This is a genomic window from Streptomyces sp. NPDC001514 (assembly GCF_053597075.1).
Map to the genome: position 1 here is coordinate 56,417 of NZ_JBSFHO010000016.1, position 57,671 is coordinate 114,087.

50 protein-coding genes, 1 pseudogene and 1 riboswitch (2 of these 52 running past the window's edge) are annotated in these 57,671 nt (G+C 71.1%); of the genes and pseudogenes, 32 read left to right on the forward strand and 19 right to left on the reverse strand.

What is annotated here, in order from left to right; all coding sequences use genetic code 11:
• Positions 1-380, reverse strand: the start of a protein-coding gene (gene thiO, locus ACWCXB_RS18675) for a glycine oxidase ThiO (protein WP_450724116.1). The gene continues 874 nt to the left of window position 1, outside the view; only the first 380 of its 1,254 coding nucleotides appear in the window; the start codon lies at positions 378-380; the stop codon falls past the left edge of the window.
• A riboswitch (TPP riboswitch) is annotated at positions 377-490 on the reverse strand. Its footprint overlaps the gene before it by 4 nt.
• A 52-nt stretch (positions 491-542) precedes the next feature.
• Between thiO and ACWCXB_RS18680 the strand changes: the two genes are divergently transcribed.
• The 6 genes from ACWCXB_RS18680 to ACWCXB_RS18705 all read left to right on the forward strand — a co-directional run bounded on the left by ACWCXB_RS18680 (position 543) and on the right by ACWCXB_RS18705 (position 5,300).
• Positions 543-884: a hypothetical protein gene (locus tag ACWCXB_RS18680; RefSeq protein WP_450724118.1), complete on the forward strand. Its 342-nt coding sequence runs from the start codon at positions 543-545 to the stop codon at positions 882-884.
• A gap of 28 nt (positions 885-912) precedes the next feature.
• On the forward strand, positions 913-2,142 hold the full coding sequence (locus ACWCXB_RS18685; protein WP_450724120.1) for an NAD(P)/FAD-dependent oxidoreductase: 1,230 nt from the start codon (positions 913-915) through the stop codon (positions 2,140-2,142).
• Between the two features lie 43 nt (positions 2,143-2,185).
• The gene (locus ACWCXB_RS18690; RefSeq protein WP_450724122.1) at positions 2,186-2,551 is read left to right on the forward strand and encodes an Rv2175c family DNA-binding protein; all 366 of its coding nucleotides are present in this window, start codon (positions 2,186-2,188) and stop codon (positions 2,549-2,551) included.
• A 178-nt stretch (positions 2,552-2,729) separates the two neighbouring features.
• Positions 2,730-3,383: a thiamine phosphate synthase gene (gene thiE, locus ACWCXB_RS18695; RefSeq protein WP_450724124.1), complete on the forward strand. Its 654-nt coding sequence runs from the start codon at positions 2,730-2,732 to the stop codon at positions 3,381-3,383.
• A 70-nt stretch (positions 3,384-3,453) separates the two neighbouring features.
• Positions 3,454-4,371: a methylenetetrahydrofolate reductase [NAD(P)H] gene (metF, locus tag ACWCXB_RS18700; RefSeq protein ID WP_450724126.1), complete on the forward strand. Its 918-nt coding sequence runs from the start codon at positions 3,454-3,456 to the stop codon at positions 4,369-4,371.
• A gap of 50 nt (positions 4,372-4,421) precedes the next feature.
• On the forward strand, positions 4,422-5,300 hold the full coding sequence (locus tag ACWCXB_RS18705; RefSeq protein ID WP_450724128.1) for a hypothetical protein: 879 nt from the start codon (positions 4,422-4,424) through the stop codon (positions 5,298-5,300).
• A gap of 57 nt (positions 5,301-5,357) precedes the next feature.
• Here the strand turns inward: ACWCXB_RS18705 and ACWCXB_RS18710 are convergent, their stop codons facing one another.
• The 7 genes from ACWCXB_RS18710 to ACWCXB_RS18740 form a co-directional block, all read right to left on the reverse strand.
• Entirely contained in the window at positions 5,358-6,872 is a 1,515-nt protein-coding gene (locus ACWCXB_RS18710; RefSeq protein ID WP_450724130.1) for a phytoene desaturase family protein, read from the reverse strand.
• A gap of 57 nt (positions 6,873-6,929) precedes the next feature.
• Entirely contained in the window at positions 6,930-7,553 is a 624-nt protein-coding gene (locus ACWCXB_RS18715) for a DUF4126 domain-containing protein (RefSeq protein WP_450724132.1), read from the reverse strand.
• A 358-nt stretch (positions 7,554-7,911) separates the two neighbouring features.
• Positions 7,912-8,520 (reverse strand): TetR/AcrR family transcriptional regulator, encoded by a 609-nt coding sequence (locus ACWCXB_RS18720; RefSeq protein ID WP_450724134.1) that lies wholly within the window; start codon positions 8,518-8,520, stop codon positions 7,912-7,914.
• Positions 8,521-8,540: 20 nt separating this feature from the next.
• Complete coding sequence (locus tag ACWCXB_RS18725) at positions 8,541-10,628, reverse strand: YhgE/Pip family protein (protein ID WP_450724136.1); 2,088 nt, start codon at positions 10,626-10,628, stop codon at positions 8,541-8,543.
• A complete protein-coding gene (locus tag ACWCXB_RS18730) occupies positions 10,600-11,571 on the reverse strand; it encodes an ATP-binding cassette domain-containing protein (RefSeq protein ID WP_450724138.1) in 972 nt (323 codons plus the stop codon). The genes ACWCXB_RS18725 and ACWCXB_RS18730 overlap by 29 nt, the downstream gene beginning before the upstream one ends.
• Positions 11,572-11,649: 78 nt before the next feature.
• On the reverse strand, positions 11,650-12,603 hold the full coding sequence (locus tag ACWCXB_RS18735) for an MASE1 domain-containing protein (protein ID WP_450724140.1): 954 nt from the start codon (positions 12,601-12,603) through the stop codon (positions 11,650-11,652).
• A gap of 177 nt (positions 12,604-12,780) precedes the next feature.
• Positions 12,781-13,620 (reverse strand): PP2C family protein-serine/threonine phosphatase, encoded by an 840-nt coding sequence (locus ACWCXB_RS18740; RefSeq protein ID WP_450724142.1) that lies wholly within the window; start codon positions 13,618-13,620, stop codon positions 12,781-12,783.
• A gap of 163 nt (positions 13,621-13,783) precedes the next feature.
• Here ACWCXB_RS18740 and ACWCXB_RS18745 point away from each other — a divergent pair, with 163 nt between their 5' ends.
• The 3 genes from ACWCXB_RS18745 to ACWCXB_RS18755 all read left to right on the forward strand — a co-directional run bounded on the left by ACWCXB_RS18745 (position 13,784) and on the right by ACWCXB_RS18755 (position 15,946).
• A complete protein-coding gene (locus tag ACWCXB_RS18745; RefSeq protein WP_450724144.1) occupies positions 13,784-14,410 on the forward strand; it encodes an SAV_6107 family HEPN domain-containing protein in 627 nt (208 codons plus the stop codon).
• Positions 14,411-14,503: 93 nt separating this feature from the next.
• Positions 14,504-15,292, forward strand: a complete 789-nt coding sequence (locus tag ACWCXB_RS18750; protein ID WP_450724146.1) for a methyltransferase — start codon at positions 14,504-14,506, stop codon at positions 15,290-15,292.
• Positions 15,293-15,553: 261 nt separating this feature from the next.
• Entirely contained in the window at positions 15,554-15,946 is a 393-nt protein-coding gene (locus tag ACWCXB_RS18755; RefSeq protein WP_450724148.1) for a DUF3040 domain-containing protein, read from the forward strand.
• Between the two features lie 245 nt (positions 15,947-16,191).
• Here ACWCXB_RS18755 and ACWCXB_RS18760 read toward each other — a convergent pair whose 3' ends face one another.
• The 4 genes from ACWCXB_RS18760 to ACWCXB_RS18775 all read right to left on the reverse strand — a co-directional run bounded on the left by ACWCXB_RS18760 (position 16,192) and on the right by ACWCXB_RS18775 (position 21,883).
• Positions 16,192-18,747 carry a transglutaminase TgpA family protein gene (locus ACWCXB_RS18760; protein ID WP_450724150.1) on the reverse strand — a complete coding sequence of 852 codons (2,556 nt, stop codon included), beginning with the start codon at positions 18,745-18,747 and terminating at the stop codon, positions 16,192-16,194.
• Positions 18,744-20,099 (reverse strand): DUF58 domain-containing protein, encoded by a 1,356-nt coding sequence (locus tag ACWCXB_RS18765; RefSeq protein ID WP_450724152.1) that lies wholly within the window; start codon positions 20,097-20,099, stop codon positions 18,744-18,746. The genes ACWCXB_RS18760 and ACWCXB_RS18765 overlap by 4 nt, the downstream gene beginning before the upstream one ends.
• Positions 20,099-21,151 carry an AAA family ATPase gene (locus ACWCXB_RS18770; RefSeq protein ID WP_450724154.1) on the reverse strand — a complete coding sequence of 351 codons (1,053 nt, stop codon included), beginning with the start codon at positions 21,149-21,151 and terminating at the stop codon, positions 20,099-20,101. The genes ACWCXB_RS18765 and ACWCXB_RS18770 overlap by 1 nt, the downstream gene beginning before the upstream one ends.
• 189 nt (positions 21,152-21,340) lie before the next feature.
• Positions 21,341-21,883, reverse strand: coding sequence for a beta-class carbonic anhydrase (locus tag ACWCXB_RS18775; RefSeq protein WP_450724156.1), 543 nt, complete (start codon positions 21,881-21,883; stop codon positions 21,341-21,343).
• A gap of 313 nt (positions 21,884-22,196) precedes the next feature.
• Here ACWCXB_RS18775 and rsmH point away from each other — a divergent pair, with 313 nt between their 5' ends.
• The 16 genes from rsmH to ACWCXB_RS18855 all read left to right on the forward strand — a co-directional run bounded on the left by rsmH (position 22,197) and on the right by ACWCXB_RS18855 (position 40,411).
• On the forward strand, positions 22,197-23,150 hold the full coding sequence (gene rsmH, locus ACWCXB_RS18780; protein WP_450724158.1) for a 16S rRNA (cytosine(1402)-N(4))-methyltransferase RsmH: 954 nt from the start codon (positions 22,197-22,199) through the stop codon (positions 23,148-23,150).
• A gap of 152 nt (positions 23,151-23,302) precedes the next feature.
• A complete protein-coding gene (locus ACWCXB_RS18785; protein ID WP_450724327.1) occupies positions 23,303-23,830 on the forward strand; it encodes an FtsB family cell division protein in 528 nt (175 codons plus the stop codon).
• A 4-nt stretch (positions 23,831-23,834) separates the two neighbouring features.
• On the forward strand, positions 23,835-25,778 hold the full coding sequence (locus tag ACWCXB_RS18790; RefSeq protein ID WP_450724160.1) for a peptidoglycan D,D-transpeptidase FtsI family protein: 1,944 nt from the start codon (positions 23,835-23,837) through the stop codon (positions 25,776-25,778).
• Positions 25,779-25,795: 17 nt separating this feature from the next.
• Entirely contained in the window at positions 25,796-27,433 is a 1,638-nt protein-coding gene (locus ACWCXB_RS18795) for a UDP-N-acetylmuramoyl-L-alanyl-D-glutamate--2,6-diaminopimelate ligase (protein ID WP_450724161.1), read from the forward strand.
• 4 nt (positions 27,434-27,437) lie between these two features.
• Positions 27,438-28,859: a UDP-N-acetylmuramoyl-tripeptide--D-alanyl-D-alanine ligase gene (locus tag ACWCXB_RS18800; protein ID WP_450724163.1), complete on the forward strand. Its 1,422-nt coding sequence runs from the start codon at positions 27,438-27,440 to the stop codon at positions 28,857-28,859.
• Positions 28,856-29,926 carry a phospho-N-acetylmuramoyl-pentapeptide-transferase gene (gene mraY / locus ACWCXB_RS18805; protein ID WP_450724165.1) on the forward strand — a complete coding sequence of 357 codons (1,071 nt, stop codon included), beginning with the start codon at positions 28,856-28,858 and terminating at the stop codon, positions 29,924-29,926. The genes ACWCXB_RS18800 and mraY overlap by 4 nt, the downstream gene beginning before the upstream one ends.
• Positions 29,923-31,350, forward strand: coding sequence for a UDP-N-acetylmuramoyl-L-alanine--D-glutamate ligase (gene murD, locus ACWCXB_RS18810; protein WP_450724167.1), 1,428 nt, complete (start codon positions 29,923-29,925; stop codon positions 31,348-31,350). Before mraY ends, murD begins: the two co-directional genes overlap by 4 nt.
• A gap of 464 nt (positions 31,351-31,814) precedes the next feature.
• A complete protein-coding gene (gene ftsW / locus ACWCXB_RS18815; RefSeq protein WP_450724329.1) occupies positions 31,815-33,209 on the forward strand; it encodes a putative lipid II flippase FtsW in 1,395 nt (464 codons plus the stop codon).
• A 6-nt stretch (positions 33,210-33,215) separates the two neighbouring features.
• The gene (gene murG / locus ACWCXB_RS18820) at positions 33,216-34,310 is read left to right on the forward strand and encodes an undecaprenyldiphospho-muramoylpentapeptide beta-N-acetylglucosaminyltransferase (protein ID WP_450724169.1); all 1,095 of its coding nucleotides are present in this window, start codon (positions 33,216-33,218) and stop codon (positions 34,308-34,310) included.
• Between the two features lie 26 nt (positions 34,311-34,336).
• Positions 34,337-35,146 carry a cell division protein FtsQ/DivIB gene (locus ACWCXB_RS18825; RefSeq protein WP_450724171.1) on the forward strand — a complete coding sequence of 270 codons (810 nt, stop codon included), beginning with the start codon at positions 34,337-34,339 and terminating at the stop codon, positions 35,144-35,146.
• Positions 35,147-35,422: 276 nt separating this feature from the next.
• Complete coding sequence (ftsZ, locus tag ACWCXB_RS18830) at positions 35,423-36,625, forward strand: cell division protein FtsZ (protein WP_450724173.1); 1,203 nt, start codon at positions 35,423-35,425, stop codon at positions 36,623-36,625.
• 28 nt (positions 36,626-36,653) lie between these two features.
• Positions 36,654-37,412, forward strand: coding sequence for a peptidoglycan editing factor PgeF (pgeF, locus tag ACWCXB_RS18835; RefSeq protein ID WP_450724331.1), 759 nt, complete (start codon positions 36,654-36,656; stop codon positions 37,410-37,412).
• A complete protein-coding gene (locus ACWCXB_RS18840; RefSeq protein ID WP_450724175.1) occupies positions 37,409-38,128 on the forward strand; it encodes a YggS family pyridoxal phosphate-dependent enzyme in 720 nt (239 codons plus the stop codon). Before pgeF ends, ACWCXB_RS18840 begins: the two co-directional genes overlap by 4 nt.
• A 134-nt stretch (positions 38,129-38,262) precedes the next feature.
• Complete coding sequence (locus ACWCXB_RS18845) at positions 38,263-38,907, forward strand: cell division protein SepF (RefSeq protein ID WP_450724177.1); 645 nt, start codon at positions 38,263-38,265, stop codon at positions 38,905-38,907.
• Positions 38,908-38,976: 69 nt separating this feature from the next.
• Complete coding sequence (locus ACWCXB_RS18850) at positions 38,977-39,273, forward strand: YggT family protein (protein WP_450724179.1); 297 nt, start codon at positions 38,977-38,979, stop codon at positions 39,271-39,273.
• Positions 39,274-39,322: 49 nt separating this feature from the next.
• Positions 39,323-40,411 (forward strand): DivIVA domain-containing protein, encoded by a 1,089-nt coding sequence (locus ACWCXB_RS18855; protein WP_450724181.1) that lies wholly within the window; start codon positions 39,323-39,325, stop codon positions 40,409-40,411.
• 355 nt (positions 40,412-40,766) lie between these two features.
• Here the strand turns inward: ACWCXB_RS18855 and ileS are convergent, their stop codons facing one another.
• The gene (gene ileS, locus ACWCXB_RS18860; protein ID WP_450724183.1) at positions 40,767-43,907 is read right to left on the reverse strand and encodes an isoleucine--tRNA ligase; all 3,141 of its coding nucleotides are present in this window, start codon (positions 43,905-43,907) and stop codon (positions 40,767-40,769) included.
• Positions 43,908-44,451: 544 nt separating this feature from the next.
• Here ileS and ACWCXB_RS18865 point away from each other — a divergent pair.
• The 6 genes and pseudogenes from ACWCXB_RS18865 to ACWCXB_RS18890 all read left to right on the forward strand — a co-directional run bounded on the left by ACWCXB_RS18865 (position 44,452) and on the right by ACWCXB_RS18890 (position 50,363).
• A complete protein-coding gene (locus tag ACWCXB_RS18865) occupies positions 44,452-45,516 on the forward strand; it encodes a TraR/DksA family transcriptional regulator (protein ID WP_450724185.1) in 1,065 nt (354 codons plus the stop codon).
• A gap of 164 nt (positions 45,517-45,680) precedes the next feature.
• Entirely contained in the window at positions 45,681-46,244 is a 564-nt protein-coding gene (gene lspA / locus ACWCXB_RS18870) for a signal peptidase II (RefSeq protein WP_450724187.1), read from the forward strand.
• A gap of 17 nt (positions 46,245-46,261) precedes the next feature.
• Positions 46,262-47,203, forward strand: a complete 942-nt coding sequence (locus tag ACWCXB_RS18875) for an RluA family pseudouridine synthase (RefSeq protein ID WP_450724189.1) — start codon at positions 46,262-46,264, stop codon at positions 47,201-47,203.
• Positions 47,200-47,646 (forward strand): GNAT family N-acetyltransferase, encoded by a 447-nt coding sequence (locus tag ACWCXB_RS18880; protein WP_450724191.1) that lies wholly within the window; start codon positions 47,200-47,202, stop codon positions 47,644-47,646. Before ACWCXB_RS18875 ends, ACWCXB_RS18880 begins: the two co-directional genes overlap by 4 nt.
• Before the next feature lie 249 nt (positions 47,647-47,895).
• Positions 47,896-49,520: pseudogene (locus ACWCXB_RS18885) on the forward strand (Na+/H+ antiporter).
• 96 nt (positions 49,521-49,616) lie between these two features.
• The gene (locus ACWCXB_RS18890; protein ID WP_450724193.1) at positions 49,617-50,363 is read left to right on the forward strand and encodes an SDR family NAD(P)-dependent oxidoreductase; all 747 of its coding nucleotides are present in this window, start codon (positions 49,617-49,619) and stop codon (positions 50,361-50,363) included.
• A gap of 21 nt (positions 50,364-50,384) precedes the next feature.
• Here the strand turns inward: ACWCXB_RS18890 and ACWCXB_RS18895 are convergent, their stop codons facing one another.
• The gene (locus tag ACWCXB_RS18895; protein ID WP_450724195.1) at positions 50,385-51,494 is read right to left on the reverse strand and encodes a mechanosensitive ion channel family protein; all 1,110 of its coding nucleotides are present in this window, start codon (positions 51,492-51,494) and stop codon (positions 50,385-50,387) included.
• A gap of 22 nt (positions 51,495-51,516) precedes the next feature.
• Here ACWCXB_RS18895 and ACWCXB_RS18900 point away from each other — a divergent pair, with 22 nt between their 5' ends.
• On the forward strand, positions 51,517-52,086 hold the full coding sequence (locus tag ACWCXB_RS18900; protein WP_450724197.1) for a dienelactone hydrolase family protein: 570 nt from the start codon (positions 51,517-51,519) through the stop codon (positions 52,084-52,086).
• Between the two features lie 598 nt (positions 52,087-52,684).
• Here the strand turns inward: ACWCXB_RS18900 and ACWCXB_RS18905 are convergent.
• The 5 genes from ACWCXB_RS18905 to ACWCXB_RS18925 form a co-directional block, all read right to left on the reverse strand.
• Positions 52,685-53,683, reverse strand: coding sequence for a zinc metalloprotease (locus ACWCXB_RS18905; protein ID WP_450724199.1), 999 nt, complete (start codon positions 53,681-53,683; stop codon positions 52,685-52,687).
• A gap of 285 nt (positions 53,684-53,968) precedes the next feature.
• Positions 53,969-55,615 carry an alkaline phosphatase D family protein gene (locus ACWCXB_RS18910; RefSeq protein WP_450724201.1) on the reverse strand — a complete coding sequence of 549 codons (1,647 nt, stop codon included), beginning with the start codon at positions 55,613-55,615 and terminating at the stop codon, positions 53,969-53,971.
• Positions 55,616-55,743: 128 nt separating this feature from the next.
• Positions 55,744-56,145, reverse strand: a complete 402-nt coding sequence (locus tag ACWCXB_RS18915) for a hypothetical protein (RefSeq protein WP_450724203.1) — start codon at positions 56,143-56,145, stop codon at positions 55,744-55,746.
• Positions 56,146-56,314: 169 nt separating this feature from the next.
• The gene (locus tag ACWCXB_RS18920) at positions 56,315-57,151 is read right to left on the reverse strand and encodes a DsbA family protein (protein WP_450724205.1); all 837 of its coding nucleotides are present in this window, start codon (positions 57,149-57,151) and stop codon (positions 56,315-56,317) included.
• Positions 57,152-57,202: 51 nt separating this feature from the next.
• Positions 57,203-57,671 carry the 3' portion of a hypothetical protein gene (locus ACWCXB_RS18925; protein ID WP_450724207.1) on the reverse strand. It continues 215 nt past the right edge of the window, so 469 of the gene's 684 nt are visible here — the last part of the coding sequence; the start codon falls outside the window, past its right edge; it ends in the stop codon at positions 57,203-57,205.

Sequence of the window (57,671 nt, forward strand, 5' to 3'; positions counted from 1 at the left end):
GTCCCGCACCGGCGATATCCGGTGTCCTGCCCGCTCGCCTCCTCCAGCTCCGCGACGAAGTCCGGATAGCGCCGGGCGGAGGCGAGATTGAGGCCGAGGAGCGTCTCCTCGCCGTAGTGGAGCTCCGTGACGGCCGCGAGCATGCCCGCCGCGACCTGTGCGGCCCCGCCGCCGGGCTCGGGGTCGGCGAGCGCAGTGTCCAGCCCGCGCTGTGCCGCTCGCCAGGCCGTGACGAGGCCGATGATTCCGCCCCCGACGACAAGAACGTCCGCCTTCGTCGGTGAATGTCCTGTCGGTGAAGGCCCCGTCGGTGAAGGCCCTGTCGGTGGATGTCCTGTCGGTGAATGCGCCGTACGTGAATGCCGCGTACGCGGATGCATGGCGTCCAGACCCTCCCTTCGCCGGCATGACCCGGATCAGGTTCGTACGGTCGGAGGCCGCCCCAGCCTCCCTCTCAGCCCGGTGCGTCCGGGCTCCCGCGAGTAGCAGTACGGTGGCCAGCCTAACCCCCGCCCCCAACTCGCAGTAAGGGAGCTCGCACTGTGGCCCGCTCGCTCGACGGACTCGTCCTCTCCCCGGTCGCCGACCAGGCGCCTGGCCAGGTCGGTGCGCGGACCCGGTTCACGTACCGCGAGGAGGAGGGCCGGATCTGGGCCGACTATGCGGGCGGTGACGTGGTACGCGGCCATCTCGTCGGCACGCGCGAGGGCGACCGGCTGGACTTCCGCTACGTCCAGCTGAAGCGGGACGGGACGACATCGTCCGGGCACTGTGTCTCCACGGTCACGGATCTGCCCGACGGGCGGGTGCGGCTGGACGAGACCTGGGAATGGGAGTCCCAGGAAGGCAGTGGCACGAGCGTGGTCGAGGAGCTACCTTCCTGACGTTCCGTCAGGTGGTTAGGGTGGCCGGGTGAGCGAGCAGACAACGCAGAGCCGTCGAGTCGTCATCGTCGGGGCCGGCATGGCCGGCGTCCAGACTGCCGTAGCCCTGCGCGAACAGGGCTTCTCCGGCACCATCACCCTCATCGGCGCCGAACCGCACCAGCCGTACGACCGCCCCCCGCTCTCCAAGGCCGTCCTGCTCGGCACGGCGGAGGGCTCCGCCCTCGACGTCGACTTCGACGCGCTCCGGGTCGACCTCCAACTGGGCCGCGAGGTCAGCGGCCTGCGCCCCGACGCCCATGAGCTCGACACCCCGGCAGGGCCCGTCCCGTACGACACGCTGGTCATCGCCACCGGCGCCGAGCCCATCACCCTGCCCGGCGTCGAGGGCATCCCGGGAGTCCATCTGCTGCGCACGCTCGACGACGCGGAGCGGCTGCGTCCGGTGCTGGAGCGGCAGCACGACATCGTGGTCGTCGGCGCCGGCTGGATCGGCGCGGAGTTCGCCACCGCCGCCCGCGAGGCGGGCTGTGCCGTCACCGTCGTCGAGGCCGCCGACCGGCCGCTCGCGGTCGCCCTGCCCGCCGAGGTCACCGCGCCGATGGCCGACTGGTACGCGGAGAGCGGCGCGGAGCTCCTCACCGGCGTGCGCGTCGCGGACGTCGAGCCGGGCGCGGTCGTCCTCGCGGACGGCCGCAGGCTGCCGGCCGGGGCCGTCGTCGTCGGCATCGGCGCACGCCCCGCCACCGACTGGCTCGCGGGCTCGGACATCGCCATCGGCCCCGACGGCTCGATCACCGCCGACGAGCGGCTGCGTACGTCGCTGCCCGATGTGTACGCCGTCGGCGACTGCGCCTCCTTTCCGTCCGGCCGCTACGGCGTACGGCTCCTCGTCCACCACTGGGACAACGCGCTCCAGGGCCCGCGCACGGTCGCCGCGAACGTCGTCGGCGGCGATACGGGAGCGCCGCCCCAGACCTACGACCCGGTGCCGTACTTCTGGTCCGAGCAGTTCGGCCGCTTCGTGCAGTACGCGGGGCATCACGCGGGGGCCGGGACACTCGTATGGCGGGGCGACCCGGCGGCCGGTTCCGCCTGGTCGGTGCTGTGGCTGCGGGACGGCGTGCTGGTCGCCGTGCTCGCGGTCGGCAGGCCCCGCGACCTGGCCCAAGGACGCAGGCTCATCGAGGCCGGCGCGCGGCTCGATCCGGAGCGCGCGGGGGACCCCGGTGTCCCTCTGAAGGCCGCAGCTCTCTAGGGTCCGGCTACCGACTGTCAGTCGGGGATGGCACGCTAGTCCCGTGACCGAGATTGACGCAAAGATCGATGCTCTCGTCCCCGCCTGGCTCCACCTGCCGGACATCGCGGAAATGCTCGATGTCGAGGTGACGCGGGTGCGGCAGCTGGTCAAGGAGGGCCAGCTGATCGCCGTGCGCCGCGGTGAGAACCGGACGCTTCAGGTGCCGGCCGCCTTCATCAAGGGCGGCAAGGTGATCAAGGGCCTCGCCGGGACCCTGACGCTCCTGAGGGACGACGGCTTCACCGACGAAGAAATGCTGGAGTGGCTCTTCACGCCGGACCCGACCCTGCCGGGTACCCCCGCGGAGGCACTCAGCGAGAATCGCGGCACGGAGGTGAAGCGTCGGGCCCAGGCGCTCGCCGTCTGACGTCCTGACGACACCACACATCACCACACCACGGGAAAACGTGGTGTACGGACCGGGGCGGGGGCAGTGCCCGATATGCGGCTCCGCCGCGTGGCCCGCTGCTTCGCCCGGTCCGTACACCGGCGGAACCAGACCCGGCCGGCCGAGCGACGGCCGGTCCCAACGGGGGGAGCACCTCATGTCCATTCGCGCGCGCCTGTCCGACGCCCGGCTCTATCTGTGCACGGACGCCCGCAAGCGCCAGAAGGACCTCCCCGAGTTCCTGGACGCGGTGCTCTCCTCCGGTGTGGACATCGTGCAGCTGCGCGACAAGGGCATGGAGGCCGGCGAGGAGCTGGAGCACCTCGCCGTGTTCGCCGACGCCTGCCGCCGCCACGGAAAGCTCCTCGCGGTGAACGACCGGGCCGATGTCGCCCACGCCATCGGCTCCGACGTGCTGCATCTGGGCCAGGGTGATCTGCCCGTCCCGGCCGCGCGGGCGATCCTCGGCGACGAGGTCCTCATCGGCCGCTCCACGCACGCGGAGGCCGAGGCCGCCGCGGCCGCCGTCGAGCCCGGAGTGGACTACTACTGCACCGGGCCCTGCTGGCCCACCCCCACCAAGCCGGGCCGCCACGCCCCGGGCCTCGATCTCGTGCGGTACGCGGCCTCGCTGCCGCAGGACCGGCCCTGGTTCGCGATCGGCGGGATCGACGCGGGCAGTCTCGACCAGGTGCTGGACGCCGGAGCCCGCCGTGTCGTCGTCGTCCGGGCGATCACCGAGGCCGACGACCCGGCCGCCGCCACCGCCGATCTCAGCAAGCGGATACGGGCCTACGCCGACAAGGGCTGATTGCGAACAGCGGGTGTCCGATGGGTGGACACCGGTTGGGCGGCCCCTATGCCCTGGATAACCTGCGAACATGGCCCTTGGCACAGCTTCCACCAGGACAGATCGCGCACGCACCGTGCGCGAGATGCTCGCGACCGGCAAGGCGTCGTACTCCTTCGAGTTCTGGGCGCCCAAGACCGAGAAGGGCGAGCGGAACCTGTGGAACGCGCTGCGCCGGGTCGAGGCCGTGGGCCCGAGCTTCGTCTCCGTGACCTACGGGGCGGGCGGCTCCACCCGGGAAGGCACGGTCAGGGCCACCCAGAAGATCGCTGCCGACACCACCCTCACGCCGGTCGCGCACCTCACGGCGGTCGACCACTCCGTCGCCGAGCTGCGGAACATGATCGGTCAGTTCGCCGACGCCGGGATCAGGAACATCCTGGCGCTCCGCGGCGACCCGCCCGGCGACCCGATGGGCGAGTGGGTCAAGCACCCGGACGGCGTGACGTACGCGGCCGACCTCGTCCGGCTGATCAAGGACTCCGGGGACTTCTGCGTCGGTGTCGCTGCCTTCCCCGAGATGCACCCCCGGTCGACCGACTGGGACACGGACATCCAGCATTTCGTGGACAAATGCCGGGCCGGTGCCGACTATGCGATCACCCAGATGTTCTTTCGTCCGGAGGACTATCTCCGGCTTCGTGACCGGGTTGCGGAGGCCGGCTGCCCGACCCCGATCATCCCCGAGATCATGCCTGTCACCAGCGTGAAGCAGATCGAACGCTTCCGTCAGCTCAGCAATGCGTCGTTCCCGGCAGCCCTGGAAGAGCGGATCCGCGCGGTCGGCGACGACCCCGCCGCTGTACGCTCCATTGGCATCGAGTTCGCGACGGAGTTCTGCGCACGGCTGCTCTCCGAGGGTGTCCCCGGGTTGCACTTCATTACGCTCAACAACTCCACGGCGACTCTCGAAATCTACGAGAATCTCGGACTGCACGAGCAGTCGTAACCGGCCACACCCGCCACAACCCCCGGCGGCGGCCGATGAGAGGGGCGGGCATGGGCTGGACGGTGCTCTACATCGCGTTCGGCATTGTCGCGCTGTGGCTGCTCGGCGAGGTGCTGCTGCAGTACAAAGCGCGGCTGCGCTGGCGGCTGCTCGCCTTCGCCGGATTCCTCGGTGTCGTCCTCGGGGTGCTGATGCCGAACGTGATCGTGATCGCGGTCGGTGCCGTCGCCTTCGCGATCGGACAGACCTACGTCACGCTCTCCTTCCGGCGTGGCTTCTCCACGGGCTGGGCGATCGGCGGCAGCCCGGGGTCGAGCCGCCGCCGCAAGTCCGGCGGCAGCGCAGCGGTGCGCGAGCCCACGCTCGAGGTGTCGGACCTCGCCTACGAGCCGCACGAGGAGGACGAGCCGTCGGCCGCCGAGAGCACGGCGGTCTACGAGCCGATGCCGCTGCCCGACGACACCGGGCAGTACGGCATCTACAGCGACTCCGCGTACGCCACGAGCCAGGCCCAGGGCGGCGGCCAGGGACAGGCTGACGGATACGGTCAGTACGGCGGCTACGACACGTACACCTCCCCGTACGAGCAGCCGACCGCGGCCCAGGCCCAGGACGCCTACGCGCCGCAGTACGACTACGGCACGGGCCAGCAGCAGTACGCCGCGTACTCCGACCCGTACATCGGCAGCCAGGGCTACGGCTCGTACGACAGCTACGGCGGCCAGCAGCAGTACACCGACCCCTACGCCACCCAGCAGGGCTACAGCGAGACGCCGCCCGGCGGGGTCTGGGTGCCGCAGCAGCGTGAAGGCGACCAGCAGGTCCCGCCGATGCCTCCCATGCCGCCGCAGCAGCCGCCGTCGTACGGCTACGACTACGACCAGGGCGGCTACGAGAGCGACTACAACGGCCAGCCGTACCGCTACTGAGGCGCCGCCGTCACCGACCACGGCTCGGCGGAGGCTCACCGAGGGCTGAGCGCGGGCTCATTGCGAGCCGCGGAAACCCTCGCCCTCCACGATCAGCCCGGCCACCAGCGCGCCCGACATGCCCGCGTGGGCCAGTCCGCCGCCCGGATGCGCCCAGCCGCCCGCGAGGTACAGCCCCGGCAGCCGGGTGCTGTTCGCCGGGCGCAGACACCGGCCCCCGTCCCCGGCCAGGGCCGGCGGGTGTATCCGCCCCGTCTCGGCCGGGGTGAGGTTCTCGCGCCACAGGATCCGCTCACCCAAGTCCGGTATCGCCGGTCGTGCGGCGGCGATGAGTATCTCCGCGTAACGCTCGCGCAGCACCTCGTCCGACCAGTCGATGCCGGAGGGCCCGCCGGACGGGGCGACCGTCGCGGTGAGCGTGACCGCCTCGTGGGCGTCGTCGGGGCGGGTCGTCGGATCGTCCGGCCGCAGCACGGTGACCGTCGGGTGCTCGGCGAGCGTGCCGCCGAAGACCGCCGCGGCTTCGGCCGCCGTATCGGGGGAGTGCACCAGGGTCCGGTGCACGGTGCCCTCTTGACGGGCGCCGCGCAGCGCCAGCAGGACGGTGAACCGGCCGGGAGCCCCCTCCGCCGCCCCGGGCTGTACGTCGCCCTCCTGCCAGGGCAGGAGGCCGCCGAGACCGGATGCGCCGGCGCCCGCCACCACATGGTCCGCGTCCACGACCCGGCCTCCCCCGGAGCCTCCGGCCTGGGAGGTGCCCCCAGCCAGGTGCAGACCCGCCGCCCGGCCGTCCTTCTCGACGACGCCCGTCACCTCGGCGCCGAAGACGAACTCCACCTTGCGCTCCAGGCAGCGCTCGTACACCGCCCGGGCGAGCGCCCGCATCCCGCCCCGGACGTACCAGCTCCCGAACGTCTGCTCCATGTACGGCAGCAGGGCGGCGCTCGCCGGGGCGTGGCGCGGATCCAGCCCGTACGACAGCGCGTACGCGTCGAGCAGCGCCGCGAGCCGGGGGTCGGCCAGCTCCCAGGCGCCGACCTCGGCGAGCGTGCGGGCCTGGCGCGTGCGCAGCAACCGGCGCTGCCGGAGCGCCGGGTACGGATCGCGGCCGAGCACCTGCCAGTCGGGCCACAGCGGCTCCTCCAGCAGCGGCCGGCGCGAACGGTCCCAGGCGTCCCTGGCGCGCCCGAGGAAATCGCCCCACCGCGCGCCCGCCCCGGACCCCAGCGCCGCCTCCAGCGCGGACACGACGCCCCCGCGTGAGGCGTTGGGCAGCGAGACGGCCGTGCCGTCCGAGAAGACATGCCGGCTCGCGGGGTCGACCTGGGCCAGCCCGACCCGGCTCTCCAGCGGCTCCTTGCCGGTCTTGATGAACAGATCCCGGTAGACGGCGGGCAGATGCAGCAGACCAGGGCCGGTGTCGAACGCGAACCCGTCGCGCTCGAACCCGCCCACCGCGCCGCCGAACGTCGCCGAGCGCTCGTACACCGTCACCCGGTGGCCTGCCACGGCCAGCCGCGCAGCCGCCGCCATGGCGCCCATCCCGGCGCCGATCACCGCAATCCGTCCCATGTCAGCGACTGTATCGGCCCCCACCGACAGCCCCACTCCGGAGCCCTGCGGGCCGGATCAGCGCGGGGAGCGATCGGGCAGGCCCTGCGCGGCCGCCAGCCGTTTCTCCTCGCGGCGCTGCGCCCTCCGGCGCAGAAAGCGGCGGATGCGCGAGGCCAGGAAGACCACGGTCACGATGCCGAGCACGAGCAGCGTCGCGGCGATGATCGCCGCAGCCAGCGGATGGAACATCGCGAAGGTGATGACGGCGGCGACGCCGAGATCCTCGGTCGTGCTCATGGCGATGTTGCTGAACGGCTCCGGGGAGGTGTTGATCGCCATCCTCGTCCCGGCCTTCACCAGATGGCTCATCAGCGCCGTCGAGCCGCCGACCGCACCGGCCGCGAGCTCCGGCAGCGAACCGCTCTCCCCGGCCAGCAGCGCCGCCACGACCGCGCCCGCCACCGGCCGGATCACCGTGTGGACGGAGTCCCAGGCCGAGTCGACGTACGGGATCTTGTCCGCCACCGTCTCGCAGAGGAAGAGCACACCGGCGGCGACCAGGACATCGGTGCGCTGGAGCGACTCGGGCACCTCGTCGCTGATACCGGTCGCTCCGAAGAGGCCGAGCAGCAGGACCACCGCGTACGCGTTGATTCCGCTGGCCCAGCCGCTCGTGAAGACCAGGGGGAGTACGGACACGGACGCGATCGTAACCAGCCGGCCCCGAGTGCGGGTGGGGATGAGCACGGGCGTCTGAGTATCCGTACTCAGGCGGGGAGATGAGTAGATGCGCGGATGGGCTCTCACCTGCGCAGACGGGAGAGTGGAGACCACGGAAGGGGCGCGGCGCCGGCACCGCCGGCACGGGGCGGCGGAACGGCGCGGCGCACCGACCGAACGGGGGTTGCCCGGACCCGGGGGAACAGCGGTACAGGGCAACGGGAACGGGGGAAACGGGGATCGGGGGAAACGCCGGTCCGGCGAAGCTCGGGGGGATCGAGCTTCGCCGGACCGGCACTTCTTTGTTCGCCTTGCCCGTCCGACTGCCGGATTCCGGTCAGCGGCCGCCGACCCGCCCGTGCAGCAGCCGGGACAGCGCCGCATGCACGTCGTCGATCGACCGCTCCGGCTGGAACGCCTGCCAGTCGAGCGCCGCCACCAGCACCATGCCGACGAGCGCGGCCGCGGTGAGCGGAATGTCGATCTCCTCGCTCAGTTCACCCCGCTCGACACCCTCCCGCAGGACCTTTTCGACCACGGCCACGGCCTGCTGACGGACCACCAGCAGCGTGGACTGCCAGGCCCGGTTCGTGCGCCAGAGCTCGGCGACGTACAGCTGGGTGAAGGCGGGGTAGCGGTCGATGAACCCCAGACCCGCCTTGATCATCGCGTCCAGCGCCTCGACCTTGGTGCCGCCGCGCTCCTCCGTCTCGTCGGCGGCGGCCTGCAGCGATGCGGTGAGCAGCCCGACCCCGTACCGCAACAGCTCCTCGAAGAGCTCGGTCTTGCTCTTGAAGTTGTAGTAGACCGTGCCCTTGGCGACTCCGGCGCGCTCGGCGATCTCGTCGACCGTCGTCGCGGAGAAGCCCTGTTCGGCGATGAGGGTGACGGCCGCTTCGTAGAGCTTGGCGCGCGTCGCCTGTCTCCGGGTGCTGCTGCTGTTCATGGCGTCGATTCTCACAGGTCTCACAGGCTCAGCTCGGGGTGGAGACGATCGAACGTCCACACCTGCTTGCGCCGCGCGGACACGGCGGTGAGCGCGAGGGCCCCGGCGGTGAAGGCCACCAGCACCGCCGTCGCCTGCCAGACCGGGCCGATGCCACCGCCCGTGATCAGCCGGCGCAGCGCCTCGACGACGTACGTCATCGGCAGGAAGGGGTGGATGGCGTTGAAGAAGGCCGGGCTGGTCTGGACGGGGTAGGTGCCGCCGGCAGAGGTCAGCTGGAGCATCAGCACCGCCAGGACCAGAATCCGGCCCGCCGCGCCGAAGCGGGCGTTGAGCCACTGGATGATCGCGGCGAAGCAGCACACCACCAGCACCAGGAAGCCGACGGTCCCGGCCGCGCGGGCCATCTGGAGGCCAAGGCCCCAGTGGAGGACGGAGATCAGAGCGGCGACCTGGAGCAGCCCGATCGCGGCCACCGGCAGGAAGCCCGCGAGCGCGATCCGCCAGGCGGAGGCGCCGGCGGCGAGGGCACGCCGGTTGAGCGGCTGGATCAGCATGTACGCCACCATCGCGCCCACCCAGAGGGAGAGCGGGATGAAGTACGGGGCGAATCCGGTGCCGTAGTTGGGCGCCTTGTGCAGCGACTGGGAGGCGAGCTGGACCGGGTCGGCCATGACGTCCGTACGGCGGTCGCGGTCCTGCTTGTCGTAGTCGGGAATCCTGCCGACGCCCTCGTTGAGGCCGCCGGCCAGATCGCCGGAGCCGTCGACGAGCTTGAACATGCCGCCGTCGAGGTCGGTCGCACCGTTCTCGAGCCGGCCGACACCGGAGTCGAGGTCGGAGGAGCCGGTCTTGGCGCTGGTCAGTCCGGTGTGGATCTGGTCCGCGCCCTTGGCGACCTTGTGCGCGCCGGTGTTCAGCCGGTTGATGTCGGTGACGGCGGACTCCACGTCCTCGTCGAGATGCGGGGAGCGGTCGGCGAGCTTCTTCGCCTGCTGCTGCAGGGTCTTGAGCTGCGTGTCGAGCTGCTTCAGGTCGCTGTTGTTGTCCTTCACGAGCGCGTTGAGGTCGTCGGCGATCTCGGCCGCGTCGGCGGCGTTCGTCTTGGCCTGCTCCAGGTCGGGGCAGATGGTCGGGTCGGGGAGCACGGCGTCCTCGCAGCGCGCCTTGTGGATCTTGGCGAGCTTGTCGGCTGCCTCGTGGGCGCCGGCCGCCACCGCGGGCGAGTGCTTCACGAGCACGTCCAAGTTGTTCCGCGCCAGCCTGGAGGTGTCCTCGACCAGGCGGGCGGTGTCCCCGATCGTCTTGCCGTTGTCCTTGAGGAACGGGCGTACGTCGGCGGCGATGCCGTTGACCTTGTCGGCGAGCTCCTGGGTGCCGGCGGCGACCTTCCCGGCACCCGTCTCCAGGTCGCCCGCGGCCTTGTTCAGCCGTGTGATGCCGCCGGCCAGCTTTCCGCTGCCGTCCTTGGCGTTCTTGAGGCCGTCGGCGAGGTCCTTGGAACCCTTCTTGGCCTTGCCGATGCCGCCCTTGAGCTTGTCGGCGCCCTCGGCGGCCTTCTCCGTGGCGTCGTGGATGTCGGAGAAGGAGATGAAGATCTTGTCGAGGAAGGACCGGGAGGTGTCCTTGGAGGCGGCCGTGCGCACCTCGGAGAAGACCGTCCGGGAGATCTGGCCGACGATGTAGTTGTTCGCGTCGTTCGTCCGCACTTCGAGGGCGCCGGTCTCCGGCGCGTCGCCGGAGCTCGATGCGATGCGCTTGCTGAAGTCGGCGGGCATGGTGAGGGAGAGGTAGTACGTACCGTCCTCGACTCCCGCGCGGGCGTCCTCGGCGCTCACCTCGTGCCACTCGAAGACCTCGCTGTCGCGCAGGCCCTTGGTGATCTCGTCACCGGCGGCGATCTTCTTGCCGGAGGCCGTGGCGCCCTTGTCGTCGTTGACGAGCGCGACGGGGATCCGGTCGAGCCGGCTGTACGGGTCCCAGAAGGACCACAGGTACAGGGCGCCGTAGAGCAGCGGCAGCAGCAGGATCGCGACGAGCGCGGCGCGCGGCAGCTTTCCCCTGCCGAAGCGCTTCAGCTCAAGCGCGGCCAGTCGCGGCGATCGCATCGTCCGCCCCCTCCTCGGTCGTGGTCTTGCCGGTGTCGGTGCCGGCATCGGTGTCGGTGTCGGTGCCGGCGTCGGTGGCGGGCTTGTCTTCGTGGTCGGTGGCAATGGCGTCGGCGACCTCGGTCCCGGTCTCCGACTCGGCCGTGGTCTCGGGCGCCTCGGTCGGGACGGACGTGCCGGACGGCTCCCCGGGGGCGTCGTGCGGGGCCGCCGCGTCGGGCGTGCCCGATGCGTTCCTCCTGACGGCCCCGCTCCCTGTACGGATCACCACCGCGTCCTCGGGCGCCTCGCTGCACACCGCCAGCACGGTCGTGCCCTGCGCGGCGACGGCGCGCAGCAGGGTCCAGGCCTCGGCCCGGTCCGCGTCGGAGAGCTTGAGGTCGGTGTCGTCGAGCGCCAGGAGCCGGGGGCGCCCGATCAGGGCGAGGGCGACCGAGAGGCGCAAGGCCTCCAGCCGCTCCAGGTCCCTCACGGCCGTACGCCCTGCCTTCGGCAGGGAGTCCAGGTCGAGGCCCGCCGCCTCGAGCGCCTCCTCGATACGGCTCCGGGCCGACGCCGCCCCCTCGGCGCCCGGCCGCAGCAGCGCGCGCAGTGAGCCGTCGAACCGGCGCTGGAGCAGCTCGCGCTCGCGCAGGTGCTCGTCGACGGTGAGCGACGGGTCGAGGTCGCTGACGCCGGGGACAGGGCCGAGTGCGGCGATCCTGCGGACGGCCGCCATCTTGCGCGGCAGTCGCAGTCCGGCGACCTCGGCGTGGCCCTCCGTGGGCTTCATCCTGCCGGTGAGCGCGAGCAGCAGACAGGTGCGGCCCGAGCCGGAAGGGCCCTCGACCGCGATGAGCGAGCCTGGCTCCGCTGCGACGCTCACCCCCTGGAATGCCCAGCCGCGCGGGCCCTTGAGCCCGAAATCCTCGGCGGTGACGGCCGCCCCGTGCGGGCTGTCCACGCACCCTCCCCTGTTTTTGCACTGACTGGTCAGTGCAAAAGCTATCGCGTGCCGACGGCTGGTGCCAAACGGAGGGGGTCAGTCGCCGCGCTCGCGCGGATCGGCTTCGGCCACGATCTCCTCGAGCCGTGCACAGACCCGCTTGATCTCCTCGTGGGTCTCGTTCCGCTCGGTGATGACCGCGGCGAGCAGCAGGGCCGTCAGCGCGGCGCAGCCGTTGAAGGCCTGCAGCGTGACCATGTTGGAGAAGAGGTCCTTGCCGGCGAACGGGCCGACCTGCCGGGCCGCGGCGAAGATCGTGAGCGTGGACACCGCCAGTGCACACGGCGCGGCCCCGGCCAGCTGGAAGCGGAACGCCGCCCAGATCAGGAGCGGGAAGACCAGGAAAAGCAGGGTCGAACTGGTGCTACGCGTCGCCAGAATGGTCACGAAGTATGTGGTGAGCGCGAGCGCCACCGCCTCGGCCCAGAGGCGGAGCGGAACGTTCCGGGGCCATTGGGCCCTTCGGAGGACGAGCAGGAACGGGGTGACCACGAGGACACCCATCGCGTCACCCGTCCACCACACCGACCACGCCGGCCAGAAGTCGCCCGCATTCAGTGCCCCTGCGAGCAGCAGCACGCCGGTGCCGATGGTCGAGCTGATCAGCATCCCGGCCAGTGCGCCGAGGAAGACCAGAAGCAGGCCGTCGCGGAGTCGGTCCAGCTCGGGGCGGAACTCCGCACGGCGAAGCATCAGATACGCGCAGACCGGAGCGAGTGTGTTCCCGGCGGCGATGCCCAGGACTGCCGGGAGCGACGGGCCGATGAGCACATTGACCAGGAAGGCGCCGAGCGCGATCCCCGGCCAGATCCGCAGACCCAACACCACCAGCGCGGCCACGGCCACTCCGGTCGGCGGCCACAACGGCGTGACCTGGCCACGTACCAGCTGCTGGAGCAGGCCCAGCTTGGCGGACCCGTAGTAGACGGCGGCGACACCAAGGATCCACAGCGCCGTGAAGCCGTAACCCCGGATTTTTTCGTCGCGCACCACAGCAGTCTGCGCCGCCGACGGGAGCGCGGCGAGTCAGCGGTGAATCGGCCGTGCGTGGGCCGGGTGCGTCGGCCGCGCGTCGGGCCTGCGCCGGGCCTGCGTCGGGCGGCGGGCCAACGGTGAGTCGCCCGCGGCTCGCGTCGGACACGTCGCGCGTCGGGCAGGTCGCGCGTGTCAGGCGGGCCCGTCGGCAGGAGGCCCGTCGTAGCGGCTGACGAGTACGGCGGCATCGTCGCGGTGACCGGTCAGATCGGCCACCTTGATGACGGCGGAGGCCAGCACATCGGGGTCGGCGTCGAAGCCCGCGCGCACCAGACGGAGCACCTCGGCCAGACCCGCCTCCATCGGGTACTCCGGTCCTTCGACGACACCGTCGGTCAGCAGGACGAGGACCCCGGCCTCCGTCAGTCGTCGGCGGGTCACCGGATAGCGCTCGCCCCGCACGATGCCCAGCGGCGGGCCGCCGGGGTCGAGGGCGACGTCCGAGAGCCCGTCGGCCGTGGCCCAGACCATCGGCACATGGCCGGCCCGGGACACGGTGAGATCGCGGCTGACCGGGTCGAAACGCAGGAGACAGCAGGTCGCGAAGAGGCCGAAGCCCATCGAGATCAGCAGCTCGTTGGCACGGCTCAGCACCTCGCTGGTGTCGCTCGTCGTCTCGGCGAGGGCCCGCAGGCTGGTGCGGACCTGACCCATGAAGGCGACGGCCTCCACATCGTGTCCCTGGACGTCGCCGATCGCGAGCCCGAGCGATCCGTCCGCCATCAGGAAGGCGTCGTACCAGTCGCCGCCGACGTCCAGCCCGTCCCGGGCGGGCGAGTACCGGGCAGCGACATGCACACCGGGGAGCTGTGGCAGTTCGGGCGGGAGCATGTGGCGTTGCAGGGCCACGGCCAGTTCCACGCGGACCCGCTGAAGCCGGATCCGTTCCAGGGCCTGGTCGACGAGACGCCCGAGGGTGGTCAGGAGCTGCTGCGCACTGTCGGGCGGCGGGTCGGCGCGATGGTCACGCATGACCGCTCCGAGTGTTCCCGCGTACACCTGAACTCACCATAGCCGTCGGTCACACATCCCACCTCCACAGGTGAATCAGCAGGTCAGAGCCAATTGTCAGTGGTGCCCCCCACGATGGGCACATACGGCCACAGTGCCGTCACACGACGACAGGAGGTTCGTCATGGCCAGCTCGTACGCCGCTGCCGCACGCCGGCTCCGCACAGGCGGCCCTGCACCCTCACTGCCCGGTACCTCGCAGGGCGGTCCCGCGAGCGATGTCCACCCCGTGCCCCGGCGGTCATCGGCCCCGCCCGCCGCCCTCGACCTGCTCACCCAGGCCCGCGCCGGCCTCGACGAGGCCGCCACCCTGGACACACCCAACGAGCGGTATGCCACCGCCCATCTCGCCGCGCTGCGCACCGCGGCGGCCGTCCTCGCCGTCCGTGGCCGGCCCGAGACCAGTCCGCGCCGCCGGGCCCGCATAAGGTCCGCCTGGGAAGTGCTCCCCGAGATAGCCCCCGAGCTCACGGAATGGAGCGCGCTCTTCGCCTCCGGAGCGCGGCGCAGGGCGCGCGCGGAGGCAGGTATCCAGGGGGCAGCCACCAGCCGCGACGCCGACGATCTGCTGCGCGACGTGGCCATGTTCCTGCGCCTGGTCGAGCGGATGCTCGTGCTCCAGCCGGTGTTGCCCCAGCCCAGGCCCCAGCCCAGGCCCCAGCCCAGGCCCCGGTCCGGGCCGGAGCCCCGGCAGCAGTCCGTGCCCCGGACCGGGCGGGAACAGCCGGGGGCGGGAGACGCCGTGGGATGACCGGGACGCCCGGCCGAGGCAATAGGGTGGAGCGAGCTTGCACCGTTCACGCCCCGCCCACCGGGGCGGCACCGCGCCGAGGAGTCAACTGCCGTGCCGGACCAGACGCTCCCCCGAGGGCCTCGCCCCGGGGGGACCCCTTCCCGGGCCTCCCTCCGTACTGCCGTGGTCTGGGACGTCCTCAGGGAAGCCCTCGACCGCCGGGTCAAGGCCACCGGCAGGGAAGCCCTGGACGTCCTCGACACCGGCGGCGGCTCCGGCAACTTCGCGGTGCCCGCCGCCCGCCTCGGCCACCGCGTCACCGTGGTCGACCCCAGCCCCAACGCCCTGTTCGCGCTGGAGCGCCGGGCCGCCGAGGCCGGTGTCGCGGACCGAGTGAGCGGCGTCCAGGGCGATGTCCACGGCCTCTTCGACGTCGTCGGGCGCGATGGCTTCGACATCGTGCTCTGCCACGGCGTGCTGGAGTACGTCGACGACCCCGCCGAGGGCGTGCGGAACGCCGCGGAGGCGCTGCGCCCCGGCGGATCGCTCAGCCTGCTCGCCGCCGGGCTCGGCGGTGCCGTCCTCGCCAGGGCCCTGGCCGGACACTTCACCGAGGCCCGCCAAGCGCTCAGCGACCCGGCCGGCCGCTGGGGCGCAGGCGACCCCGTGCCGCGCCGCTTCACCGCCGAGCAGCTCACCGAGCTGGTCGCCGCGGCAGGCATGGAGGTCGGTTCCGTGCACGGTGTGCGGGTCTTCGCCGACCTCGTCCCCGGCGTCCTTGTGGACACCGAGCCCGGTGCGCTGGACGCCCTCCTCAAGCTGGAGGCGGCCGCGGCCGAACTGCCCTCGTTCCACTCGGTCGCGACCCAGCTCCACGTCCTGGCCGAGAAGCACGGCTGACCGGTCGCTGATCAGCGACGCAGCCGCAGACGGAGTACGCCGCAGGCCACCCGAACGGGGCGTCCGCCCCGTATGATCGGGGGACACCATCCGGCATGACGGATCGGCGGTTGGGGAATCAACGCTTCAGCAGTCGACCCGGCATGGCGGCCCCGAACAGCGAATTGGCGTAGAGGGCGGGTTTCACGGGGGCGATTCCCTGCCTATCCTGAAAGGGCCGCATACCGGTCGCCCCCAGCGACCGACGACTAGGAGGACTCCGTGCCGCTCTCGGAGCACGAGCAGCGAATGCTCGAGCAGATGGAGCGAGCGCTGTACGCCGAAGATCCCAAGTTCGCGACAGCGCTCGAGGGAAGCGGGCTGCGTACGTACACCCGGCGACGGGTCTACCAGGCGGTCGCGGGCTTCCTGGTGGGTATCGCGCTCCTCATGGCCGGAATGGTCACCACGGTGATCTGGATCAGCGTGGTGGGCTTTCTCGTCATGCTCGGCTGTGCGGTCCTCGCGGTCACCGGGTGGCGCAAGGCACCCAAGCCGGGCGAGCAGGCCCCCGGGGCTCAGGCCGCGCGCAGGCAGCCCAAGCAGCGCCGGTCGATGATGGACCGGATCGAGCAGCGGTGGCAGCGCCGCCGCGACGAGCACGGTGGCCAGTGAGCCTCCGGAAGCATTCATCTCCGCTCTGACTCTTTGCCGTGCGGGCGCGAGCGCGTCCCGCACGGCAGGCATTTACGGGTGAGGGGTGACCGCAGTTCAGCGGTCACCCCTCACCCGTTTGCTCGTCCCCCTGTTCGACATATTCACCCGTTCGGGCTAATGGGGATCATGTGCGCCCGAGAACGGTGCCGGTGGATCGGGACCGGGGCCGGGCGCGCGGTCGGCCGCCCGGCCCGGTCCCCCCGTCACCCCTGACCGCGTTGCCGCGAGAGCCTGCGCAGCCGCCCCGCCACCTGGGCGACGGCCCGGTCGCGGGCGGCCACCCAGCGGTCCGTGATCAAGTTCCAGCGCGCCGAGAGCGCCCACACGACCCGCACCGACGAGGGCGGCAACAGCAGCGCCCGCAGCCGCGTGCCCCGGCTCGCCTGCGCGGACAGGCCCGCGCGAACCCGCCGGGCGTCGTCGGCAAGCCCTGCGCCCGGCCGTGGCGCGGGCGCGTACAGCACCTGCTCCACCGCCTGGGCCACCCGGTGCACCGAGTCGGCGGGAGCGCCCTCCAGCCGACCGAGCCGCACAATGCGGGCGGCAGCCTTGCGCGGCGTCTGCGACTCGTCCGGCGTGATGCCGAGATCCCAGGCCGAATCGGAGATCTCGTGCCATGCGGCCAGTGTCCGCGCGGAAGCCTCCTCCAGCGCATACCCGTCGGAGCCCGCCGACGCCCGTGCGCCGTCGTCCTCCACGAGCCGTCCCTCATCGGCGGCCCCGCGCCGGTCGACAGCCGCCTTCTCCCGCGCGGCCGACTCCTTCCCACGCACATGGGCGTCGGAGTTCAGACGCCTCGTCCGTACCCGCAGCCGCAACAGCATCGGCAACAGCGGTACGAGCAGCAGGCAGATCCCGACCAGGGTCCACAACAGGATCGTCCCGAGCGACGGCCCCTGGTCCACGGCCGGCAGTACGTCCCGCGGCGCCGCGGCCCCGCACTCGCCGAGCGCCTTCTCCTGACGCGAGCAGGTGGAGGACTGCGACGGGGCGACCGGCGCCTCGGCCGATGCGCTCGCGTCGGGCTGCACCGGGCCGGTCGGCGCGCCGGACGGCGTCTGCGCCTGTGTGTAGTCCGGAGCGTTGCCCCGGGTCGGCGTCGGCTCGAACCGGGTCCACCCGGCACCTTCGAAGTACAGCTCGGGCCAGGCGTGCGCATCGCGGTTGCTCACCGACATCGCTCCGTCCGCCACCGGCGAACCGGGAGTGAAGCCCACGGCGACCCGCGCCGGTATCCCGAGCGTCCGGGCCATCGCGGCCATCGAGAACGAGAAGTGGACGCAGAAGCCTTCCTTCGCCTTCAGGAACCGGGAGATGCCTTGCACACCCCCGCCCGACTTCACCTGGGTGCTGTACGTGAAGCCGCCGTTCACGGCGAACCAGTCCTGGAGCTTGACCGCGCGCTCGTAGTCGTTCGCCGCGCCCTTGGTCACCCGGGCCGCCGTCGCCCGCACATCGGCCGGCAGCGAATCGGGCACCTGCGTGTACTCACGCAGCAGCGCAGCGGGTGCCTTGGGCGCTGCGGCGAGCTGCTCGCGGGTCGGGTTCACCTGAAGGCTGGTGACCGAGTACTGCACACCGCTCGTCGTCTGGCCGCCGTCGCCGATCACCGTCCGCCGGGCCGGGTCGAAGCGCCACCTGCCCTCGATGTTCAGCTTCGTCGCCGGATACGGCATCGGCAGCCAGCCCTGCTTGTACGAGCCCGCGGCCGAGATGTTCGTCCTGACCTCGGTCGAACCGACCCCGCCGCTCAGACCGTCGGGCTGGGGGAGCTGCTCAGGGATGCCCGTGACCGGGCGCACCGAGAACTTCCAGGCGCCGCCGTCGAACTGGTCGAGCGCCATGATCCGCAAATACATGTCGCCGGTGTCGTCCGCGTTGGTCTTGTACTTCAGCCACTCGCGCTCCTCGGGCTGATTGAGCGTGTCCTGCAGCGTCACCACGGGGTTCACCGCGTCGATCGTGCCGCCTACGCCTGCGCCACCGCCCGGACCGTTGCCCGCGCCGCCGAGCAGCCCGCCGCCCAGCGCCGGCAGCACCGCGGGAACGGCCAGCGCGATGCCCAGGGCGAGCACACCGATCCGCCGGCCGGTGCGCACCGGGGCCTGCGCCGAACTGCTGCCCGTCTCGAACCCGCCCGGGCCCCGGCCCGTCGCGCGCGGCGCCCCGCCGAACACGCGGCCCCACTGCGACAGCCGGTCCCGGCCCTCCGCCAGCAGAAGCACCAGATAACCCGTCGCCGCCAGCAGGAACCAGAGCCAGCTGGCACCGCCACCGGACAGACCCGCGGCCACCGAGTACAGCGCGAGCAGCGGTAGGCCCGCCGGAGCCGCACTGCGGTACGTCACCGCGAGCGCGTCAACCGTCAGACCGATCAGCAGCGCCCCGCCGACCAGCATCAGCCGGATGCCTTCCGTGGCCGGTGCCGGTATCGCGTACCGACCGACGTCCTCGCCGCCCGAGGTCAGCAGCTCACCGAAGCGTACGAACGCGTCGGGTCCCGGCAGCAGGCCGATGAGGGCCTCCTCCCGGGCGAAGAGCAGCGTCAGCATCAGCAGTGCGACCACGGCCTGCACGGCCACCGTCAGCGGCCGGGCCAGCGGCACCCGCCGGGTAAGTGCGCCGACCCCGCTCTGCACCGCCACCAGGAACCCGGCCTGCACGATCCAGGTCGCCGGATCGACCAGCGGCAGCAGTGCGCCCGCCGCCATCATCGTGGCGGCGAAGGCGCACAGGGCCAGCCTTCCACGACCGCTCATGCCCATCCCCCAGAAAGACCGTTCGTACCGCCCGCGGGGGTGGCGTGTGCCCGCTCCCGGGACGCCTGTCGCCAGAGCTCCGGCAGGGCCGCCCCGGGCGGCACGGCCACCGCCGTCCACCCGGCTTCGCGCAGCCCCCGCAGCCGCTCGTCGACCACGCCCGCCACCGCGCCGCTCGTCACCCACTGGCCGCTGTCCAGGACGAAGGCCACGGCGGCGCCGCTGCGCTGCCGCATCCGGGCCGCCACGGCGGCCTGCTCCTCGTCGAGATCACCGACGAAGGCGACCAGCAGCCCCTCGTTCCCGCCGCGCAGCACGTCGTACGCGCGCGACAGACCCGCGCCGTCCGAGTGGTCCACGACCGCGAGGGTGTCCATCATCAGACCCGCGGAGTCCGCGGAATCCTGCGTCGACCCGGCGAAACCCTCCGCGCCCGCGGCGGGCACCGAACTCCCCGTGTCCGTCAGCAGGCGCACCGCGAAGCCCCGCTCCAGCATGTTCACCAGCACCGAGGCCGCCGCCGACACCGCCCACTCGAAGGCCGAGTCGGGGCCCGCCCCTTGGTAGGCGATGCGGCGGGTGTCCAGCAGCACCGTGCACCTGGCCCGTTGCGGCTGCTCCTCGCGGCGCACCATCAGTTCGCCGTAGCGCGCGGTGGAGCGCCAGTGCACCCGGCGCAGATCGTCACCGTGCCGGTATTCACGCGGGATGACGTCGTCCTCGCCGGCCAGCGCCAGCGAGCGCTGCCGCCCGTCGCCGTACCCCGTGGCCTCGCCCGCCAGCTGCACCGGCGGCAGCGCCTCGGTCCGCGGGACGACCGTGAGCGTGTCGTACGCGCTGAAGGAGCGCGTCAGCTCGCACATCCCGAACGGATCGCTCAGCCGCAGCTGCAGCGGGCCGAGCGGATAGCGCCCGCGCAGATCCGAGCGGACCCGGTAGGACACCTCACGCCGACCGCCGGCCTCGACCCGGTCGAGCACGAACCGGGGCCGCGGCCCCAGCACGTACGGCACATGGTCCTGGAGCATCAGCAGGCCCGTGTGCATCCGCGACACGTTGTCGATCCGCAGATGCACCCGGGCCTCGGACCCGGCGGGCACCCGCGACGGGGACAGCCGCCGGCTGCCAGCGACCCGGTAGCGCGTGCGGTACAGCACGGCCACGCAGAGCAGGGGCAGCACGCCGAGCAGCAGTCCGACCCGGAGCAGATCGCCCTGCCCCAGCACATATGCGCACACCGCCGCGGCCACGCCTGCCGCCAGGAAGGAACGGCCGCGTGTGGTCAGCCCGCCGAGAGCCGCCCGCAGACCGCCTTTGTCCTCGTCGCCGGCGGCAGGGCTCCCGGCCGCCATCACAGCCGCCGGATGCCGGGCCGCTGCTGGCCGTAGACGGGGCCTCCGGGCACCTGCCGGGCCGCGCCGCCGTACCCGCTGTCGTTGCCCGAGGTGGGCACCGGGATGCGCTGGAGGATCTCCAGCACGACCTGCTCGGCCGTGCGGCGGTTCAGCTGGGCCTGGGCGGTCGGCAGCAGCCGGTGTGCCAGCACGGGCACGGCGAGCGACTGCACATCGTCCGGCAGGGCGTAGTCACGGCCGGAGAGCGCCGCCGAGGCCTTCGCCGCGCGCAGGAGATGCAGCGTGGCGCGGGGCGACGCGCCAAGTCTCAGATCCGCGTGATTACGGGTCGCGGCGACCAGCTCCACCGCGTACCGCCGCACGGAGTCGGCGACATGGACCGTACGCACCGCGTCGATCAGCTTCACGATGTCATGGGCGTGCGCCACGGGCTGAAGATCGTCGAGCGGCGACACCGCGCCGTGGACGTCGAGCATCTGCAGCTCGGCCTCGGGGGTCGGATACCCCATCGACACCCGGGCCATGAAGCGGTCCCGCTGCGCCTCGGGCAGCGGATACGTGCCCTCCATCTCCACGGGGTTCTGGGTGGCCACCACCATGAAGGGGTGGGGCAGCTCATAGGTCTGCCCGTCGATGGTGACCTGCCGCTCCTCCATCGACTCCAGCAGTGCCGACTGCGTTTTCGGCGAGGCGCGGTTGATCTCGTCGCCGATCACTATCTGCGCGAAGATCGCGCCCGGCTTGAACTCGAAGTCCCGCCGCTGCTGGTCGTAGATCGACACACCGGTGATGTCCGACGGCAGCAGGTCCGGCGTGAACTGGATCCGCCGCACCGAGCAGTCGATGGACCGCGCCAGCGCCTTGGCCAGCATCGTCTTGCCCACGCCGGGCACATCCTCGATGAGCAGATGTCCCTCGGCGAGCAGCACGGTCAGCGAAAGCCGTACGACCTCAGGCTTGCCCTCGATCACACCCTCGACCGACCTGCGGACACGCTCCGCTGTGGTGGTCAGATCTGTGAGGCTCGCTCGATCGTCATAGGTCGTCACCCGGCCCTCCTCGGCCCGTTCCATGGGCCGATGCGCTGCTTACGGCACGGCCCACCCCAAAACACGGACACCCCCTCCGGTCGGTTCCGTAGAGGTGCCACACCCGCATTCTTGTTGCCGTTACCGCTTCGTGTCACTCGCCTGTGGACAACTGGGCGCGATATGTCTGCGGTTGGTCCTTTTCGCCGGTCACGCAGCGGGGTCGATCTCCCGCAGCAGACCGCTCGTGACGTCGAAGACGAAGCCACGGACGTCGTCGGTGTGCAGCAGGAACGGCGAGGTGCGCACCCGCTGCATCGACTGCCGCACGTCCTGGTCGACATCGCGGAAGGCCTCCACCGCCCAGGCGGGCCGCTGCCCGACCTCGTCCTCCAGCTCGTGCCGGAAGTCCTCGGTCAGACTCTCCAGACCGCAGTTGGTGTGGTGGATGAGTATCACGCTGCGGGTCCCGAGCGCGCGCTGGCTGATGGTGAGCGAGCGGATCACGTCGTCCGTCACGACGCCGCCGGCGTTGCGGATGGTGTGGCAGTCGCCCAGCTCCAGGCCGAGCGCCGCGTGCAGATCGAGCCGGGCGTCCATGCACGCCACCACCGCGACCTGGAGGACGGGCCGCGCGTCCATACCGGGGTCGGCGAACCCTGCGGCGTAGCGCGCGTTCGCTTCGACGAGCCGATCGGTGACCGTGCCGGGCGCGAGGGCGGCGTCGGCGGGGAGGTGCGCGGAGGTCGACATGCCTATGACGGTAATGGCCACAGCGCCCGCGGGCTCGCTGTGAGAGCGGACAAAGAACGTCAATGAGGCTTGTTGTGAGGTAACCCACAGGCGTGACCGGCCCGGGCCCGTATGGGTGAGGTGTCCCGATTGCGGACCCGGTGCCGGATGGCCCGTGCGACGCGCCAGCCGGTTGATTGACCGGCTGGGCCAGTGGACTAGAGTGACGCGGAGTTCAGGGACACATCCTGCACATTTCCATGATTTTCCCGCGTGTGCGGCAGCGGCATACGTACGCCCCGGCCCCCGCGCGCGTCGGACCTGAGAGGGCGCATTGAGCCAGCGACACGTCCCGGTGATGCTCCAGCGGTGCCTGGACCTGCTGGCACCCGCCCTGGAGCGGCCCGGGGCCGTCGTCGTCGACTGCACCCTCGGCCTCGGCGGGCACAGCGAGGCCCTGCTCACCCGGTTCCCCGAGGCCCGCCTCGTCGCGCTCGACCGCGACAAGGAGGCGCTGCGGCTGTCCGGCGAACGGCTCGCCCGCTTCGGGGACCGCGCCACCCTCGTGCACGCCGTCTACGACGAGCTGCCGGACGTCCTCGACCGGCTCGGCATCAACGGCGCCCAGGGCATCCTCTTCGACCTCGGCGTCTCCTCCATGCAGCTCGACGAGGCCGACCGCGGTTTCGCCTACGCCCAGGACGCCCCGCTCGACATGCGCATGGACCAGACGACGGGCATCAGCGCGGCGGAGGTCCTCAACACCTACCCCGCCGGTGAGCTGGTGCGGATCCTGCGTGCTTACGGCGAGGAGAAGCAGGCCAAGCGGATCGTGGCGGCGATCGTGCGGGAGCGCGAGAAGGAGCCCTTCACCAACAGCGCCCGGCTCGTCGAACTGATCCGCGACGCCCTGCCGCAGGCCGCCAAGCGCACCGGCGGCAACCCCGCGAAGCGCACCTTCCAGGCCCTGCGCATCGAGGTCAACGGCGAGCTGACGGTCCTGGAACGGGCCGTCCCGGCCGCGGTCAAGGCCCTCGCCGTCGGCGGCCGGATCGCGGTCCTCTCGTACCACTCGCTGGAGGACCGGCTGGTCAAGCAGGTCTTCGCGGCAGGCGCCGCCAGCACGGCGCCGCCCGGACTGCCCGTCGTCCCCGAGCGCTACCAACCGCGGCTGAAGCTGCTCACCCGCGGCGCCGAGCTCCCCACCGAGGAGGAGGTCGCCGAGAACCGCCGCGCGGCGCCCGCACGTCTGCGCGGCGCCGAGCGGATCCGCGAGGACGAGCAGTGACAGAGGCCGAGCAGTGACCGCCGCGTCAGGGGCAGCAGTGTCAGTGGCCGCCGCGTCAGGGACAGCAGCGTCAGTGGCCGCCGCGTCAGGGCCAGCAGCGTCGGTGACAGCGGTCGTGGCGGCGTCGGCAGCCGGGTGAGGGAGGGCATGTGGTGAAGATGGCCGCCGGACAGCTCAAGGGGCGCGCCGCGAGGCTCACGCGGCTGATGCCGTCCGGGCCCAGCACCGCCGCCCGCACCCCGTTCGTCCTGCTCGTCGTCCTTCTGCTGGGCGGCGGCCTGATCACCCTCCTGCTGCTCAACTCGTCCCTCAACGAGGGCTCCTTCAAGCTGAGCGAGCTGAGGAAGAAGACCACCGAGCTCACCGACCAGGAGCAGGAGCTCCAGCGGGACGTGGACGGCCGCTCCGCCCCCGACGCGCTGGAACGGCGCGCCCGCGAGCTCGGCATGGTGCCCGGCGGCAACCCCGCGTTCCTGAACCCGGACGGCACCGTCAGGGGAGTGCCCCGCAAGAGCACCGCAGCCCCGTACACCCCGCCACCCGCCGCCCCGACCCGGACGGCAGGCACCGTCGGGCCCGCAGCGCCCACGACGCCCACCGCACCCACCACGCCCACGGCGCCCACCACACCCACCACGCCCGTGACGCCGAAGCAGCCCCCCACGACCTCCGGCAGGTGACGCAGTGCCCTCCCAGGAACCTCCGCGCCGCCGGGTGCCAGGCCCCGCGCGCTCCACCGGCCCCGCGAACCGCACCCGCCCCGCGCCGCGCCGCCCCGCCGCGGGAACCCACCGGATCCGCCTCGGCAGCCCCCGTCCCCGGCTGCGGCTCGTCAGCCTCGCCCTCGGCCTCACGATGCTGGCGTTCGTCGTACGCCTCCTCCAGGTGCAGGCGGTCGACGCGAGCACGTACGCCGCCATGGCCGAGAAGAACCGCTACATGAGCCACAAGCTGGCCGCCGAGCGGGGCAAGATCACCGACCGGTCCGGGATCGCTCTCGCGACCAGCGTCGACGCGTACGACATCACGGCCGACCCGAAGATGTTCACGCCCGAGGTGAGCAAGACACCGGACGCGCCCGAGCAGGCCGCCGCGCTGCTCGCGCCGATCCTCGGCAAGGACGCCTCGGAGCTCGCGAACAAGCTGAAGGCCCCCAAGTCCCGCTACACCGTCCTGGCCCGCCGCCAGACCCCGCAGGTCTGGAACCAGATCAAGGACCTCAAGAGCGTCTTCGCCGAGAAGGCCGGGGCGGACAAGGCCAAGGGCGGCCCCGGAGCCAACATCCTCTCGGGCGTCTTCCAGGAGACCAGCAGCAAGCGCGTCTACCCCAACGGCGATCTCGCCGCCGGGATACTGGGTTACGTCAATGCCGACGGCCGCGGCGCCGGCGGACTCGAGTCCATGCTCGACGGGGAACTCGCGGGCAAGGACGGCCAGATCACCTACGCCCAGTCCGGCGGCCACCGCGTCCCCACCGCCGGAGCCCGCGAGCAGCCCGCCGTCCCCGGCTCCGACATCGAGCTGACCATCGACCGCGACATCCAGTGGGCCGCCCAACGGGCGATCGCCGACCAGGTGGCGAAGTCCCGCGCCGACCGCGGCTACGTCATCGTCCAGAACGCCAGGACGGGCGAGGTCCTCGCCCTGGCCAACGCCCCCGGCTTCGACCCCAACGACATCTCCCAGGCCAATGCCGCCGCCATGGGCAACGCCGCCCTCCAGGACGTGTACGAACCCGGCTCCACCAGCAAGGTCATGTCCATGGCGGCCGTCCTGGAGGAGCGGGCAGCCGTCCCCGGCACCCATGTCACCGTCCCCAACCGGCTGCACCGCGGCGACCGGCTCTTCAAGGACGACATCGACCACCCCACCTGGTACCTGACGCTCAACGGCGTCCTCGCCAAGTCCAGCAACATCGGCACGATCCTGGCGACCGGGCAGCTCGGCAGGACCCAGCCGGAGGCCAACAAGGTCCTGCACTCGTATCTGCGGAAGTTCGGCATCGGCAGCCCGACCGGGCTCGGCTACCCGGGAGAGTCGCCCGGCATCCTGGCGAAGCCGCAGGACTGGTCCACCTCGCAGCAGTACACGATCCCCTTCGGCCAGGGCCTGTCGCTCAACGCCATGCAGGCCGCTTCGGTCTACTCGACCATCGCCAACGGCGGCGTACGCATCGAGCCCACGCTGGTCCGCGGCACGAAGGGACCCGACGGCCGCTTCATCCCGGCCCCCGCCCCCGAGAAGACCCGCGTGGTCAGCGAGAAGACCGCCAGGACCCTCGCCATGATGCTGGAGTCGGTCGTCGGCGACGAGGAGGGCACCGGAACCAAGGCCCAGATCCCCGGCTACCGCGTCGCCGGCAAGACCGGCACGGCCAACAGGGTCGATCCGGAGCTGGGCCGCTACAAGGGCTACACCGCCTCCTTCGCGGGCTTCGCGCCCGCCGACAACCCGCAGATCACGGTCTACTGCGCCATCCAGAACCCGACCAAGGGCAGCTACTTCGGCGGCCAGATCTGCGGACCCATCTACAAGAAGGTCATGGAGTTCGCGCTCAAGACCCAGCAGGTCGCACCGACCGGCAAGGCACCCGCACGCATGCCGGTCACGTTCACACCCGGCGAGTGACCCGGGAGGTACCGCCAGTGACAACCATCACGCCCGACCCCGGGAACCACACCCCCTCGACCCCCTCATTTAGCAACGGTCCCGGTGCGCCCGGTACGCTCACCGCCGTGCCCCACGCTGATCAGTACCGAACCACCCCGCCCCGTCCGGCCGAGGTCCGCCCGATCCCCCTCGCAGAGCTGGCCGACCGGCTGGGGGTCGAGCCCCCGGGCTCCGGCGCGGCCACCGGCATCACGCACGACTCGCGGGCGGTGCGCCCCGGGGACGTGTACGCCGCACTGCCCGGCGCCCGCCTCCACGGCGCCGACTACGTCGCCCAGGCCAAGGAGCTCGGCGCGGCGGCGATCCTCACCGACCCGACGGGCGCCGAGCGCGCGGCCGCGACCGGACTGCCGGTCCTGGTCGCCGACGACCCGCGCGGACGGATGGGTGAGCTCGCCGCCACCATCTACGGACGGCCCGGCGAGGGCCTGCTGCAGATCGGCATCACCGGCACCTCCGGCAAGACCACCACGGCGTATCTCGTCGAGGGCGGGCTCCGCGGCGCCGGCCACCGCACCGGCCTGATCGGCACCGTCGAGATGCGCATCGACGACGAGCGCATCAAGTCGGAGCGCACGACCCCCGAAGCCACCGATCTGCAGGCGCTGTTCGCGGTGATGCGCGAGCGCGGCGTCGATTCGGTCGCCATGGAGGTCTCCAGCCACGCCCTCGTGCTCGGCCGGGTCGACGGCTGTGTCTTCGACGTCGCCGTCTTCAACAACCTCAGCCCGGAGCACATGGAGTTCCACTCCGGCATGGAGGACTACTTCGGGGCCAAGGCCCAGCTGTTCACCCCGGCCCGCGCGCGGCTCGGCGTCGTCAACCTCGACGACGAGTACGGGCAGCGGCTCGTCGCGGAGTCGGCGATTCCCGTCGTCACGTTCTCCGCCGAGGGCCACCCGGACGCCGACTGGCGGGCCGAGGACGTCGAACTCGGCGCCGTGGGCTCGGCCTTCACCGTCGTCGGCCCCCAGGGCGAGCGGGTGTCCGCCAGGGCGCCGCTGCCCGGCCCGTTCAACGTCGCCAACACCCTCGCCGCGATCGTCACCCTCGCCGTTGCCGGGATCGACCCACAGGCCGCGGCCGACGGCGTCGCCGCCGTCCCCGGTGTGCCAGGCCGGCTCGAGCGCGTCGACGCGGGCCAGCCGTACCTCGCGGTGGTCGACTACGCGCACAAGACGGACGCCGTCGAATCCGTCCTGCGCTCCCTGCGCAAGGTCACCAAGGGCAAGCTGCACATCGTGCTGGGCTGCGGCGGCGACCGCGACCGGACCAAACGCGGGCCCATGGGCGCCGCCGCCGCCCGTCTCGCCGACACCGCCGTCCTGACCTCCGACAACCCCCGCTCCGAGGATCCCCTCGCGATCCTCGCCGCGATGCTCGCGGGCGCCGCAGAGGTGCCCGCACACGAGCGCGGCGAGGTCCAGGTCTTCGAGGACCGGGCCGCCGCCATCGCCGCGGCCGTCGCCCGCGCCGAGCCGGGCGACACCGTGCTGGTCGCGGGCAAGGGCCATGAACAGGGCCAGGACATCGCCGGAGTGGTCCGTCCCTTCGACGACCGCCAGGTGCTCCGCGAAGCGATCGAACTCCGTTACAAGAACAGTCAGGGATGAAGCAGTGATCGCCCTCTCCCTCGCCGAGATCGCCGAAATCGTCGGCGGGCAGTCGTACGACATACCGGATCCGGCCCTCCAGGTCACCGGACCCGTCGTCATCGACTCCCGTCAGGTCGAGGCAGGCAGTCTCTTCGCCGCCTTCGCCGGTGAGCAGGTCGACGGCCACGACTACGCGGAACGCGCTGTCGCGGCGGGCGCCGCGGCCGTGCTGGCGGCCCGGCCCGTCGGCGTCCCCGCCATCGTCGTCGACGACGTCCAGACCGCGCTCGGCGCACTCGCCCGCGCCGTCGTCGAGAGGCTCGGCACCGAGGTCGTCGCCCTCACCGGCTCCGCGGGCAAGACCTCCACCAAGGACCTCATCGCCCAGCTGCTCCAGCGCCACGCGCCGACCGTCTGGACGCCCGGCTCGCTCAACAACGAGATCGGTCTGCCGCTCACCGCGCTCCGCGCGACCGCGGAAACCCGCCACCTCGTCCTGGAGATGGGCGCCCGCGGCATCGGCCACATCAAGTACCTCACCGGCCTCACCCCGCCGCGCATCGGTCTCGTACTGAACGTCGGCACCGCCCACATCGGCGAGTTCGGCGGCCGCGAGCAGATCGCCCAGGCCAAGGGCGAGCTCGTCGAGGTGCTTCCGGAGGACGGCGTGGCCGTCCTCAACGCCGACGACCCTTTCGTACGCGCGATGGCCTCCCGCACGAAGGCACGCGTCGTCCTCTTCGGCGAGGCGGGCGAAGCGGACGTACGCGCCGAGAATGTCCGCCTCATGCCGAGCGGACAGCCCGCATTCCGGCTTCGCACACCCTCCGGGTGCAGCGACGTGACCTTGCGGCTGTACGGTGAGCACCACGTGTCGAACGCGCTCGCCGCGGCCGCCGTCGCCCATGAGCTGGGCATGTCCGTCGACGAGATCGCCACCGCGCTCTCGGAGGCCGGCACCCTCTCCCGCTGGCGTATGGAGGTCACCGAGCGTCCGGACGGCGTGACGGTCGTCAACGACGCCTACAACGCGAACCCCGAGTCCATGCGAGCCGCGCTGCGTGCGCTCGTGGCCATGGGCGCGGCCGCCCAGGCCGACGGGGGTCGTACGTGGGCGGTGCTCGGCCCGATGGCCGAGCTCGGGGACGAGTCGCTCGCCGAGCACGACGCGGTCGGACGGCTCGCCGTCCGGCTCAACGTCAGCAAGCTCGTCGCAGTCGGGGGCAGGGAAGCGTCCTGGCTGCAACTGGGCGCATATAACGAGGGTTCGTGGGGTGAGGAGTCGGTGCACGTGTCCGACGCGCAGGCGGCGATCGACCTGTTGCGCAGAGAGCTGCGCCCGGGAGACGTGGTGCTGGTGAAGGCTTCCAGGTCGGCCGGTCTCGAGCGGATCGCCCTGGCGCTGCTCGAGAACACTGCCGAGGGTGAGGTCGCCGGCCGATGAGGCAGATCCTCTTCGCGGGGGCCATCGGGCTCTTCCTGACCCTCATCGGCACCCCGCTGCTGATCAAGCTGCTGGCTCGCAAGGGATACGGGCAGTTCATCCGCGACGACGGCCCGCGCAGCCACGGCAGCAAGAAGGGCACGCCCACCATGGGCGGCATCGCCTTCATTCTGGCCACGCTGATCGCGTACGCCCTCACCAAGGTGATCACCGGAGAGGACCCGACCTTCTCGGGTGTGCTGGTGCTCTTCCTGATGGCGGGCATGGGCCTGGTCGGCTTCCTCGACGACTACATCAAGATCGTCAAACAGCGGTCGCTGGGTCTGCGGGCCAAGGCGAAGATGGCCGGACAGCTGATCGTCGGTATCGCCTTCGCGGTGCTGGCGCTGCAGTTCGCCGACATCCGCGGTCAGACCCCGGCCTCCACCAGGCTGTCGTTCGTCACCGACTTCGGCTGGTCCATCGGCCCGGTGCTGTTCGTCGTGTGGGCGCTGTTCATGATCCTCGCCATGTCGAACGGCGTGAACCTCACCGACGGTCTGGACGGTCTGGCCACCGGCGCGTCCGTGATGGTCTTCGGCGCGTACACCTTCATCGGGCTCTGGCAGTTCCAGGAGTCCTGCGCCAACGCGATGACGCTGACCAACCCCAACGCCTGCTTCGAGGTGCGCGACCCCCTCGACCTCGCGGTCGTCGCCTCCGCGCTGATGGGCGCCTGCTTCGGCTTCCTGTGGTGGAACACCTCACCGGCCAAGATCTTCATGGGTGACACCGGCTCGCTCGCCCTCGGCGGCGCGCTCGCCGGCCTCGCGATCTGCTCCCGCACGGAACTGCTGCTCGCACTGCTCGGCGGTCTGTTCGTGCTGATCACCATGTCCGTGGTGATCCAGGTCGGCTCCTTCAGGCTCACCGGGAAGCGCGTCTTCCGGATGGCCCCGCTGCAGCACCACTTCGAGCTCAAGGGCTGGTCGGAAGTTCTGGTCGTGGTCCGATTCTGGATCATTCAGGGCATGTGCGTCATTGTGGGTCTGGGAATCTTCTACGCGGGCTGGGCGGCCGACAAGTGAGTGAGCTGGACTGGCAGGACAAGCGCGTCACCGTCGCCGGGCTGGGCGTGAGTGGCATTCCCGCCGCCCGCGTCCTGCACGGCCTCGGTGCGGTCGTCACGGTCGTCAACGATGGCGACGACGAGCGCGCGCGGGCGCAGGCCGCCGAGCTGGAGGCGGAGGGCATCACCGTCCGCCTCGGTGATGGGGCCACCCTGCCGGAGGGCACCGAGCTGGTCGTCACGACGCCCGGCTGGAAGCCCGACAAGCCCCTGTTCGCCGCCGCCGCCGAGGCGGGCGTCGAGGTCTGGGGCGACGTCGAACTGGCCTGGCGGCTGCGGGGGCCCGACGCGGCGCCCTGGCTCGCGGTCACCGGCACCAACGGCAAGACCACGACGGTCCGGATGCTCGCCTCGATCCTGGAGGCGGCCGGCCTGAAGACCGCGGCCGTCGGCAACATCGGCGTATCGCTTCTCGATGCCGTCCTTGGCGACGATCCGTACGGTGATCTCGATGTACTCGCCGTAGAGCTCTCCAGCTACCAGCTGCACTGGGCGCCCTCGCTGCGCGCCCACTCCGCCGCCGTGCTCAATCTGGCGCCGGACCACCTCGACTGGCACGGCTCCATGGAGGCGTACGCCGCCGACAAGGGCCGTATCTACGAAGGCAATACGGTCGCCTGCGTCTACAACGTTGCCGACCCCGCGACCGAGGACCTCGTGCGCGAGGCGGACGTCGTGGAGGGCTGCCGGGCGATCGGCTTCACGCTGGGGACGCCGGGGCCCTCGCAACTCGGTGTCGTGGACGACATCCTCGTGGACCGCGCGTTCGTCGAGAACCGGCAGAAGCAGGCCCAGGAGCTCGCCGAGGTCTCCGACATCAACCCGCCGGCCCCCCACAACATCGCCAACGCACTGGCGGCCGCCGCGCTGGCCCGGGCGTACGGCGTCGAACCCGCCGCCGTACGGGACGGGCTGCGGGCCTTCCGCCCCGACGCGCACCGCATCGAGTTCGTCGAGGAGGTCGACGGCATCGCGTACGTGGACGACTCCAAGGCCACCAACACGCATGCCACGGAAGCGTCCTTGGCGGCGTACGACCCGATCGTCTGGATCGCGGGCGGACTCGCGAAGGGGGCGACCTTCGACGAGCTCGTAGAGAAGTCGGCGAAGCGACTGCGGGGCGTTGTGCTCATCGGCGCGGACCGGGCGCTGATCCGCGAAGCCCTCGCGCGACACGCGCCCGAGGTCCCGGTGGTCGACCTCGACCGGACCGACACTGGGGCGATGTCGGCGGCGGTCCGCGAAGCGGCGGGGCTCGCGCGGCCGGGGGACACGGTTCTGCTGGCCCCCGCCTGCGCCTCGATGGACATGTTCGCCAACTACAACAAGCGAGGCGAGGCCTTCGCGGACGCGGTCCGCGCCCTCGCCACCGAGCGCGCCTGACCGGCCCGGTCCCCGCCGCCGCGCCCCGGCGCCGCCGCACCCACCTGGAGGGGACACCACCCATGCCGCCCGACCCCCTGGGACCCCCGCCACCCACCGCGGGGCAAGCCCTCGCCCCTGCGGCCGCCGTCACGCCTGCGCCCGCGGCCCTCTCGGCCGCCGCCGGGCCGGAGCCCGCGGGTGCCCCGGCCGGCGCCTGCGGCGAGCCTTTCCCCTCCCCGCCCCTTCCCACTGTGTCGAGGTGCGGCTCCGCCGCGCGGGGGGCGAGCCCCCAGACCCCCGTAGAGCCCCTCCGGCGATCGAGGTGGGGGTCCTCCCACACCCGCCGGGACGTAGGGGGAGGGGGAGCAGGGGCGGAGCCCCCGGAACGGGGTCCGGGGCGGAGCCCCGGTGCGGGAAGGGGCGGGGTGGGGGAAATCTCCCGCGCCGCCGTACGGCTCGTCGACGCCCTCGCGGCGCGGGCCATCGCCCTCGCACAGGCACTGGCACCGGCGCCCGCCCTCGCCCTCGCCGGCGTGCCCGGGACCGCACTGCGCAGCGGGACCGTCGGCCCCGGATCGAGGCGGCCGCCCGCCGCCCGGGGCGGGGGCGTCCGGGGGACCGGCATGCCGCGGCCACCCCGCGGCGGGGCGGTCCGGCGCGCGTACGAGCAGGCGCGGCGGGCCTGGGACCGGCCGCTGACCGCGTACTACGTGATCCTCGGCGCCGGCCTCCTGATCACCGCGCTCGGCCTGGTGATGGTCTACTCCGCGTCGATGATCACCGCGCTGAAGTACTCCCTGCCCTCCTCGTACTTCTTCCGCAAGCAGTTCCTGGCCGCTGCCATCGGCACCGGACTGCTCCTCCTCGCCTCCCGGATGCCCGTCAAGCTCCATCGCGCGCTCGCCTATCCCCTCCTGGTCGGCAGCGCCTTTCTCATGGTGCTGGTGCAGATCCCCGGGATAGGGCAGGCGGTCAACGGCAACCAGAACTGGATCTCGCTGGGCGGCCCCTTCCAGCTCCAGCCCAGTGAGTTCGGCAAGCTCGCCCTGATCCTCTGGGGCGCCGATCTGCTCGCCCGCAAGCAGGACAAACGACTGCTGACCCAGTGGAAGCACCTGCTCGTCCCGCTGGTGCCGGTCGCCTTCATGCTGCTCGGGCTGATCATGCTCGGCGGTGACATGGGCACGGCCATCGTCCTGACCGCGATCCTCTTCGGGCTGCTCTGGCTGGCCGGCGCCCCCACCAGGCTGTTCGCCGGTGTGCTGGCCGTCGCCGGCCTGATCGGCGCGGTCCTGATCAAGACCAATCCGAACCGTATGGACCGCTTCCAGTGCGTCGGCGCCACCGACCCAGGACCCGGCGACATCTGCTGGCAGGCCGTGCACGGGATCTACGCACTCGCCTCGGGCGGATGGTTCGGTTCTGGTATCGGTGCAAGTGTGGAAAAATGGGGCCAACTCCCCGAAGCTCACACCGACTTCATCTTCGCCATCACCGGGGAGGAACTGGGGCTGGCGGGGACGCTGTCGGTGCTCACTCTCTTCGCGGCTCTAGGCTATGCGGGTATCCGCGTGGCCGGACGCACGGAGGACCCCTTCGTGAGGTACGCCGCGGGAGGTGTGACCACCTGGATCACGGCCCAGGCCGTGATCAACATCGGTGCGGTGCTCGGTCTGCTGCCGATCGCCGGAGTCCCCCTCCCGCTGTTCTCCTACGGAGGCTCCGCCCTGCTGCCGACCATGTTCGCCGTGGGACTGCTGATCGCCTTCGCGCGAGAGGATCCCGCCGCGAAGGCGGCCCTGGCCATGCGGAGGCCCGGGGTGAGATGGAAGACGATGAGACGGCGCGTCAAGGAACGTCCGTCCGGAGAGCGGTGAATTTCGGTGCATGTCGTACTCGCCGGCGGGGGGACCGCCGGCCACATCGAGCCCGCGCTCGCCCTCGCGGACGCCCTGCGCAGGCAGGACCCGACCGTGGGCATCACAGCCCTTGGCACGGAGCGCGGACTGGAGACCAGGCTGGTGCCCGAGCGGGGCTACGAGCTTGCGCTCATCCCTGCCGTACCGCTGCCGCGCAAGCCCACTCCCGAGCTGATCACCGTCCCGGGCCGGCTGCGCGGCACGATCAAGGCCGCCGAGCAGATCCTGGAGCGCACCAAAGCGGACTGCGTCGTCGGTTTCGGCGGCTATGTCGCGCTGCCCGGCTATCTCGCCGCCAAGCGCCTCGGTGTGCCCATCGTCGTCCACGAGGCCAATGCCCGCCCCGGCCTGGCCAACAAGATCGGCTCGCGGTACGCCGCCGCCGTCGCGGTCTCGACCCCCGACAGCAAGCTGCGCGACGCCCGCTACATCGGCATCCCGCTGCGCCGCTCCATCGCCACGCTCGACCGGGCCCGGGTCAGGCCCGAGGCGCGCGCCGCCTTCGGCCTCGACCCCAATCTGCCGACGCTGCTGGTCTCCGGCGGCTCGCAGGGTGCCCGCCGCCTCAACGAGGTGGTCCACCAGGTCGCTCCGCTGCTGCAGCGCTCGGGCATCCAGATCCTTCACGCGGTCGGCCCGAAGAACGAAGTGCCGCGCGTGGACAACATGCCCGGAATGCCGCCCTACCTCCCGGTACCGTACCTGGACCGGATGGATCTCGCGTACGCGGCGGCCGACATGATGCTCTGCCGCGCGGGCGCCATGACCGTCGCCGAACTCTCCGCCGTCGGGCTTCCCGCCGCGTACGTACCGCTGCCGATCGGCAACGGCGAACAGCGGCTCAACGCCCAGCCGGTGGTCAAGTCCGGTGGCGGACTGCTGGTCGACGACGCCGAGCTGACCCCCGAGTGGGTCCAGGGGAACGTGCTCCCGGTGCTCGCCGACCCGCACCGGCTGTACGAGATGTCCCGCGCCGCCGCCGAGTTCGGGCGCCGGGACGCAGACGATCTGCTTGTCGGAATGGTGTACGAGGCGATTTCCGCACGGGCACGCCGATAGGCACAGTGAAGGGCAGGGTGCGGAGCATGGCCGGACCGACGACCGCCGAGCGCGGCACGCGAAACCCGAAGGGCTCGCCGTCGGCCGGTCGCTCCGGCCGGATCCGCAAAAGGCCTGCCTTCCGCCGTCCCCGGCTTCCCGGCCGTCGGGTGCTGCTGATCGGCTCTGCCCTCGTCGCGCTCACCGCGGCCGCAATCTGGCTGCTTTACGGCTCCCCCTGGCTGCGCGTCGAGCGGGTCCAGGTCTCCGGTACACAGGTTCTGACACCCCGTGAGGTCGAGGAGGCGGCGGCCGTACCGATCGGATCGCCGCTTGTTTCGGTCGATTTGGACGGGATTGAGGTGCGGCTGCGCGAGGAACTGCCTCGTATCGACTCCGTCGAAGCCGTGCGTTCATGGCCGCACGGAATCGCGCTGAAGGTGACCGAGCGGAAGCCGGTACTCCTCATCGGAAAAGGCGCGAAGTTCATCGAAGTGGACGCGAAAGGCGTCCGTTTCGCCACGGTGGACAAAGCGCCCCAAGGTGTGCCGATGCTGGAAATGACGGCATATCAGTCACCGAGTCTGCGCCGCTTCGGCGAGCAGCGGCTGGTGACCGAGGCGGTCCGGGTCACCGCCGAACTCCCCGCGCAGGCCGTCAAGGACCTCCGGTCCGTCGAGGTCCGCTCGTACGACTCCATCACCCTGAAACTGACGGGCGGCCGCACCGTGGTGTGGGGCAGCAGCGAGAACGGCGAGGCGAAGGCGCGGACACTCACCGCGCTGATGAAAGCCGCTCGCGGTGCCGGGCACTTCGATGTGAGTGCCCCCACGGCCCCTGCCGCATCAGGGAGTTGACGCACATTTGCGCAGGCCAGCACCCTGGTTGGTCAGCGCAACGGCTGATCACATAGGGTGAAAAGAAAAACGGGAGGTTCGGCGTGTTCGTTGAACGTGCGCCGCTTGTCGACTTAGTGTCTCGTTCGGAAGAGTCCAAGAAGCAGAGACACTGGTAACCCTAAACTTCAACGTTAGGGTTTGGGTCGGCGTTTCGGACCGTCCCATCGGCATCCGTCGTCGCAGCGCGACCACCGCGCAGCGGCGACACGTAACTCGAGGCGAGAGGCCTTCGACGTGGCAGCACCGCAGAACTACCTCGCAGTCATCAAGGTCATCGGTGTCGGCGGCGGTGGTGTCAATGCCATCAACCGAATGATCGAGGTCGGTCTCAAGGGCGTCGAGTTCATCGCGATCAACACTGATGCGCAAGCCCTGTTGATGAGCGACGCCGACGTCAAGCTCGACGTCGGCCGCGAACTCACCCGCGGCCTCGGGGCCGGAGCCAACCCGGCAGTCGGTCGCAAGGCGGCAGAGGACCACCGAGAGGAGATCGAGGAGGTCCTCAAGGGGGCCGACATGGTCTTCGTCACCGCCGGCGAAGGTGGCGGCACCGGCACCGGCGGCGCGCCCGTCGTGGCCAACATCGCACGCTCGCTCGGCGCCCTGACCATCGGCGTGGTCACGCGGCCCTTCACCTTCGAGGGCCGCCGCCGCGCCAACCAGGCGGAGGACGGCATCGCCGAGCTCCGCGAAGAGGTCGACACCCTCATCGTCATCCCGAACGACCGGCTGCTGTCCATCTCGGACCGCCAGGTCAGCGTGCTGGACGCGTTCAAGTCCGCCGACCAGGTACTGCTGTCCGGTGTCCAGGGCATCACCGACCTCATCACCACCCCCGGTCTCATCAACCTCGACTTCGCCGACGTGAAGTCCGTGATGTCCGAGGCCGGCTCCGCGCTCATGGGCATCGGCTCGGCCCGCGGCGACGACCGCGCGGTGGCCGCCGCCGAGATGGCCATCTCCTCGCCGCTGCTGGAGGCATCCATTGATGGGGCGCGCGGCGTCCTCCTCTCCATCTCCGGCGGCTCGGACCTCGGTCTCTTCGAGATCAACGAGGCCGCCCAGCTGGTCAGCGAGGCCGCCCACCCCGAGGCCAACATCATCTTCGGCGCCGTCATCGACGACGCGCTGGGCGACGAGGTACGGGTCACGGTCATCGCGGCCGGCTTCGACGGGGGCCAGCCCCCGGCCCGCCGGGACAATGTGATCGGCTCCACCTCCGCCAAGCGCGAGGAGCCCGCGCCCCCGGCCCGCCCGGAGCCCCGCTCCATCGGCGGCCTCGGCACGGTGCCGCCGCGCGAGGAGCCCCCGGTCCCGGCCGAGCCGTCCCCGGTGGGGAACGACAGCTCGCTGTCGGGAAGCGGGGCGCAGGTCCCGCCGGCCAGGCCGTACGACAGCCAGGCCGAAGAGCTGGACGTCCCGGACTTCCTGAAGTGATCTTGAAGTGATACGCGAGCACGACAGCGTGGGCGGCGCGCACTTCGCCTTCACCGACAGGTGGGGCGGGGTGAGCGCCGCTCCGTACGAGGAGCTCAACCTCGGCGGTGCGGTCGGGGACGACCCCGCCGCCGTCCGCGCGAACCGTGACCTCGCCGCCAAGTCCCTGGGGCTCGACCCGGGACTCGTCGTCTGGATGAACCAGGTGCACGGGCGCGAGGTCGCCGTCGTCGACGGACCGTGGGGAGACGTCCCGGTCCCGGCGGTGGACGCCGTGGTGACCGCGCGGCGCGGACTGCCGCTCGCGGTCCTGACCGCCGACTGCACCCCGGTGCTGCTGGCCGACCCGGTCGCCGGGGTGGTGGGTGCGGCGCACGCGGGCCGCCCCGGAATGGTCGTCGGAGTCGTGCCGGCCGCCGTCGAGGCCATGATCGCGCTGGGGGCCGACCCGGCCCGTATCACCGCCCGCACCGGGCCCGCGATCTGCGGACGCTGCTACGAAGTCCCCGCAGCGATGCGCGCCGATGTCGCGGCGGTGGAACCCGCCGCCCGCGCCGAGACGAGCTGGGGCACCCCGGCCGTCGATGTCACCGCCGGGGTCCATGCCCAGCTCGAGGCGCTCGGCGTACGGGACCGGAAGGCGTCGCCGGTCTGCACACTGGAATCGGCAGACCATTACTCGTACCGCCGCGACCGCACGACGGGGCGCCTCGCCGGATATGTCTGGCTGACCGCGCCCTCCCGGGGGGCGACCCCCGGACCCCCGGCAGGAGAGACCGAAGAATGACCGACCGCAGAACCGAACTCGCCGAGAATCTGGCGCGCGTGGAGGAACGTATCGCCGCCGCCTGTGCGGCGGCCGGGCGCAAGCGCGAGGAAGTGACCCTCATCGTGGTCACGAAGACCTACCCCGCGAGCGATGTGCGGCTGCTGCACGAACTCGGGGTGCGGAATGTGGCGGAGAACAAGGACCAGGAGGCGGCCCCCAAGGCTGAGGCCTGTTCCGATCTGGATCTCATCTGGCACTTCGTCGGTCAGTTGCAGACGAACAAAGTCCGTTCTGTTGCGAGTTATGCCGATGTGGTGCAATCGGTCGACCGAGTCAAGCTCGTTCGCGCACTGTCCGCGGCGGCGGTGCGCGCCGAGCGCGAGTTGGGGTGCCTGATCCAGGTCGCGCTCGACGCCGAGTCGGGGCAGCAGGGCGCCAGGGGCGGTGTCGCGCCCGACGGCATCGAGGAGTTGGCCGCCGCGGTCGACGGAGCGCCGGGGCTCCGGCTTGACGGACTGATGACCGTAGCGCCACTCGCCGGGTCGTACGCGGGGCGCCAACAGGCGGCCTTCGAGCGGCTGATGGAATTCTCATCAAGCCTGCGCGCGGACCGTCCGGCTGCGAACATGGTGTCAGCAGGGATGAGTGCGGACCTCGAAGAGGCCGTGGCGGCCGGAGCGACACATGTGCGCGTCGGCACGGCGGTACTCGGAGTCCGTCCCCGGCTCGGGTAACGTCGCGAAGCAAGTCGGACCACAGCAGAAAATATGGTCATTTCCGTCGAAAGGCGGACAGACCGAGTGGATCGCGGGCACTTGGTGACGTAGCCGAACGAAGCCGATCCACCACAGAGCGGAGGACTCAGAGAATGGCCGGCGCGATGCGCAAGATGGCGGTCTACCTCGGCCTCGTGGAGGACGATGGGTACGACGGCCGGGGATTCGATCCCGACGACGACTTCGAACCCGAGATGGAGCCGGAGCCCGAGCGGGACCGGCGTCGGCACCAGCCCCCGCATCAGGTGGACCGGGTGGAGCACCGGGTGGAGCGGGAGGAGCCGGTGCGTGTGGTGCAGCCGCCCGCGCCGCGCGAGCCGGTGTCCCATTCCCCTGCGCTTCCCGTGGAGTCCGGACGTCCGGCGCGAATCGCCCCCGTGGCATCCATCACACCTGAACGTCCGAACCTGGAGAAGAACGCACCGGTGATCATGCCCAAGGTTGTGTCCGAGCGTGAGCCCTACCGCATCACGACGTTGCACCCGCGGACCTATAACGAGGCCCGTACCATCGGGGAACACTTCCGTGAGGGCACCCCGGTGATCATGAACCTGACCGAGATGGACGACACCGATGCGAAGCGACTTGTCGACTTTGCCGCGGGACTCGTCTTCGGTCTGCATGGCAGCATTGAGCGGGTGACGCAGAAGGTGTTCCTGTTGTCGCCTGCTAACGTCGATGTCACGGCGGAGGACAAGGCCCGCATCGCAGAGGGCGGGTTCTTCAACCAGAGCTAGAGAACGACACCGGGAAACGACCCGGCCGCGAGGCCGGACACGAGAGCCAGGGGAGAGGGAAGCACGGGAATGGGCGTCGCAATGCTTGTGGTTTACGTCGCGCTCGTGTGCTTCCTTGTCGTGCTGATTTTCCGGCTGGTCATGGACTACGTCTTCCAGTTCGCCCGCTCGTGGCAACCCGGCAAGGCGATGGTGGTCGTCCTGGAGGCCACCTACACTGTCACCGATCCACCGCTCAAGCTTCTGCGGCGGTTCATCCCGCCGCTGCGTCTCGGGGGCGTGGCACTCGACCTGTCCTTCTTCGTTCTGATGATCATCGTCTACATCCTGATCTCCGTCGTGCGCAGCGTGGGGAGCGGGATGTGAACGATACGGTCTTGCCGACTGCCGACGACTACGTAGAGGTGAAGAAGAGATGCCGCTGACCCCCGAGGACGTGCGGAACAAGCAGTTCACGACCGTCCGCCTCCGAGAAGGCTATGACGAGGACGAGGTCGATGCCTTCCTTGACGAGGTCGAGGCCGAGCTGACGCGACTGCTCCGCGAGAACGAGGACCTGCGCGCGAAGCTGGCCGCGGCGACCCGCGCGGCCGCGCAGAACCAGCAGCAGGGCATGCGCAAGCCGCCGGAGCCGCAGGACGGCCGTGGTCCGGGTGCACCCGTGCCCGCCGCCATATCAGGACCGCCGGTCCAGCAGCAGCCCCCGCAGATGGGCCCGCCCCAGCTGCCCGGTGGTGCTCCGCAGCTGCCCGCCGGCCCCGGTGGTCACGGTGGTCATGGTCCGCAGGGTCACCCGCAGGGTGGTCCGATGGGCCCCGGCCCGATGCAGGGCGGTCCCATGGGTGGCCCGATGGGCGGCCCCATGGGCGGTCACGGCCCGCAGATGCCCCAGCAGGGCCCGGGTGGCGACAGCGCCGCGCGTGTGCTTTCGCTGGCGCAGCAGACTGCCGACCAGGCGATCGCGGAGGCCCGTTCCGAGGCCAACAAGATCGTAGGCGAGGCTCGTTCGCGCGCCGAGGGCCTGGAGCGGGACGCCCGTGCCAAGGCGGACGCGCTGGAGCGGGACGCGCAGGAGAAGCACCGCGTCGCGATGGGCTCGCTGGAGTCGGCCCGTGCCACGCTGGAGCGCAAGGTCGAGGACCTGCGCGGCTTCGAGCGCGAGTACCGCACGAGGCTGAAGTCGTACCTGGAGAGCCAGCTGCGTCAGCTGGAGACCCAGGCGGACGACTCCCTGGCCCCGCCGCGGACCCCCGCGACGGCGTCGCTTCCGCCGTCCCCGGCGCCTTCCATGGCCCCGGCCGGCGCGAGCGCTCCGTCCTACGGCGGCAACCAGACGATGGGCGGTCACGGGCCTTCGCCCGCGGGTCCGTCGTACGGCGGCCAGCAGCAGATGTCCCCGGCGATGACCCAGCCGATGGCACCGGTGCGGCCGCAGGGTCCGGCGCCGATGCAGCAGGCGCCGTCGCCGATGCGGGGCTTCCTCATCGACGAGGACGACAACTGACGGCGGGCTGCCGCGCGATGAGCGCGTAGCCGTCGGCAGGCACTCAGGGCCGGGCCCGGGACCATATGGTCCCGGGCCCGGCCCTTTTGCGCGCGCTGAGGGCGGGGGCGGGTGTCGCCTGCGGCGGGCCCACGCGACGGGGCCGCGTCTCGGACTCTGCCCCCGCCCCGCCCCGCCCCCTCCCGAGCTGGGGGCAAGGGACCCCAAGGAACGTGACCGGTACCGCCCGATCGGCCCGGGTGTCCGTCCTCATTCGCCGGACGGGCTCCAAGAGCCACAGTTCGGGAAGGGGCGGGGTGGGGAAAGAACAAGGGCCCGGGCGACACGTGGTCGCCCGGGCCCGTTCGGCGGGCGGTTACGCCTTGCGGAGGCGGAAGGTCAGGGACAGGCCCTCGTCGGTGAAGGGCTCGCCGTACGAGGCGTCGGCCTCGCCCGGCGTGAAGTCGGTCGCCAGGACCTCGTCCGCGATCAGGGACGCGTGGTCCGTGAGGGCGGTCGTGACCTCGGGGTCGTCGGAGGACCAGCGGAGGGCGATACGGTCCGCGACGTCCAGGCCGCTGTTCTTGCGGGCTTCCTGGATCAGCCGGATCGCGTCACGGGCCAGGCCCGCGAGCCGCAGCTCCGGAGTGATCTCCAGGTCCAGGGCGACCGTCGCGCCCTGGTCGGAGGCCACCGACCAGCCCTCGCGCGGGGTCTCCGTGATGATGACCTCCTCCGGGGAAAGGGTCACCTCCTCGCCGTTCACCGTCACCGACGCGGAGCCCGAGCGCAGCGCAAGCGACAGCGCCGCCGCGTCCGCCGCGGCGACCGCCTTGGCCACGTCCTGCACGCCCTTGCCGAAGCGCTTGCCCAGAGCTCGGAAGTTGGCCTTGGCCGTCGTGTCGACCAGCGAACCCCCGACCTCGCTCAGCGACGCCAGCGACGAGACGTTCAGCTCCTCCGTGATCTGCGCGTGCAGCTCCGGCGACAGCGACTCGAAGCCCGCCGCGGCCACCAGCGCCCGCGACAACGGCTGCCGGGTCTTCACACCGGACTCCGCACGCGTCGCACGGCCCAGCTCCACGAGCCGGCGGACCAGCACCATCTGCTGGGACAGCGTCGGGTCGATCGCCGACAGGTCGGCCTCCGGCCAGGTCGACAGGTGCACCGACTCCGGCGCGTCCGGCGTCACCGGCACCACCAGGTCCTGCCAGACCCGCTCGGTGATGAACGGAGTCAGCGGGGCCATCAGCCGTGTGACGGTCTCGAGCACGTCATGGAGCGTGCGCAGGGCAGCCGCGTCGCCCTGCCAGAAGCGGCGGCGCGAGCGGCGTACGTACCAGTTCGACAGGTCGTCGACGAACGAGGAGATCAGCTTGCCGGCGCGCTGGGTGTCGTACGCCTCCAGCGCCAGCGTCACCTGGTCGACCAGCGCGTGCAGCTCGGACAGCAGCCAGCGGTCGAGCACCGTGCGGTCGGCCGGCGCCGGGTCGGAGTCCGCGGGCGCCCAGCCCGACGTACGGGCGTAGAGCGCCTGGAAGGCCACCGTGTTCCAGTACGTGAGCAGCGTCTTGCGCACGACCTCCTGGATCGTGCCGTGGCCCACCCGCCGCGCCGCCCACGGCGACCCGCCGGCCGCCATGAACCAGCGCACGGCGTCGGCGCCGTGCTGGTCCATCAGCGGGATCGGCTGCAGGATGTTGCCCAGGTGCTTGGACATCTTGCGGCCGTCCTCGGCGAGGATGTGGCCGAGGCACACGACGTTCTCGTACGACGACTTGTCGAAGACCAGCGTGCCGACGGCCATCAGCGTGTAGAACCAGCCGCGGGTCTGGTCGATCGCCTCCGAGATGAACTGCGCCGGGTAGCGCTTCTCGAAGATCTCCTTGTTCTTGTACGGGTAGCCCCACTGCGCGAACGGCATCGAGCCCGAGTCGTACCAGGCGTCGATCACCTCGGGAACACGCGTCGCCGTTCCGGAGCACTCCGGGCAGGGGAAGGTGACGTCGTCGATGAACGGCCGGTGCGGGTCCAGGGACGACTGGTCCGTACCCGTCAGCTCCGTCAGCTCGGCGCGCGAGCCGACGCACGTCAGATGGCCCTCCTCGCACCGCCAGACCGGCAGCGGCGTGCCCCAGTAGCGGTTGCGCGACAGCGCCCAGTCGATGTTGTTGTTGAGCCAGTCCCCGTAGCGGCCGGTCTTGACCGAGTCGGGGATCCAGTTCGTGCGCTCGTTCTCCTCGAGGAGCCGGTCCTTGATCGCGGTCGTACGGATGTACCAGGACGGCTGTGCGTAGTAGAGCAGCGCCGTGTGGCAGCGCCAGCAGTGCGGGTAGCTGTGCTCGTACGGGATGTGCTCGAAGAGAAGGCCGCGCTCGTCCAGGTCCTTGGTGAGCGCCTCGTCGGCCTTCTTGAAGAAGACGCCGCCGACCAGCGGCACGTCCTCCTCGAAGGTGCCGTCCGGGCGGACCGGGTTCACGACCGGCAGTCCGTACGCGCGGCAGACCTTGAGGTCGTCCTCACCGAAGGCGGGGGACTGGTGGACCAGACCCGTGCCGTCCTCCGTCGTCACGTAATCGGCGTTGACGACGTAGTGGGCCGGCTGGTCGAAGGGGACGAGCTGGAAGGGACGGTCGTACGTCCAGCGCTCCATCTCGGCGCCCGTGAACGTCCGGCCGGTGGCCTCCCAGCCCTCGCCCAGCGCCTTCTCCAGCAGCGGCTGGGCGACGACGAGCTTCTCCTCGCCGTTCGTCGCCACGACGTACGTGACCTCGGGGTGCGCCGCCACCGCGGTGTTCGAGACCAGCGTCCAGGGGGTCGTCGTCCAGACGAGGAGCGACGCCTCACCGGCCAGCGGGCCGGAGGTCAGCGGGAAGCGCACGAACACCGACGGGTCGACGACCGTCTCGTAGCCCTGCGCCAGCTCGTGGTCGGACAGGCCGGTGCCGCAGCGGGGGCACCACGGGGCGACCCGGTGGTCCTGGACCAGCAGGCCCTTCTTGAAGATCTCCTTCAGCGACCACCAGACCGACTCGATGTACTCGGGGTCCATGGTCCGGTACGCCTCATCGAGGTCGACCCAGTAGCCCATGCGGGTCGTCAGCTCGGTGAAGGCGTCCGTGTGGCGGGTCACGGACTCACGGCACTTGGCGTTGAACTCCGCGATGCCGTACGCCTCGATGTCCTTCTTGCCGTTGAAGCCGAGCTCCTTCTCGACGGCGAGCTCGACGGGCAGGCCGTGACAGTCCCAGCCGGCCTTGCGGGCCACGTGGTAGCCCCGCATCGTGCGGAAACGCGGGAAGACGTCCTTGAAGACGCGGGCCTCGATGTGGTGCGCGCCGGGCATGCCGTTGGCAGTGGGCGGGCCCTCGTAGAACACCCACTCCGGGCGTCCCTCGGACTGCTCGAGGCTCTTCGCGAAGACCTTGTTGTCCCGCCAGAAGTCGAGCACCGCGTGCTCGAGGGCGGGCAGGTCGACCTGGGCGGGTACCTGACGGTACTGAGGCGGCGGCGTCATGTACGGGCTCCTCCAACGGACTGTGTCTCTTCCGTCGGAGGGACGAGAGCCGATGCGCTGCGCTCCCGCGGTACCACCCTCCTTGGCCCGCCGGGCGAGACCGGTGAGCCCCCTCATTGGGGTCGCGATGCCGGTTCTACTCGCCCGCTGACGTCAGCGGGCTTTCTTCCGACGGCTCCGGGGTGATTGTTCACATCGCGCTCGCCCCCGGGCTCGCACCGTCCCCGGGTCGCTCATGGCTGCGTACGACGCTACTGGTCCCCATCCACGCCTTTCGCTCCGCCCAGTGTACGGGCCCGGCCGCCTCGGGGCAGACCGGATTTCCGGGTGACCCGAATGGGCATACGGAGCGGGGCGCGCCCGGGAGGCGCCCTCGTGGCGGATTACGGGGCGGGGAGCTGGGCACAACGGATGCAGGCTCGCGTTGGGGCAGGCGCGGGGCGGGTCCGACCGGCGGCGTGCCCCGTTGCCGCGGAGCTGGGGTCGATTTATCGTCCCAGCACGATTCGCGAGCAAGATCACAATATGTGAAGGGGCCGCGGCCATGGTGGCGAAGAAGACCGCCGTGAAGAAGACGGCGTCCGCGAGGTCCACCGCCGCTGCGGGGGCGGCGGCCAAGGATACGAACGGCAAGAAGAGCACTGTCGCGAAGAGGAACCCGGGCACCGGGCGGGTGGCGAAGGCCGACGCGTCCGGTGTGAACGCGCACGACGCGGCGGAGGTGAAGGCCGCGGCACCGGCGAAGAAGGTCGCCAAGAAGGCCACGAACGCGAAGAAGCGTACGGCCGGGAAGAAGACCACGGCCGAGAGGAAGACGGCCCCCGCGAAGGAGACCCCGGCGGCGAGGAAGACGACCGCCGCGAAGGAGACCCCGGCGGCGAGGAAGACCGCCAGGACCGCCAAGACCGCCAGGACCACGAAGACCGCCAGGACCACGACAGCGGAGAGGAAGGAGCCGGCAGGGCGCTCCACGGCGTCCACCGAAGCGGCGGCCTCCAAGGCGCCCGCGAAGACGAAGAGGGCGGCGGCTGCCACGACGACAGGCGCCGGTACCGGAAAGGCCGCCAGGACGGCCAAGGAGGCGGCCGAGGCCGCCAAGCAGACGGGAGCCAGGACGGTGGGAGCGAAGAAGACCGCGGCCAGTGCCACAGGGGGCGGGGACGGCATCGCGACGGCGTTGCCGCCGGCCCGCGTCGCCGCCGCGACGGCCCCCGGAGAGCTGGCGGTGCGCCCGGGCGAGGATCCGTGGACACCGGAGGAGGTCGCCGAGGCGCGCGCCGAGCTCGAGAGCGAGATGGCCAAGCTGCGGGACGAGATCAGCCACTCCGAGGAGGCGCTGACCGGGCTGATGCGGGACTCCGGGGACGGCGCGGGCGACGACCAGGCCGACACCGGCGCCAAGAACATCACGCGCGAGCACGAGATCGCCCTCGCCAACAACGCACGCGAGATGCTCGAGCAGACCGAGCGGGCACTGCACCGCCTCGACACGGGAACGTACGGGCTCTGCGAGATCTGCGGAAACCCCATCGGCAAGGCGCGTATGCAGGCGTTCCCGCGGGCGACCCTGTGCGTGGAGGACAAGCAGAAGCAGGAGCGGCGGGCCTGAGCCCGCCGCGGCGCCGCAGATACCGCGGCGCTGCAGATCCGCGGCGATGCCGACTCGGCCCTGGTCCGGGGGGCCGATCGGCGTCGAGCAGGTCGCGACGGCAGGGTCCGCACGTGTGTGTCGTACCCTCGTGACCAGTCAGGCACCTAGGTTGAGGGACTCACGTGGCAGAGGCGGAGCGCATCATCGGTACGCCGGGCGTTGACGACGAGGAGGCTGCGGCTCCTGCCGAGCAGCCCAAGGGCAGGCGCCGGGTCTTCGCGCTGTTCGCGATGGCCGCCGTGGCCTATCTGCTGGACCTCGGCAGCAAGATGATCGTGGTGGCGAAGCTGGAGCACCAGGAGCCGATCGAGGTGATCGGTGATCTGCTGAAGTTCGTGGCGGTACGCAACCCCGGTGCGGCCTTCGGCTTCGGCGAGGCCTTCACCATCATCTTCACGATCATCGCGGCCGCGGTGATCGTGGTGATCGCCCGGCTGGCCCGCCGGCTCTACAGCCTGCCGTGGGCCATCGCGCTCGGGCTGCTGCTGGGCGGTGCGCTGGGCAATCTCACGGACCGGATCTTCCGCTCACCGGGCGTGTTCGAAGGCGCGGTCGTCGACTTCATCGCACCGGCACACTTCGCCGTTTTCAATCTCGCGGACTCGGCGATCGTGTGCGGCGGCATCCTCATCGTGATCCTGTCCTTCAAGGGCCTGGACCCCGACGGAACGGTCCACAAGGACTGACAAGGCATACTCGACGGGTGAGTACCCTTCCCGAAACCCGCACCCTGCCCGTACCCGACGGTCTGGAGGGCGAGCGCGTCGACGCCGCCATCTCCCGCATGTTCGGTTTTTCCCGTACGAAGGCGGCCGAGCTGGCTGCCGCGGGCAAGGTCCAGGTCGACGGCTCGGTCGTAGGGAAGTCCGAGCGCGTCAGCGGCGGCGCCTGGCTCGAGGTCGAGATGCCGCAGGCGCCCGCGCCGGTGCAGATCGTGGCCGAGCCGGTCGAGGGCATGGAGATCGTCCACGACGACGACGACATCGTCGTGATCGTGAAGCCGGTCGGCGTGGCCGCGCACCCGAGCCCCGGCTGGACGGGGACGACCGTCATCGGCGGGCTCGCGGCGGCGGGGTACCGGATCTCCACGTCGGGCGCGGCGGAGCGGCAGGGCATCGTGCACCGGCTGGACGTCGGCACGTCCGGGCTGATGGTGGTCGCGAAGTCGGAGCGGGCGTACACGCTGCTGAAGCAGCAGTTCCGGGAGCGGACGGTCGACAAGCGTTACCACGCGCTGGTGCAGGGCCACCCGGACCCGCTGAGCGGCACGATCGACGCTCCCATCGGGCGCCACCCCCAGCACGACTACAAGTGGGCCGTGACCGCGGAAGGCAAGCCCTCGATCACGCACTACGACCTGATCGAGGCGTTCCGGGCCGCGTCGTTGCTGGACATCAAGCTGGAGACGGGCCGTACGCACCAGATCCGGGTGCACATGTCCGCCCACCGGCACCCGTGTGTGGGCGATCTCACGTACGGCGCCGACCCGACGATGGCCCGGCGGCTCGGGCTGACCCGGCAGTGGCTGCACGCGGTGCGGCTGGGCTTCGAGCATCCGTCGGACGGGCAGTGGGTCGAGTTCGAGAGCCAGTACCCCGAGGATCTGCAGGCGGCGCTGGACAGGATCGCGGCGGAGAGCGCGTGAGCAGCGGTTTCGTCGTACGGGAGGCGGCTGACGCGGCCGACCGGGAGGCGTGCTTCGCGGTGCGCAAGGAGGTCTTCGTCGTCGAGCAGGGTGTGCCCGAGGACATCGAGTACGACGCGCACGACGCGGACGCGGTCCACCTCCTGGCGGTCGGCCCGGACGGCCCCCTCGGCACGGGCCGCCTCCTGACGGGCCTCCTGCCCGACCCCTCGGTCGGCTCCCTCGGCCGCCTCGCGGTCAGCCGTGCCGCCCGCGGCCTCGGCGTGGGCGCGGCGCTGGTCCGCGCGATCGAGGAGTCGGCCCGCGCCCGTGGTCTCACGTCGGTCGACCTCCACGCGCAGACCCACGCGCTGGGGTTCTACGAGCGGCTCGGGTACGAGGCGTACGGCCCGGAATTCCCGGACGCGGGGATCCCGCACCGCGCGATGCGGCGGTCACTGTGAGCGGGGCCCTGCTCCCGGGTCCCCGGTAGGCCTCCGGCCGGGCCCCTGAGCGGCCCGGCACCGGTGGGTGGCCCGGGCCGGACGGGCTTGACGGGTGCCCTGCACCGGCGGGGCGGCCCGGGTGCCGAGCGCGGCCCTGATGGCGCATCAGGGCGACCCATGAGCAGGGCGATTGCGGCAATTCCGGCGAAGCGCATGGGAGCCTTGACGGGCTGACCGTCGATGCTCCGCCCGCGGAAGGCCGCGTTCGTGGACCAACTGGCCCTGCTGTTCGTGCTGTTGCTGGGCGCCGTGGTCACCGTGCCGCTCGGCGAGCGGCTGGGATTGCCGGCGCCCGTGCTGATTGACCCTCGTCGGGGCGGTCCTCGCCCTCCTGCCCTTCGTGCCGAACGTCGCTGTTCCGCCCGAGTACATCCTCCCGCTGCTGCTGCCGCCCCTCCTGTACGCCGCCGTGCAGCGCACCTCCTGGCGGCAGTTCACCGCCAACATCCGGCCCATCCTGCTGCTCGCCGTCGCCCTGGTCTTCGTCACGACGGCGGCGGTCGCGGCCGTCGCGAACGCCGTTGTGCCCGGGCTGCCGATCGCCGCCGCCGTCGCGCTCGGCGCGCTCGGCGCGCTCGTCGCCCCACCCGACCCGGTCGCCGCCACCGCGGTTGCGGGATCCCTCGGGCTGCCCCGCAGGCTGGTGTCGATCCTGGAGGGTGAAGGGCTCTTCAACGACGTCACCGCGATCGTGCTGTACCACGTGGCGATCGCGGCGGCGGTCAGCGGGGCGTTCTCCTGGCCGGAGGCTGCCGGGGAGCTGGCTCTCTCCGCGGTGGTGGCCGTGGTGGTCGGACTCGGGCTCGGCCGGCTCTCCAACCGGCTCATGGGGCTGCTCGGTGACGCGACCCTGCAGATCGGGCTGACCCTGCTCGTGCCGTTCGTCAGCTATGTGCTCGCGGAGGAGCTGCTGGGGTCCGGCGTCCTGGCCGTCCTCGTCACGGCGCTCTATCTCGCCGAGAACGCCGTCGACGCGGACGCGTTCATCTGGCGGCTCGCGGGGAACACGTTCTGGCAGATCGTGGACACCCTCGTCACCGGGGTCGCCTTCGGGCTCATCGGGCTCGAACTCCACAACGTCTTCGGCACCGCCGAAGGCCGGGGGGCCGAGCTGATGGAGTGGTCCGCATTGGTCGTCGCGGTCGTCGTCGGCGTGCGGCTGCTGTATCTGCTGCCCGCCACCTGGCTCACGACGCGGCTGCACAAGCGGCGCGACTACGACGAGGAGATCCCCGTAGGCCTGCGCGAGACCATCGTCATGTGGTGGTCGGGGATGCGGGGCGTGGCCTCGGTCGCTCCCCCTGGCTATCGCTGGGAGGTACCCCCAGGCCCTCGCGATTCCGTTGCGGACCGACGACGGCTCACCCTTCCCGGCCCGCGACGACATCATCTTCATCGCCTTCGTGGTGATCATGACCACGCTGGTCGCGCAGGGGCTCACCCTCCCCTGGCTGGTGAAACGCCTCGGCGTACGGGCCGACACGGACGCCGAGCAGGCACGGGAACGGGACCTCGCGCTGCGCGCGGCCCGGGCGGCGAAGCACCGGCTGAAGGAGATCGAGGAGGTCGAGGAGGTGCCGGAGGAGATCTCCGAGCGGCTGCAGCGTGTGGCGTACGACATCGGGATCCGCATCAGCCCGGACATCGTCGACGAGGAGCGTCGCGAATGGTTCGCCAAGCGCACCGAACGGCAGGAGACCCTCCTTCGCGTCCAGCGCGAAATGCTGTCCGCCGCTCGTCACGAGGTGCTCGCCGCCCGCAGCGAGCCGGGCGCCGACCCCGAGGTCGTGGACCGCGTCCTGCGCCAGCTCGACGTGCGCAGCCTCCGTTGACGAGGTGCGCAGCCTCCGCCGGCCACCTGCGCAGCCGCCTCCCACGCCGACCGTCCCAGCCCCTGATTCGGCGGGGCCCGGTCGTATGATCAAGGTATGGCGCGCACCGTGGTGATCAGTGGTGGTGGTACCGGCATCGGGTTCGCGGCGGCGGAGGTGTTCGCCGCGGACGGCGAGCAGGTGGTGCTGCTCGGGCGGCGCGAGGAGGTGCTCGCGCGGGCCGCCGAGCGGATCCCCGGGGCCCGCTACTGCGCCGTCGACCTCAGCGAGCCCCAAGGTGCCCGCCGCGCCGCGGAGTTCGTGGCGCGGGAGTTCGGCACCGTCGACGTGCTGGTGCTCAGCGCCGGCGGCAACGGACGGCTGGAGGCGCGGCCCGACTTCGAGGACCCGCTGGAGGCCGTCGCCCACGACTGGACCGTCAACTTCCGGCTGAACACGCTCACGGCCACCCTGCTCACCGAGGCCCTCAAGGACCATCTGGCCACGCCCGGCGGCCGTGTGCTGTTCCTCAGCTCCATCGCCGCGTACCGGGGCTCCGGCTCGGGTGCGTACGCCGCGTCCAAGGCCGCCCTCCACCCGTACGCGTACGATCTCGCCCGCCAACTCGGGCCGCGCGGCATCACCGTGAACCTCGTGGCACCCGGGCTCGTCGAGGAGACGGGCTTCTTCGGCGGCGAACTCCCCGATGAGCGCCGCAAGGCACTCATCGCGGAGACGTCCACCGGGCGGGCCGGGCACCCCGGCGACGTGGCCCAGACCCTGCGCTGGCTCGCCTCACCGGCCGCCGGCCACATCACCGCCCAGGTCATCCAGGTCAACGGCGGCGCGGAACGCGGCCACTGACCGGTGCCGGCGGGCGCGGGATCAGCCGCGGCCCGTGCGGTGAGCGCCGTCACCTGCTTCCGGGTACTTCAGTTGCTCCGGGTACTCGACGGGCGGGGCCGCCGCGTGGGCCGTGGCGATGCGCGGCATTGCGTACGGATGGCGGTCGCACAGCCAGGCGATCAGCTGCTCGCGGACCGCGCACCGCACCGTCCACACGTCGTCCGCGTCCTTCGCGGTGACGACAGCCCGCACCACCATCGTGGTCGCTGTGGTGTCCGTGACGGCGAGCGACCAGTCGCGGCCGTCCCACGCCGGGCCCTCGCGCAGGATCTCGTGGAGCTTCTCGCGCATCTCGGGCACGGGCGCCGAGTGATCCAGGTGGAAGAAGACCGTGCCGGTCATCTGGGCCCCGCCGCGCGACCAGTTCTCGAACGGCTTGCTGGTGAAGTACGAGACCGGCATCGTGATCCGCCGCTCGTCCCAGGTCCGCACCGCCAGGAACGTGAGCGTGATCTCCTCGACCGTCCCCCACTCGCCGTCCACGACGACCGTGTCGCCGATGCGCACCATGTCGCCGAACGCGATCTGCAGCCCAGCGAAGAGATTGCCCAGCGTCGACTGGGCGGCGATACCGGCGACGATGCCGAGGACGCCGGCCGAGGCGAGCATGGACGCGCCCACCGTCCGCATCGCCGGGAAGGTCAGCAGCATGGCCGCGAACGCCACCACCCCCACCACCGCGATGACGATCCGCTGGATGAGCGTCACCTGCGTACGGACCCGGCGCACCCGGGCCGGATCGCGGGTCGCCGCGGCGTAGCGCGTGTACGAGGACTCGACGACGGCCGTCGCGATCCGCACCACCAGCCAGGCCGAGGCCCCGATCAGCACCAGCGTCAGCAGCCGCCCGATGCCCGCCACGTGCTCGTCGACGACTCCGACCTCCGCCTGACGGAACGTCCCTCGGAGCAGCGCCGCGCCGAGCGCGACCTGTAACGGGACGCGGCAGCGGCGCAGCAGGCCCCACAGCGGGGTCTCGGTGTGCCGGTTGTCGGCCCGGCGCAGCAGGAGGTCGACCAACCATCCCACCAGCAGCGTGAGCACGACCGAGCCGCCGAAAACGATCAATGGGCGCAGTACGTTCTCCATGTCTCGAACGTAACCTGACCGCATGGACATCATGCTTTTCCATTCGACTTTCGGTCTGCGCCCTGCCGTACGGGCCGCGGCGGACCGGCTGCGCGCCGCCGGGCACGAGGTGTGGACGCCCGACCTCTTCGAGGGCCGCACGTTCCAGACCCTCGAGGAGGCAAGGGCCCACAAGAACGAGGTCGGCCTGGACGAGCTCCTGAAGCGGGCGATCGTGGCCGCGGCGCCCCTCTCCGAGCGGGGGCTCGTCTACGCGGGCTTCTCGATGGGAGCGGCCGTCGCGCAGAACCTGGCGCTCGGCGACGAGAAGACCCGCGGGCTGCTCCTGCTGCACGGCACGTCCGACATCGCGGCGGACGCGAAGGCCGACGGGCTGCCCGTACAGCTGCATGTCGCCGACCCCGACCCGATGGAGCCGCATGACTGGCTGACCGCCTGGTATCTGCAGATGGGCAGGGCGGGGGCGGACGTCGAGGTCCACCGCTACCCGGGCGCCGGGCATCTGTACACCGACCCGGACCTGCCCGACCACGACGAGGAAGCCGCCGAGCAGACGTGGCGGGTGGCGCTGGGGTTCCTGGACACGCTGTAGGACCCGCGAGCGCCCTTGCAGCACGGGCGCGAGCTGCCCGGAGCGCATCGGTGGCGGCACCGGGTCGTCGAGCACGGCCGCGAGCGTCGCCGGGGTCGTCGACCGGCGCAGCGGGCTGACACCCTCCACCCACACGTGCAGCACGAGCCCCAGCGACCAGAGGTCGGAGGAAGGATCGTCGTCGTGGCCTCGTACCCGTTCGGGGGCGATGTATTCGGGTGAGCCGACCAGCTCACCGGGGCGGTCAGCGAGGTCGAACCCTGGAGCGCCGCGATTCCGAAGCCGGTGAGCACCGCGCTGCCGTCGGGCCGCAGCAGAATGTCGGCGGGCTGGACGTCCCGGTGCTGAATGGCCGCCGTATGCGCGGCGCGGCTGAGCCGCGGGAGCGCCCGGGCCTCGCGGAGCACACGCTCGCGCACGGCGCCGGACGCTCCCGCGTCGGATCCGACCGCCTTCAGGGCGACTTCGCGGTGGAGCACGGTGTCGCGAGTCCGCCACACCGTGCCCATGCCTCCGCTGCCGAGCCGCTCGATCAGCTCGAACCGCCGTCGATCAGGTCCCCCGGCGCATTCATGGCGCCAGGCCGGAGGAGGCGGTGTCAGCCCGCCCGGTAGGCCGTCCAGCTGTCCTTCATCCGCTGCACCTGGCCCGCGGTGAACTGGTACATGCAGTTGTCGTAGGTGTAGTCCATGAAGTTGTGGATCGGGTCGACCCCGGTCTTGTTGACGCAGGTGTCGCGGCCGGTCGGGCAGGCGTACGCGGCGCTCTTCTCGGCCGGGGTGTCGGCGACGTAGTCGCCGTTGCCGTTACAGCCGCCCTGGAAGGTGTGGTAGAGCCCCATCCAGTGGCCGACCTCGTGGGTGGCGGTGTCGCCTTCGTTGTAGTTGGCGGCCGAGCCACCGGGCAGTGAGGTGTCGAGCACCACCACACCGTCCATGGACGGGCTGGAGTTGTACGACGACGGGAAGGTCGCCCAGCCGAGCAGACCGCCGCCGAGGTTGGCGGTGTAGATGTTCAGCGCCCCGGCGCCGCCCTGGCGGAGGGCGGCCTTCATGTTCTTCTCGGCGGTCGAACCGGAGCTCAGGTTGTACCAGGTCGCATTGTCCGTGTAGTCGGTGCCGGCCAGCGAGAACTGGAAGGTGGAATCGGTGTTGCCGGTGCCCTGGCCGCCGAACGCTGCGTTGAGGACCGCCATCTGGTTGCTGACGTCGGTGGCGCTGAGCTTGCCGGTGTCGCCGTCGTGGATGACGTGGAAGTAGACCGGGATGGCGGTCGACGCGGCGACGGAAAGACCGCGGGCGCTCATCCGCACTGCATCGAGTCTCTTCTTCAGGTCCGCGTCCATGGCCTTGGCCTTGGTCTCGGTGACCTCGTTGGGCTCATGGACGTGGCCGGAACCCGACGGGTGGGACTCGCGGGCGGCGGCGCTCGCGCCCTCCTCCGCGCAGTCCTCGGCGGCGGACGAGGCGGCGGGGGCCTTGGCGGCGGCGATACCGGTGGGGGCGGAGAGCGGAGCAAGGGCCAGGGTTCCGGCCATGATTGCCGTACCGAGTGCGCGGTGGCGCAAACGTGGGGATATACGGGCAAGAGCGCGCATGGTTCTCCTCGCGGGGGGTTGTGAAGGGGGCCGTTCTTGGCCACCGCGGGGAGATTACGGGTGCATGTCAGATCTCGTTGAGGATTGATCAAGCCCAATCAATCCTTGAGCAATTGGGGGCATCCGGGAGAAAAATTTCGGCCACGTCCGGGGCTTGAGATCTGCATGTAACGAGTGGGGATACAGCAACGGGTGGTGTGTCCGCATTCGTACTGCGGAACACACCACCCGTTGTAGCGATGTCATGCGGTGTTAACAGATCATGGAGTGGCTGAAATTCGCCCCTCAGCGCACCGGCTGGTTCACGCGCTCGACCTTCTGCGTTCCGCTGAGCGTCCGGTAAGAGCGGGCCCAGGTCGCCGTCGCGTCGGCCTTCGTCCTGTCGGAGAGCCTGTAGTAGTCCATCTGCGAGTGCTCGGCGGTCACATCGAGGACGCCGTACCCGTGGCTGTCCATGTCGAGCCACTTCACATGGCGGTTGGCGGCCCTGACCGCGGCCTGAGCCACCAGCGAGACCGTGCCCGGGGCGACATGCAGGATGTCGTCCAGGTTGTCGGAGGTCACCGAGGTCACCACGAACTCGGTCGCGGCCGACGGCGACAGCGGATACGTCGCGGCCTTCACCGGCACGTCATTGGCCCACGCCATGTGGATGTCGCCGGTGAGGAAGACGGTGTTCCTGATCCCGCGGTCCGTCAGGTGCTTCAGCAGCTCCTTGCGGTCGTCCGTGTAGCCGTCCCACTGGTCCACGTTGACGGCGATACCCTCCTTGGGCAGGCCGAGCAGCTCGGTGATCGGCCCCAGCAGATCGGCGGGCAGGGAGCCGAAGGCGACGGGCGAGATCATCACCGACGTACCGACCAGCTTCCAGGTCGCGTCCGAGGACGCGAGGCCCGACTTGAGCCAGTCGAGCTGGGCGCGGCCCGTGATCGAGCGCTCCGGGTCGTCGACCGAGCCGCTGCCCACGGACGCCTGCTGCGAGCGGAACGAGCGCAGGTCCAGCAGATGCAGATCGGCCAGCTTGCCGAAGCGCAGCCGGCGGTAGACCGTGCCCTCCGTCGAGGCGCGCACGGGCATCCACTCGAAGTACGCCTGCTTGGCGGCCGCGGCGCGGGCCGCGAAGTCGCCCTCGGTGCCCGGGGTGTGGTTCTCGGCGCCGCCCGACCAGGCGTCGTTGGCTATCTCGTGGTCGTCCCATATCGCGATGAGCGGGTGGGCGGCGTGCAGCGACTGCAGATCGGCGTCGGTCTTGTACTTGCCGTGGCGGGTGCGGTAGTCGGCCAGCGTCACGATCTCGTTCTTCGGCTCGTGCTGCCGTACGACGTACTTCTCCTCCGGGTAGCCGCCGGTGGCGTACTCGTAGATGTAATCGCCGAGATGGAGGATCGCGTCCAGGTCGGCGCGGGCCGCCAGGTGGCGGTACGCGGAGAAGTAGCCGGACTCCCAGTTGGCGCAGGAGACCACGCCGAAGCGCACGCCGGGCGCGGCGGCGTCGGCGGCCGGCGCGGTGCGGGTGCGGCCCACGGGGGAGACCGCGGTGCCGGCGGTGAAGCGGAAGTAATGGACGGCGGCCTGGCGCAGGCCCCTTACGTCGACCTTGACGGTGTGGTCGGAGGCGGCGGTGGCGGTGGTCCGGCCGCTGGCGACAACCCGGGCGAATCCCTTGTCCTCCGCGACCTCCCAGCTCACCTCGGTGTCCGGGCCCTTGCCGGAGCCGGGCACGGCGTCCGGGGACGGCGTGATCCGGGTCCACAGGAGCACACCGTCGGAGAGCGGGTCGCCCGAGGCGACACCATGGAGGAAGGCGGGACCCTGCTCGTCTGCAGCGGCGGGGGTGGAGGCGGCCGCGAGGGCGGGCGCGGCGACAGCGGTGGCGGCAACGGCTTTGACGACCGTGCGGCGGCTGGGGGTTGTGGAGAGTCTACTGGTCACGGCCGGTCAGACTACTGACCGGTAAGGCGAACGGGCAGGCGAATTCAGGAAAGTTCGCCTGCCCGTCGACAGCGGGCCGCCGGGAGTTGCCTGATGGTCAGTCAGTCACTCGGCGTCGACCGCACTGCTCAGGCAACACCGTGCTTGGTGGCGCAGAACTCCTCCCGGCCGCCGGCGCCGTCCTTGAGGCAGACCCGAACCGTGACCCTGGTCCCCTCGGGTATGTCCCCGCTCTTGCTCGCGCAGCTGTTGCCCGCGCCGTTGGCGTCCTCGGCCACTCGCCGGAAGCTGCCGGTCGAGGTGGTGTAGATGAGCTCGCCGTGCACCCGCTTGCCGTCCGCTCGCGTGTCGCAGACGTCCAGCCGGTCGCCGTTCGACACCAGCTTCGCCCAGCCGCCCCAGCCGGCGTCGTCGGTGTACGCGATGGCGTCGGTTCCCGCCGTCGCGGTGCCGGCGGTGAGAGCGAACGCTGCCGCCGCGGCGGCCGACACAACTGCGACGCGGTTCCTCGTCGTTGCGGAAAAGCGCATTGCTGAAATCCCTCCCGTAAGATCAGCTGATCATTGCGGGATCATTTTCACTCCATGATCCACTTGCGTCAATTCGCCTTTCCGCGACGCGGCTCTGGACGGCGCGTGGGCCGTGTACCAGGCGATTCCTGGTACACGGCCCACGCCGCCGGTCCGGATGGGTCCGGGGTCAGCCCTTGAGGGCCTTGTCGATGGCGGCGTTGAACTGCTCCGCCGTCATCGGCGTGTTGTCGCTGCCCTCGACGGTGATCTTCTTGCCGTCCATCTTCAGCGTCGGAGTGCCCTCCACGCCGCTGGAGTCGAACGTGGCGGACATCTTCAGCGCCCAGGCGTCGAAGGTGCCGTCCTCGACGTTCTTCTTGAACTCGGCGTTGTTCTTGAGCGCGTCGACCGAGTCGGCGATCTCCAGCAGATAGGAGTCCTTGCCGAACTTGTCGTCGCTCTCCTGCGGATGGAACTTCGCGGAGTAGAGGGCCGTCTTGTACTCCATGAATGCCTCGGGGCTCACATTGAGCGCCGCCCCCAGGGCGGAGAGGGCGTTCTTGGACCCCTCGCCGTTCGATCCGATGCGCCCCTCGGAGAGCCCGTCGCCGTCGATGAACGTGGCGCCGATGTACTTGATCTTGTACTTGCCGGCGTCGACGTCCTTCTTGACCGTCTCGCCGACCGTCTGCTCGAAGGTCGCGCAGACCGGGCAGCGCGAGTCCTCGTACAGCTCGAGCGTCTTCTTCGCCGTCGGCTTGCCGATGACGACGGTCGTGCCGTTGTCGCCCTCGGTGTTCTTGGGCCGGACGACCTTCGCGTCCTTGGCGGCCTCCCACGCGGTGGGCTTGTTCGCCTGCATGACGAAGTAGCCGATGCCGCCCGCAGCGGCCAGTACGCCGACGATCGAGGCGCCGACGATGATCTGCCGCCTGATCTTGTCCTTCTTGGCCTGGCGCTCGCGCTCCGCGCGGAGACGCTCGCGGGCGGCCGCCTTGTTGGCCTGGCTGTTGCGTGCACTCATGATCGTTTGCTCCGTGTTCGATGGTTCTGGACGGGATGGGGACTGCCGGTCTCAGGCAAGGGCGAGAGCCTGGATCGGCGGTCCCCTCCGTCCCACGGAGTGCACGAGAAGGCGGGGCAGGACCGGGAGCGGCCGGCCGGCGGGCAGAACCGCGCGGCGCACCCGCCCGGCGCCCGCACCCACGGCGGCCACGGCGATCAGCAGCGGCCTGAAGGCGGACGCGGCCGCGGCCCGCAGCAGACCCGCGAGCGCCGACTCGCCGTGCCGCAGCCAGGCCGCGGCGAGCAGCCCGACCGACACATGCGCGGCCAGCAGCAGCCAGGGCACGGACGGATCGGGGGAGTTGAGCAGCGTGGCGAGGCGCCCACCGGCCGTGGTCACACCGGGCAGCGGGTCGCCGACGCTGCCGCCGCACAGCACATCCACCCCGACCGAGCGCAGCGAACCGGCGACCGGTCCGCCCGCGGCGCCGTAACAGACGTGCTGGCCGGTGGTGAAGACGGTGTCCGCCGCCAGCTCC

Excerpts from the sequence above, each read along its gene's own strand:
- ACWCXB_RS18725 (WP_450724136.1), bottom strand. The coding sequence starts at position 10,628 with ATGCGATCGCCGCGACTGGCCGCGCTTGAGCTGAAGCGCTTCGGCAGG.
- ACWCXB_RS18895 (WP_450724195.1), bottom strand. The coding sequence starts at position 51,494 with ATGGAGAACGTACTGCGCCCATTGATCGTTTTCGGCGGCTCGGTCGTG.
- ACWCXB_RS18705 (WP_450724128.1), top strand. The coding sequence starts at position 4,422 with ATGGGCTGGACGGTGCTCTACATCGCGTTCGGCATTGTCGCGCTGTGG.
- ACWCXB_RS18900 (WP_450724197.1), top strand. The coding sequence starts at position 51,517 with ATGGACATCATGCTTTTCCATTCGACTTTCGGTCTGCGCCCTGCCGTA.
- ACWCXB_RS18845 (WP_450724177.1), top strand. The coding sequence starts at position 38,263 with ATGGCCGGCGCGATGCGCAAGATGGCGGTCTACCTCGGCCTCGTGGAG.
- ACWCXB_RS18710 (WP_450724130.1), bottom strand. The coding sequence starts at position 6,872 with ATGGGACGGATTGCGGTGATCGGCGCCGGGATGGGCGCCATGGCGGCG.
- ACWCXB_RS18850 (WP_450724179.1), top strand. The coding sequence starts at position 38,977 with ATGGGCGTCGCAATGCTTGTGGTTTACGTCGCGCTCGTGTGCTTCCTT.
- ACWCXB_RS18775 (WP_450724156.1), bottom strand. The coding sequence starts at position 21,883 with ATGTCGACCTCCGCGCACCTCCCCGCCGACGCCGCCCTCGCGCCCGGC.
- metF (WP_450724126.1), top strand. The coding sequence starts at position 3,454 with ATGGCCCTTGGCACAGCTTCCACCAGGACAGATCGCGCACGCACCGTG.
- ACWCXB_RS18765 (WP_450724152.1), bottom strand. The coding sequence starts at position 20,099 with ATGGCGGCCGGGAGCCCTGCCGCCGGCGACGAGGACAAAGGCGGTCTG.
- ileS (WP_450724183.1), bottom strand. The coding sequence starts at position 43,907 with ATGACGCCGCCGCCTCAGTACCGTCAGGTACCCGCCCAGGTCGACCTG.
- ACWCXB_RS18760 (WP_450724150.1), bottom strand. The coding sequence starts at position 18,747 with ATGAGCGGTCGTGGAAGGCTGGCCCTGTGCGCCTTCGCCGCCACGATG.
- ACWCXB_RS18865 (WP_450724185.1), top strand. The coding sequence starts at position 44,452 with ATGGTGGCGAAGAAGACCGCCGTGAAGAAGACGGCGTCCGCGAGGTCC.
- ACWCXB_RS18840 (WP_450724175.1), top strand. The coding sequence starts at position 37,409 with ATGACCGACCGCAGAACCGAACTCGCCGAGAATCTGGCGCGCGTGGAG.
- ACWCXB_RS18745 (WP_450724144.1), top strand. The coding sequence starts at position 13,784 with ATGGCCAGCTCGTACGCCGCTGCCGCACGCCGGCTCCGCACAGGCGGC.
- ACWCXB_RS18825 (WP_450724171.1), top strand. The coding sequence starts at position 34,337 with ATGGCCGGACCGACGACCGCCGAGCGCGGCACGCGAAACCCGAAGGGC.
- ACWCXB_RS18855 (WP_450724181.1), top strand. The coding sequence starts at position 39,323 with ATGCCGCTGACCCCCGAGGACGTGCGGAACAAGCAGTTCACGACCGTC.
- ACWCXB_RS18905 (WP_450724199.1), bottom strand. The coding sequence starts at position 53,683 with ATGCGCGCTCTTGCCCGTATATCCCCACGTTTGCGCCACCGCGCACTC.
- ACWCXB_RS18720 (WP_450724134.1), bottom strand. The coding sequence starts at position 8,520 with ATGAACAGCAGCAGCACCCGGAGACAGGCGACGCGCGCCAAGCTCTAC.
- ACWCXB_RS18740 (WP_450724142.1), bottom strand. The coding sequence starts at position 13,620 with ATGCGTGACCATCGCGCCGACCCGCCGCCCGACAGTGCGCAGCAGCTC.
- thiE (WP_450724124.1), top strand. The coding sequence starts at position 2,730 with ATGTCCATTCGCGCGCGCCTGTCCGACGCCCGGCTCTATCTGTGCACG.
- ACWCXB_RS18915 (WP_450724203.1), bottom strand. The coding sequence starts at position 56,145 with ATGCGCTTTTCCGCAACGACGAGGAACCGCGTCGCAGTTGTGTCGGCC.
- ACWCXB_RS18920 (WP_450724205.1), bottom strand. The coding sequence starts at position 57,151 with ATGAGTGCACGCAACAGCCAGGCCAACAAGGCGGCCGCCCGCGAGCGT.
- mraY (WP_450724165.1), top strand. The coding sequence starts at position 28,856 with ATGAGGCAGATCCTCTTCGCGGGGGCCATCGGGCTCTTCCTGACCCTC.
- ACWCXB_RS18890 (WP_450724193.1), top strand. The coding sequence starts at position 49,617 with ATGGCGCGCACCGTGGTGATCAGTGGTGGTGGTACCGGCATCGGGTTC.